Raw genomic sequence first — 57671 nt, forward strand, 5'->3', positions numbered from 1 at the left:
TAATGGTGATCGTGCCACTGCTTGCTCCGCCAAGCGGAATATCCTCTCCGTTGCTGTCCAGCAGCCGGATGTTGGACAAGTCAAAGTTGTATGTCCCCGCATCCTCCGCTGAAAAATGGTACGTTGCCAGCGAAGTGCTGCCATCATTGCTGTAGCCGTCAAAATCGCCGGCTAGCGATAAAATATAATCCGAACGGGTTTTCCCGCCTCCGGCATCCGCTTTAGCTTCGTTCGTAATCAGCGATACGCCCGGATTATTTGCCTCCTCGTATCCGGCAAGCTCTGTGCCTGCCTCAACCGAACCGCTTGTAAGGTCCGAATTGTACGTCAAGCTGAATTGTGCGGAATACAGATCCTGAACCCCGCTGACATCTACACTTACGCTGAATGCATCACCCGTCTGTGCGGAGTCCGCAGACACGACGGCGGATACGGTTGCATCCGGCTTGGTCGTCTCCTCATAATTTACGGTATATGCCGGATCCAGAACGCCGTTAAGGGCTTCGTCATATACGTAAATGTCAAACGAATTGGAGCCGAACCGGATCGGCACATCAATTTGGAAATGGCCATTGTCATCAATCGTGCCGTCTACCTGTTCATTCCCAAATACAGCCGCAACGCCAATCGATTCATAATCTCCAAAAGCATCAACCAAGAAGTCGCCGTCGATCGTTCCTGTAATCTCCCCTACTCCGTTGTTAACCTGAATGTCCGGATTAAGCGTAGATTCCGGCGCGGTCACATCCGTAATAAACGGTGTGATCTCCTCTTCGATCGGCGTAAAATTCCCGCCATTTTGGATGACCCATGGGACGACCAAAAAGATATTATCGCCAAAGTCGCCAAGCTTCTGGAACTTATTCGCCTGATATTGCACGGTGGAATCCCAATTCTCTACCCAATAAGAGCCAGGGCGCACACCTTGCTTCTCTTCCGTTATCGTTCCATAGTCATACTGATTCGGATAAAAGTAATCGTGAACATCAAGCGAGAAATAATCGTTCTGGCCATTAATGTCAAAGTACACATCGGACGTATCCTGCAAACCGTCCCCGTTCGGCGAGAAAATGATCGGGTCGAGACGAACGCCGGAAACAACTCCCGGCAATTCTACTTCCCCTACATAAACGGCAAGCGGCAAATGCAGCACATGCCCGGAATCCGACGTCAATGTCACATTGCCTTCGTAATAACCTTCAGCCGTATCATCGGCAACATTCAGCGTCACCGAAAACTCCGAGCTGCCGCCGGCGCTTACTGCAACCGAGCCGGCATCAAAGCTGACGGTTCCCGCCGAAGCTCCGGTCCAGCCAAAACCAATCTCATAGCTGGAAGCTTCGCCAACAATATCTTCCACCTTCACCGTTTTCGCAAGCGATGCTCCTGCCGCCGTTTGCCCGTATGACAAACTGCCGGTCAAATACGGCGTATCCAGCCCGCTTTCCACATTCGCGGTTGATTCTTCCGCTAACGCTACCGCTTTTGCTTCGATGGATTGCGCGAGATCAACCCGGCCGGCCCCCTGTTCCATATGCGTATATACTTGACCTTTCTCGGAAGTAAGCTCAACCGCATTGTTCATGAGCAAGCCTTTGATTTGCTCCGGCGTTAAATCAGGGTATTTCTCAAGCAGCAAAGCCGCTGCGCCGGCAATATGCGGCGAAGCCATGCTTGTGCCTTCCATATCGGCATATGCATCCGTATAATCGGCATCCGGATATTGTTTTCCGTAAGCCGGAACGGAAGAACGAATGCCAACGCCGGGAGCTGCAATATCCGGCTTAACGGCGAGGGAAGGAAGCGCAGGGCCCCTCGAGCTGAAATCGGCAATCAAGTCCTCTACCATCTCAATGCCAAGATGAATCGTATAAGACGGCTGATCGCCAATCGCATTTACGAGCAGCTGGCCGTTTTCCTGCGAAATGCTTAAAGTTGGAATATAATCGCCCGGAGCGCCAAGCGTTCCGCCAAAATTGCCTTTTGCATTGTTATAGATAATGGCTGCAATCGCGCCTGCATTTTGGGCATTTAACGATTTTTCCACAAACGAAATGTCGCCCCGTGAAATTAATGCTACTTTGCCGGTTACATCAATGTTCTTAAAGTCATCTGCTGTTCCAAGCCCCGCGTTTACAATCTCGACGGATGTATCTGCAAGGCTGCCAAGATCGGGTGAATAGGCCATAATGCTGCCGTACATCGGGCTGCTGATATCAGCGCTTGTAATCGCCGGAACATTAAGCGGCGGATAGGATGCGCCTACCGATATAGCCAGCTGGGCGGTAGCCGGGCTGCCGGCTGTATAATCGCCGGGTCCGTCATTGCCGTTGGCAATAACCGGGACTACGCCGGCCAGCGCAGCATTGTTGATCGCTACGGATTCTGCGCTGCCTTCATTATTAAAGCTGTCGCCGAGGGACAGGTTAATAATGTCCATGCCTTGCCCGACCGCTTTATCGATTCCTTCCAGTACATCTTCGGTGGATCCTGTTCCACCCGGTCCAAGCACACGGTAAACGTACAAATCTGCGCCGTAGGCGACGCCTTTTACCCAACCGGTCGGATTGTTCTCAACCGTCGGATCTCCCCGGCCGACAATCGTGCCCGATACGTGTGTGCCGTGAGCAGTAGCGGCTTCCGGGTCATTCGGATCCGGCGGCGTTTCATAAGGATCATCATCTTCGTCTACCGCGTCATAACCGCCTTTGTAGGCATCCTTTAAGCTTGGATGCAGGTAGTCGACGCCGGTATCAATAACGCCTACTTTAATGCCTTCGCCGTTAAAGCCGGTATCCCAAAGCGAGGTTGAACCGATGTACGGCGCGCTTTCATCCATATTAGGCGTAATGCTGTCAATCGGAGAAGCGTGAACCGTCTGGTTCGGATAAATCGCCTTAACGCCCGGCAATTTCAGCAGGCTGTCGATTTGATTAGCGGCGATTTCAACCGAATAACCGTTAAAAGCTTGAGAATATTGGGAGCCTAGCTTAGCTTTTAGCGTTTTGGCGCCATTCGCAAATGCGGTCTGCTCCTTAACCAGCTTCGAAGCATAATTGGCATCCGCCTTGAGCAGCCCCTTCCCAGCCTGCTTGCTATGTACGGCAAGTGGAGCTGATTGCAATTCGACAATAACCGTTATTTTTTTCGTGCTGTCCGATTCCGGCACAAAATTTTGCGGCTCTACAGCTTCGGCATTCGCGGTTCCTGCAATGGCTTCCGCTCTGCTGACCGGCGAATCCGACGGTACATGTCCCGATTGCGCTACCAGGCCGCTGTTGCTTTTTGCCTGCACTTGTAATGGCAAAGCAAGCGCCTGCTTCGGAAAAGCTTTTGGTTTCAGTTTTGTGCTGGATGCATGCGCAGCAGGTTTATCTGCCGCAGCGGCTCCTGCTACCGGTGCTGCCAGCGAAAATAACAATATGGCAGACGACAGCACAGCCAGCCATTTTTTGCGATATTGATTCGATTCCATGAGCTTCCTCCCTATTCTCCGACTTCATACCCCAATGACTAAACGACATAATCCCGCATCCCTTATGCCGGATACGACTTCATCTGCCCTCCTTCCTGATCCGATACCGGAGCTTCATGTTCGCAGCCAGCAGAACCCTTTCCATTTGTTGGATGCTAGTTACTAGTTTAATAGATGCTTCATAAATAATTTGTAGAATTTTCTGATAATTATAAAGATTGTTTCGTCAATTCTCGATCAATGTTCGTAAAAATGAGGCATGCCGCTTCCGGAGATCCCCTTCTGTAATTGTCCAAATCTGCAGATGAAGGGATTATTTAACTAGGTCTACTATCCTATTTATGTAATTTATTAACAAAAACTAGATATTACGAAAACATTCTCTTTACTTAATTTTACTAACATAAAAAAAGAAGCCTATTACGAGTTTAGGAGGGTTCATATGAAATTGATGAAAAAAAGCAAATGGAAAATGGCAGCCGCCGGATCAGTTGCCGCTGCTGTATTGGTAACAGGAATTGTTAACGCTCAGCTGCCTAATCGTGCACATGCCGCTTCATGGCAAACGAAAAACGTTATTTTATTTGTCGGGGATGGTATGGGGCTGGCGGCACGCAACGCAATCCGCCTTGCTACAGTTGGGGAAAACGGCAAGCTTGCTATGGATGATATGCCTTATGTCGGCTTGATTCACACGAATTCGACGACTCCGGTGACAGACTCCGCCGCTTCAGCAACGGCTTATGCCAGCGGCGTAAAAACGTATAATGGCGCCGTTGGTGTAGATGCCAACAAAAAAAACGTTAAAACGATTATGGAATACGCCAAAGAAGCCGGCAAATCTACTGGTGTCGTAACGACCAGCCAAGTAACCGACGCTACCGGCGCCGCATTCGGCGCGCATGTGGAAGACCGTTCGAAGCAAAGCGATATCGCCCTGCAAATGATCACGCAAAGCAAAATCGACGTCATTCTGGGCGGCGGCGAAGATTATTGGTATCCTGCAGGAAACCCGGGCAAATTTAAGGACGAGCCTTCCGAAGATCCTTCAGAAAAAAGCAAAGGCACACAAGGCAATTTGATCAGCAAAGCAAACGAGCTTGGCTATAGCTATGTATCAAACGAAGCTGACTTGAAAAAAGCAGATGGAACGAAGCTGCTTGGCTTGTTTGCCAACGAGGAAATGTTCCAGCAAAAACCGGAAGGGCAAGGCGACATTTACAACCCTGTCGTGTCTTTGCCGACCATGACTCAAAAAGCGCTTGAAACACTCTCCAAAAACGAACAAGGTTTCTTCCTGATGGTTGAAGAAGAAGGCACGGATGAATTTGGCCACCAAAACAATGGTGAGAAGCTGATCAAATCCGGACAAGAGCTGGATAAATCCGTTTCGATCGCTAAAGAATTTGCACGAACGCATCCGGATACGCTTGTGCTTGTGCTCGCCGATCATGAAACCGGCGGTCTTTCGATTGAAGAGGTGAACGATAAAGACGAATCCGGCGACGGCATGTCCAAAGAAGACGGACCGTTCTCAATTGCGGGGTCTGATCAGAAGTTTGTGATTGACTGGACAACAAATGAGCATACCGCTATCGACATTCCTGTTACGGCAATGGGCAAAAACGCCGAGCTGTTCTCCGGCATCTACGATAATACCGAAGTGTTCGGCAAACTGATGCAAACGTTAGGCTTAATTAAATAACCGCCTGGCTTCCGGAAAACAGCCCCTTTCTGGGGGCTGTTTTTTTATTGCCGCCTGGCGGCGAAACCGGTTAACGGTTTGGCCAGTTTCCTCCAGCGTGAAGGTACATCTTCCGCCTGTTCCGTATAAACAGCCTGCAAATAGCTGGACAGCCCCCGGATCTGGCGCTCTATCAATATTTCTTTTATTTCAGATACGTTTACCGGCACCGGACCGCTGCGAAAAGCTTTAAATTGATCAATCGGCACAAACATATTCGTGCTTTTCCGATATTTGCAATGATGGGGATAACGCGGTGAACTTCCCGAATCGTATTTGGATAATTTAACCGCATCATAATGATCCGCAAGCAGCGGGTAGGCATCCAGTTCCAAGATGGCAAACTTCTCGCCTTTTTCTCTGCGGCTGTACATGTCCAGCATTTTTTTGCACGCTTCAGCCGTCGGCCACAAAAACACATGGCGGTCCAAATATGCACGAAAAGCTGCAAGCGTAGTCCCTTCTTCCATCATGCTGTCTGGAATAGGCAAATGCGCATTAAGCGTGGCGGGCTTGCCGTCCAGCATGACAGTGAAGGGAGAGGTCCTCCGGATGCCCGGATGATGAGGATATGCCTCATAACTGGACAATAAACCGTCCCTTTCAGCAATAGCCGGCAAGTTGCTTACTCTTGTAAAGTGATACAGCCGCTTCCTGCCTATTGTTTTGGTGATATCCGACACCAACGCTTCCCGCATCCGCAGCTTCCCCCTCTCATCCAGTAACAGCTGCCCTTATTATGGGAAATACTTCCGTTAAATATAAAAAATAAAGACGGCCTAGCACTAGGCCGCCCTGAACGGGACAATGAGACCGCTTCTTCCTGTCAAGAACGTTTCATCCGGGTTACGACGTCAAATATAACCGCTACCGCCAATACAGCCCCGCGTATCATGTACTGATACGAGATGCCGACGCCAAGCAAGTTCATGCCGTTGGACAACGAAGCCATTACGATGGCGCCAATGATGGACCCGGTCACTTTGCCGACGCCGCCGGCAGCGGATACGCCGCCCACGTAAGCAGCTGCAATCGCATCCAGCTCAAACAGCGTGCCGGCCGTTGTCGTAGCCGATTGCAGGCGTGCTGTAAACAATATGCCGGACAAAGCGGACAGCAGCCCCATTGATCCGAACACAATATACGTAATTTTTTTGACGCTGATTCCGCTTAAGTTTGCCGCTTCGGGATTGCTGCCGACTGCATAAATATGCCGGCCAAGCACCGTCGAATTCGTCCAAAAATGATAAATGATTACGACGGCAAGCATAATGATGACCGTCCAGGAAAATCCGTTATATCCGGATAAAATGTACGTAATATAAGCAATAATGGCGGATATAAAAACAAGCTTAACCGCAAACATGCTTTTGGATATAACGTCAAAATTGTATTTCATTTTGTTTCTTCGCTTTGAAAACTCGCTGTAAATATAGAAAAAAATAACCACCGCACCAATGATGAGCGACAGCAGATGCAAGCCGCCTATCGTCGCAATCGGCGGGATAAAACCGTTGCCGATGGCATTAAAATGATCATTTTTAATAATAATGGTTCCTGTGCTTTCCGTTACATTCAGCAATGCCCCGCGGAAAATAAGCATGCCGGCAAGCGAAGCGACGAATGACGGAATGCCGATCTGCGCAACTAAAAGGCCGTTAAACAGCCCGATAATAATGCCAAATACTAAAATAACCGGAATTGTAATATAGACAGGGACGCCAAGCTTAGTCAAGAAGATCGCAGCGATTGCCCCCATAAAGCCGGCACCGTAGCCTACGCTTAAGTCGATATGCCGGATGACAATAACAAGGGTCATGCCAACAGCCAGAACGGCAATATACCCTGTCGAATCCAGCAAATTGCTAATATTTTGAGAGGAAATAAACAACCCGTCCGTTAGTATCGTAAAAATGAGCATGATGACAAATAATGCGATATACATGCCGTAATCACGAATATTCACTTTAAGTACTGACTTCGCTTCGCCTAAAAATTTCACATGTCTTCCCCTATTGCGTAGCAAGCTTCATAATGTTTTCCTGATTTGCCTCGCTAATTGCCATCTCGCCCTTCATCCGGCCTTCTGCCATCACATAGATGCGGTCGCTCATGCCAAGCACTTCATTCAGCTCGGACGAAATCATAATGATGCTCATGCCTTCGCCAATCAGCTTGTTCATAATCGTGTAAATCTCAAATTTCGCCCCTACATCAATCCCGCGTGTAGGCTCATCCAGAATGAGCAGCTTCGGATTGACAAACAGCCATTTGCCCAGCGACACCTTCTGCTGATTTCCGCCGCTCAAATTGCCGACCAATTGCTCGATGGAGGGCGCTTTAATATTTAAAGACTGCTTGTAGAAATTTGAAATTTTCACTTCTTCATTTTCGTTAATGACTCCTTGCGAAGATAACGAGCGCAGATTGGCAACCGATATGTTCTGCTTAATGTCCTGCAGCAAAAACAACCCGTCGCCTTTGCGGTCCTCCGTCACATAAGCGATGCCTGCCTGTATGGCATCTTTCGGATGGCGGAATGACCGCTTCTGCTTGTTGAACCACACCTCCCCCTGCACCCTGTAGCCTTTCGGATTGCCGAACAGGCTCAGCGCAAGTTCGGTTCGCCCGGAGCCCATTAATCCGGCTATACCAACAATTTCGCCTTCCCGGACATATAAGCTGGCATCTTTGACAACATCCCTCCCTATTTGCGGGTCAAATGCGGACCAATTGCGGACTTCCAGCAAAGGCTCGCCAAATTTCTTTTGTTCTCGCTTAGGGTAGATGTCGTCAATCTCGCGGCCAACCATATTTTTAATAATGACGTTTTCCGAAATTTCGTTTTTGGCTGCGTCCAGCGTAACGATGGTCCGTCCGTCGCGAAGCACCGTAGCCTTGTCAGCGATGGAAATTACTTCTTTTAATTTGTGGGAAATCATGATGCAGGTGATCCCTTGCCGCTTCAGATCCTTTAACAGCAGCAGCAGATTGTCGCTGTCATTTTCGTTTAGCGCAGCCGTTGGCTCATCGAGAATAAGCAGCTTAACATTTTTGCTTAACGCTTTGGCGATTTCAATAAGCTGCCGTTTGCCTACGCCCAAATCTTTCACCAGCGTATCCGGATTAACGTCCAGCTTCACTTTTCTCAGCAGCTGCTTGGCACGGGCAATCGTCTGGTTCCAATCCACCATTCCATTTTTTTTCACTTCATTGCCGGCAAAAATATTTTCATAGACGGTCAAATCGGGGAATAAAGCAAGCTCCTGGTAGATGATGGCGATTCCGGCTTTCACGCTGTCGTTTATTTTGGCAAAATGCTGCACCTGCCCGTCGAATACGATGTCTCCGGCGTAAGTGCCGTATGGATATACGCCGCTCAACACTTTCATCAGCGTCGATTTGCCGGCGCCGTTCTCGCCGATCAGGCAGTGGATTTCACCTTGCTTCACCTTGAAATTCACATCGGCCAACGCTTTGACGCCGGCAAATTGTTTTGAAATATGATTCATCTCTAAAAGATAAGAACTCATTCTGCTTCAGCACCCTTCAACTGAAAAAATCACAGGCAGCGGAAAAGAGGAATAGTGATAGATCACAACCATCTACCACTATTCCGTCCAATCAATATGGGGTTACGAAGATAACCCTGTGAAGTCGCCGGCTTGGTAATAACCGGAGTCAATCAGCTCTTTTTGCACCTTGTCTTTGTCTACGACGATAACAGGCGTTTGCTTCGCTGGCACCTGGATTTTACCGTTGTCGTAGGAACCCGTTGCTTCAGGCGTGCCTCCGTCAAGCAGCGTAACCGCCATGCCCATAGCGTCTTTAACAAGCGTGCGTACATCTTTAAATACGGTCATCGATTGCTTGCCGTCGATAATGTATTGCACGGAAGCTTTCTCAGCGTCCTGGCCGGTTACAACATAGCTTTTGATGGCGGAATCAGCCGCAAATACGTCGGCAATGGAACGAGCAGTACCGTCGTTTGGCGCCAAAATCGCCACGTCGCCTTTCATGTCGGCAGCCGCTGCTGTCAAATGCGTTTGTGCTTTGTTTTTCGCTTCGTTGGCATCCCAGTTTGTCGTAACCTGGCTAATAATTTTGCTTTGCTCATCGCGGCTTAAATCTTTTTTATCCTTCAAAGCTTCCGCTTCGCTGGAGTTGGCGATTTTAAATGTGCCGTCAGCGATTTTCGGCTGCAGCACTTCCCATGCCCCTTGGAAGAACAAGAAGGCATTGTTGTCGGATGCAGCTCCGGCATACAGGTAAAGCGGCTCTCCGCTGCCTTTTACATGGTCAACCAAATATTGGGCTTGTGCAGCGCCTACAGACTTGCTGTCAAATGTAACATAGTAGTCGACTGCATCCGTTTTCGTAATCAGACGGTCGTACGAAATAACCTTGATGCCGGCTGCTTTCGCTTTTTCAACCGCTGCCGCTGCTGCATCACCGTCTTGTGGGCAAATGATCAGCACTTTAACTTTTTTCGCAATCAGCGATTCTACGTTTTCTTGCTCCTTAGCGGAGGAGCCTTGGCTGAACAAAATTTCCGTGGAATATTTCGTATCCTTCAAAGCATCTTTAAACCGCTGCTCATCCTGCACCCATCTCGGTTCATCCTTGGTCGGCAGCACGATCCCGACTTGAACGCCGCCCCCGCTTCCGCTTTTACCGCCGCATGCAGCCAGAGCTGAAGCAACAAGCAGCATAATCAGCACTAATGTAACCGCTCTCAAACTTCTTTTCAAAATAAATACCCCCTCATTTTTTAGTGGCTTTGCGCCAGCTTTCGAGAGAGATTTTAACACCGAACAAATTAACCTCACAATTCATTTTCTTCATATATTTTCCTATAAATTATCACATTGACATATTTTATATTTTATGTATTTACATAAAAAGCCGCCCGGCGTTACAATGCCGGGCGGCTTTTGTTGACTTGCATGTAATGAAATGGCGTCAAAGTTAGGCTTCGCCAAGATTAAGCTGCCATAATACGCCGTAAGGGTCGGTCACTTGTCCGTACAGCTTGCTCCAGAACGTTTCCTGAAGCTCCATATTAACTTCCCCGCCAACTTTCAGCTTATGAAAAATACGCTTCAGCTGCTCTTCATCGTTGGTGGAAATCGACAAGGTGATGTTACTGCCAACGGTAAAAGCCATTCCAGGGAAAACGTCGGAAAACATGACCGTGCTGCCCAATATTTTCATATTGGCGTGCATAACGAGATCCTTTGCTTCTTCCGGCAACGGATGATCCGGGTTTGGCGGAGAATCGCCAAATCGTATAATAGCCGGCGCTTCCGCCTCAAATGCATCCGCGTAAAAAGCGATTGCTTCACGCGCATTCCCGTTAAAATTAAAATATACGTCAATTGGCATCGTTTATTCCCCTTTCAGCTAACCTCCCCCTATACATTCTTGCCGCTAAGCTATAATCCTTCCCCGAGGCCAAGCTTTAATAAACTTTAACCCGATGTTATATTCGCTTTGGAATCTGCCGGCCAATGGCCGGTAAACTCCTGCTCGTCATATTCAAAGAATCGTCGCAAAATCATTTCCTTATCATCCAAAAACAGCTGATCGGCGATGGCGGATACGATTTTGGGCACTGCAAACCGAATGCCTGACAGAGCAGATGCGGAAATGCCGCAGCTAATAAGCGCGGAATAATTAAAGGCAAACAAGCCGTGCAGCAGCCTGCTTCCTTCTTCGCTTCGGCCTGTAAACGCAAAACCGGGCGATAAATACGGATGGGCGTCGAGAACAGGACTAGCAGCCGGGTCATGCGGCAGGCCGGTCCGGTCTCCCCATCGGGCAATGTGTTTCTCCAGCAGCTTTAGCTCCGGACGCAAAGCCGGGTCCGTTAATAAGCCGGTGCTGATAAGCAAATAATCAAACGAATGCCAGCCTTGTGGCGTGCGGACAGACGGTCCGTCCGCCGTCTCGCGGACTTCCAGCCACGGCGCATCAAGATGCAGGTGAAATCCGGGCCAGGCAGACGCCTGGTTAAATGTATCATTCGTCGGCGGCTGATTATTTTTGAAGAAATGCGCCATCACGCTGTATTTATCTTCGTCAGGCAAGCTGTAGTAACGTTCGATCATGCCGGATGTCTCCATTTGCCGGATCGGGTTAATGCGCGGCATTTCTTTGCGGCGGACAAATACATGCGCTTCTTCCGCCCCTTCCGCCAGCGCAAAATGGGCATTATCAAAAGCGGACGCCCCGCCGCCCAGTATCGCAATCCGCTTGCCTTTCAGCGGTTCAAAATCGACCATCCCGGACGTATGGGCATACCAGCGGGGCGACAAATGATCCGCTATGAACGAAGGCACATGCCATTCTCCGCCGCCTTGTATACCGGTTGCCAGCACCACTTTACGGGCCAGCAGCCTGGAAGAGGGCGCTCCCGCTCCTTCAATGGACAGCCTGTAGACGCCATCTTGGACCGGTTCGATCAGCGTCAGCTTCACTTCGTTCCGCACCGGCAGCTTTAACTCGTCCCGGTACCAGCGCAAGTAGCTCATCCATTCCTTGCGCGGAATTTTATCAAGCGCTTCCCAGCCCTCCGGTCCATGCTGCGCTTCCCACCATGCGCGAAATGTCAGCGACGGCACGCCAAGGTCGATGGACGTCAAATGTTTAGGCGTCCGCAGCGTCCGCATCCGGGCGTAGGTTTCCCACGGCCCCTCCAGGCCGGCTTTATTCTCGTCAATGACCAGAATGTTGGCAACCCGTTCCTTCATCAGCCCAAATGCAATGCCAAGCCCGCTTTGCCCGCCGCCAACAATTACAACATCATAAACATGTCCTTCGGAGTGCGCATGCGGCATGACCCAGCCGGCACCGCCGTATGCGAGGCAGGCAAGCTCCATTTGCACCCGTTCATGTAAAGCTTCCAGGCTCATAGCTATCCTTCCTTTCTTGCCACCACATTCATGTCAGAATACTTAACATATATAATGCTGATTGTAACTTGAACGCTCCATAGCGGAAAGAGCAGAAGGCAATATTCGTCATTGCGCCTAACGAAGCCGGCATTCATTGTTCATCTTCACGAGAAATCCGCATCAAAAAAAACGCCGGCCGGCAGCGGATGAACCCGCAGCGCGATCGGAGTTTGACGGTGCTTATTTGATTTTGATGCTTAAATACGATTCAACATCTGTCCACGGGATGCTGAAGCCTTTGCCTTTGGCGCAAAATATCGAAGATGACGTATATTCCGGGTCGGCGTCCTTATCGTATTGCCTATCTGCAATAATCCGTTCCGCCTGGTGGCATGGACGGTATCCGGCCAGCTTCAGCGATAATGCCCCTTTGCCTTTCGTATAGGATGCGAGCTCCGCTGCATAATTCATAAAAGTGGCGACCGGCGCTGCGCCGGACATAACGGCGGTATCGCCATACATTTCCGGCGGATCAAAGGTGCCGTGCGCCTGCTGGATGTCTGACATGGCCCGGCCGATCTGATCAATGCCGACCGTCAGCTTAAACGCATAATACGGCTCCAGCAGCATACTGCTTGTTTTCTCCAAACCTTGGCGGAACGCCCGCAGCGCGGCCTCGCGAAAATCGCCGCCGGACGTATGCTTGTTGTGCGAGCGGCCGGTGAGGAGCGTTATCGTCACATCTGTTACCGGCGAGCCGGCAAGCAATCCGCGATGCTCTTTCTCTGTCATATACTGGCCGATGACATGCTGAAACCCTCCTGCTAAATCATCCGGGTGACAGTGGTTGATGAACGTTACGCCGCTGTTCCGGGGGGCCGGATCGATTTGCAGATGCACCTCGGCAAAATGGCCTAACGGCTCGAAATGACCGTAGCCGATCGTTGTGCCGGTTATCGTTTCTTTATATAAAATTTCCGGCGGGCCGAAGGAAACGTTCATCTGAAAGCGTTCCGCAATAAGATGCTCCAGCACTTCCAGCTGGATCGTGCCCATCACATGGACTTGAATTTCTTGCAGCGCTTCATCCCAAACGACGCCAAGCGAAGGATCTTCTGCATCCAGCTGCCGGAAAAAGCGGAGCGCCTCACGGGCAGGCATAGACGGCTCCAGCAGCACTTTTGACTTTAACGCAGGCGCCAGTTCATAGCGGGCGCGCTCCTTCTGCTCACCCAGCCCGTCCCCGGCCTCTGCCGAAGACAAGCCGGTGACAACTGCCAGCTGCCCGGCATATACCCGGTCCGAAGCTATCCATTTGGGTCCGCTGCAGCTACGGATCGATGTAATTTTCTCCTGTTTGGCCTCACCGGAGGCATCCGTGTAAGCAAGTTCATCGCGGACGCTCAGCCCTCCTTGCGTCAGCTTCATGTAAGTGAGGCGCACCCCTTGCTGATCGTGGCGGATTTTGTATACTTTTGCAGCAAACGGTTTGTGCCGGTCATAATCGGGTGCCATCAATAAAGACAAACACTCAAGAAAAACATCAATCCCTTGATCGAGCAGCGCCGATCCGCAAACGGCCGGAATAAGCCGGCGCTCGGCTACAAGCTTCTGCATAGCGGCCAGCACCTGCTCCCCGGCTGCTTCTCCTTCCAGGTACGACTCCAGCAGCTCTTCATCCCGCTCGGCTGCAAACTCTGCCGCATGTTCCGGAATGCCTCCGCTCATACCGGCATCCAGCAATAGGACGTCCGGCGACAAATGTTGCCGGATATGGTCCAGCACCGCTTCCGCATCGGCCCCGCTGCGATCCATTTTATTAATAAAGCACAAGGTTGGAATCCGGTGTTTCTCAAGCAGCCGCCACACGGTTTCCGTATGGCCTTCCACGCCTTCCACCGCGCTTATAATCACCACTGCATAATCCATCACTTGGACTGCCCGCTCCATCTCCGCCGAAAAATCGACATGCCCGGGCGTATCAATCAAATCAAGTACAATATGCCCAAGCTTCATGACCGCTTGATCGGCAAATATCGTAATGCCGCGCGCCTTTTCCAGCTCGTGGCTGTCCAAATAAGCGTCCCGGTGATCCACTCTTCCGCGGCTGCGTATACTTCCGGTATGATAAAGAAGCTGCTCGGCAAATGTTGTTTTCCCTGCGTCAACATGGGCAAGCAAGCCGATTGTTGCATATTGTTCCACCGTCTGGTCACGTCCTCTATGTACAAAAATAGCGATATTGCCATTGTAAAAGATGCTTCGCTTGTTAAGCAATCGGTTTCCGGCTGAATAACCGGTTCAAAAATGTTTTAAAATGCATACAAACCGATGTATAGGCATAGGCGCTGTACGTGTACCATAAAATATTACAAGCTATTGTTCTCGCGAAACGGCTTCATTTGGTGTAGGATAAAGATAAAGGAGTTGTCATACATGTCACAAGAAGAAGTTATTTTAACCAAAGAAGGCATCGAAAAGCTCGAACAGGAGCTGGAGGAGCTTAAAGTCGTCAAGCGCAGAGAGCTTGCGGAACGGATCAAAGTCGCGATCAGCTACGGCGACCTGAAAGAAAACAGCGAATACCACTCCGCCAAAGAAGAGCAGGCCTTTATGGAAACGCGTATCGCTACGATCGAAAAAATGCTGCGCAAAGCGCGTGTTATTGATTCCCGCAGCTTGGATACATCGAAAGTATTTGTAGGTTCCACCGTCATTCTGCATGATGTCGAGTTCGATGAAACGCTGGAGTACAAGCTGGTTGGACCTGCGGAAGCGGATGTTAACAACAACCGGATCTCTTATGAAAGTCCGCTTGGCAAAGCGCTTATCGGCAAAACTGTCGGCAGCAGAATTGATGTTGAAGCGCCCGTCGGCATCATTTCGTACAAGCTTCTCGAAATTAAAGGCTAACAGCTTCTACAAGCTCCGCGCGCTGACGCGGAGCTTTTTTTATATGCAAAGAGAACCAATATTCTCTCTCCGACTGATCATGGCGGCTTGACAAATCATTTCGATGTCCTTATAGTTGTTATGACAACTAATTAGGATGCGGGAGAGATTCAGGATGAAATGCACGTCATTGGATACTTCAATCGGCTATTTGCTTGGCATCACTTATCGTAAATTGTCCAATCTGCTTCAGCTGCAGATCAAAAGCCTGGATATGACGCCGGAGCAATGGAGCGTGTTATACCGGATCAGCGAACGGGAAGGCATGATCCAGAAAGAAATCGGCGAACGCGCAGGCAAGGACAAGCCAACAACGACACGGATATTGGATCTGCTGGAAGGCAAAGGCTACATTTACCGCACACCCGGCGAACAAGATAAGCGTTCCTTCCAAATTTATGCGACCGAAGCCGGCAAACAAGTGATTCGCACTATAGCCCCCATTGAAATGCAAATGGTCGAAGATGCATCGGAAGGGCTGTCTGCCGAGCAATACGAGCAGCTTTTGGACTGGATCCGCCAAATTGACCGCAACGTCGACCGTTTAACAGAGAAATTAAGAGGAGAGATCGAATAGTGGAAGAACAACTAGAGCAACCTGCTTCAGCCAAACTTTGGACCAAATCGTTTATAGCGCTCACCGTCAGCTATTTGCTGCTTTTTTTATGTTTGCAAATGTTATTATCCCCATTTCCGACTTATGTAAAAGACAAATTTAATCCAAGCGACTTTACCGTCAGCCTCGTCATCAGCGTATTTGCTTTTGCAGCCATCATCTCCCGCTTTGTTACCGCTTCTCTGATGCGGAACCATAAACGCAACCTGCCGATGATGTTTACCGGCCTTGCCCTTGCCTCTGTCGCAACGGCGATATACCCGTTTGCAAGTTCAGTTGCAGTGCTGCTCGTGCTGCGCGTCCTGTTTGGCATCGGCTTTGGTATGGCCAGCACGATTATGCCGACCATTGTAGCCAAAATCATCCCGGGGAACCGGATGGGCGAAGGCATCGGCTACTTCGGAATGTCCACGACACTGGCCATGTCGGTTGGCCCGATCATCGGCCTTTCCGTTCTGGACGGCTTTGGTTTTGGAACACTCGCCGCGATGGGAACGGCTGCAGGCATCATTTCGATGCCGCTTGCCCATATCGCAGCGGGCCGGCGCAAGCTGCCGGCGGCAAACGCCGCTTCAGTGCGAACTGCACCATCATCGCCCGGCGCCGCTCCTAAACCAAAAAGCCCGTTTAATAAGAAGCTGTTGCTGCCATGTGCGCTTAATGTGCTTCTATCGCTTACGTACGGCGGGCTGCTAAGCTTTCTGGCACTGTACGGCAAGGAAAAACATATCGGCAGCATTGCGTTGTTTTTCTTGTTTAACGCATTAGCCGCCTTTATTGTCCGGCCTATTTCGGGCCGCCTGTTCGACTCCAAGGGGCATATCGCCGTTATTGTACCCGGCGCAGTGTTCAGCTTTATCGGGCTTATTCTCATCTCTTACACGTCGTCGCTGCCGCTTCTGATCTTGTCCGGTTTATTTTATGGCATTGGATATGGCGCTATTCAGCCGACGCTGCAGGCGTGGATGCTGCAAATCTCGCAGCCGCATGAGCATGGCACGGCCAACGGTTTGTATTACAATGCGCTGGATTTTGGCGTAGCTATCGGCTCAATGCTGCTTGGCGTCATCGCCTCCGCCACCAGCTACGGCATGATGTACCGGTTCAGCTCATTATCCATGGTGCTGTTTGTTGTAATCTATATCATTACACTGGCTGCTGTACGGCGGAAGCGCCAGCACAACGTCCAGCTTCAGCAAATGTCATAAACAAAACAAAGCAGGTTCTGCCCAGGGGCAGAACCTGCTTTGTTTGTAATGGGCGGATTGCATAGATTTCTATAAAGCTTATATAAGCAGCGCCGGCTGGGCTACGCGATCCAGCAAATGATGCAGCAGCAGCTCGGACCGCCCGCTTTGGATATGCTGGCCGCGAATAGCCCCGGCGGATTGGATGTAAGGCGCTTCGCACAGCTCCTCCGCCCAGCGGTCCACCATCGTCTCCATACAGCTGTACGACGTTTCCAGATGGAATTGCAGCGCCAGTACGCGGTCGCCGTAAGCAAACGCCTGATGCGGCGTCGCTTCGGAATACGCAAGCAGCTCCGCCCCGTCCGGAAGCTCAAACACATCCCCATGCCAATGAAAGCTGGGGAAGGAAGTTGGCATACCGGCAAAAAGCGGATGTTTAGAAGCCGTTCGATAAACCGTATGCCAGCCGATTTCCTTCACCCGGTTGCGCGTTACTTTAGCGCCTAGCACTTCTGCAATCAATTGCGCGCCAAGGCAGATGCCGAGTATATGCTTGCCGCTATGGATCGCTTCGCGGAGAAACGCCTTCTCCTCGCGCAGCCAAGGATGGCTTTCTTCTTCATATACGCTCATCGGTCCGCCAAATATAACAAGCATATCGAAGTTGTCCTGGTGCGGAAACACTCCTCCGTTATTCGGCTCCATGACAGCCATCGTAAATCCGTTGCGCTTTGCCCACCGTTCGACCACCGATTCATCGTCAAAAGAAAAATGTTTTAACGCCGCTATGCGCATCTCCGTCTCCCGCCTTTCTCTCTAGTCTTTCATGCGGTTATGCCGCTTGCTTGCTGATCCTGTTTTTAATATTGTAATAGACAATCTTTTTTCATGTCAACTTTATTAACACGAACATTACTTGCATGGCGCCGGTGCTCTACCGTGCAGCTTATCCGGCTTTCATTTGTTTATCAAGACAGCTTATTCGCACCGAATCAGCCGTTTAAGCTATGCGCGCACAAAAAAAGCCGCGTCTTTCCCGTTAACCCCCAGAGTTAACGGGAAAGACGCAGCTTATCTTAGTAGCCTGGCGATACCCGCCTGTTACGACCGGTAATAAATATCGTTCCAGCGCAGCTCATTGCGCAGCCCGCGCACCGTTGTTTGTTTGTCAATAACAACGGTTTCAATCCCGGCGGCTGCCGCCCAGTCCAGCAACTGTTCGGTTGTCGCTGTATATGAGAATACGGTGTGATGCGCCCCGCCGGCATAAATCCAGCTTTCCGCCGATTCCCGCAAGGACGGCTGCGGTTTCCAGAGCACACGCGCGACCGGGAGCTTCGGCATCGCTTGTTCCGGCTTCAACGCGTCCACCTCGTTAATAATAAGCCGGAAGCGGCTGCCCAGATTAATAAGTGAGGCGACAACCGCCGCCCCTGTTCGGCCGTCAAACACAAGGCGCGCCGGATCTGCTTTGCCTCCAATGCCAAGCGGGTGCACTTCGACACGCGGACGGCTGTCCGCAATCGTCGGGCATACTTCCAGCATGTGCGCGCCCAACACCATTTCATTGCCTTTTTCGAGATGATAAGTGTAGTCCTCCATAAAGGACGTTCCTTGATTGCCGGCAATGAGCTTCACGACCCGGGTTAGAGCCGCTGTCTTCCAGTCGCCTTCGCCTCCAAAGCCGTAGCCTTGTTCCATCAGGCGCTGTACTGCAAGGCCTGGAAGCTGCTTCATGCCATACAAATCCTCAAATGTTGTCGTGAAGGCGGTGAAACCGCCCTCTTCCAAAAATGACTTCAAGCCAAGCTCGATTCGCGCCTGATAGCCAATCGACGCCCACGAAACTTCATTCTCGCGCGTTGCCTGCGCAATGTCGTAGACCGTTAAGTATTGTTCCAGCAGCGCTTTCACTTGTGCGTCGGAGACAGCGTTTACTCGTTCAGCCAAATCACCGATACCGTAGCCGCTAATCGACCAGCCGAACTTAATTTGCGCTTCGACCTTGTCGCCTTCGGTAACGGCAACTTCCCGCATATTATCGCCAAATCGCGCCACTTTCAGGCATCGGCTTTCCATCTGTGCAGCAGCCGATGCCATCCAGCCGGCTATCCGCCCGCGCGTCTCCCCATCCTGCCAGTGGCCGGTCACGACTTTCCGTTCCAAGCCAAGCCGCGCGAAAATATGGCCAAATTCGCGGTCGCCATGCGCGGATTGATTCGTATTCATAAAATCCATATCAATCGTGTCCCACGGGATATCCCGGTTAAATTGCGTATGCAGATGCAGCAGCGGCTTGCGAAGCTCCGCCAAGCCTGCAATCCACATTTTTGCCGGAGAGAACGTGTGCATCCAGGCGATAATGCCCGCACAGCTGCTGTCCGCTTTGGCTTCGACACATAATCGGTAAATCTCTTCCGGCGTTGTCGCCACCGGCTTACATTCAAGAGCATACGGAAACGTACGGTCCTCGTTAAATGCATGAACGATCGCCCGGGAGTGATCAGCAACCTCTTCCAGCGTCTCCGGTCCGTACAAGTGCTGACTGCCGGTTACGAACCAAAACGTGTAGGGTTTTACTTGCAGCATAAGTGCTTCCTCCTTGAATAACCCGTTTGGATAAACGAAATAAATAACAAGGTAGGCTTATCGCTTTAACTTGTACGAACAAATAAAGAAGATATCTTTGTCCGTTCCTACAAGTTGTACGAACAACCTGCAAGCACTATCATACCTTGATTACCCCCTCTTTTCAATCCCCTAATGAAGCCGCTTTCTCCAAGCGGTATTTTTGCTTGCAAAATCCGCATTGAAGCATAACGCCCGTTTCGCCAATGGCATATGTCACCCGCTCATCGTCTTCCGGTTCAATAAACTCTCTCCCCTGCACATCCTTGTCGCCAGTAGCAAAAAAAGCCGTCCGGTTACCGCAATCGCATTGAAAGGTCAAAATCATTAAAAAATCGCCTCATTTCCTTTATTTTCTTAAAATAAGCTTGACACTGATACAAAATGTATCATAAATTACTAATAGTAATAGGTATTGCTATGTTTAAATGGCCATAACGTGAGGAGTAGAACGAATGACGATGGGAGATCGCCTCAAGTTGCTTCGAGTCAGTCGGAATTTGTCTCAGGATGCGGTAGCGCGAGCCATTGGCATTACCCGATCCGCATACAGCCATTACGAAATCAACAACCGCCAGCCTGTTTACGAGACGCTGATTAAGCTGTCTTCTTTTTTTAATGTATCCATTGATTACATTATTGAAGGAGATTCCCGCAAATCAGCGGCGGAAGTGGCGCCTGAGACACAGCAAATTATTGAGCTGTTGAATACGATGGACGAAAGCAAACGCAAGCAATCCATTGACAAAATGCTGAATGCCATCCGTACCGACAGCCGGTAACCATTGGCAGCTGAAGTGACGCGGAAAAAACGTTTTTTTTAGCCAATACAGGTTTGGCCGCGTCTCTTTTCCGGCGGCTATTTTTGAAAACGCACCAATTTCTGCGCCGCCAGTGTTTGATTCATTAGATTTGCTTCGTTATAATAATCGTTGACTTTATTATAATACCATGCGAACAACGAGGAAGGATTATTATAACATGTACTTAGCAGACAAATGGACCGACTACGAGGTCATAGATACAGGCGGCGGCGAGAAACTTGAGCGGTGGGGCAGTTATATTTTGCGCAGGCCCGATCCTCAAATTATTTGGCCCATTGCGAACGAAAGCGGCTTGTGGAAGCAGGCGGACGGGCACTATCACCGCAGCTCCTCCGGCGGCGGCCAATGGGAATTCAAAAAAAATCTCCCTGAGCGATGGACGATTTCATACGGCGATCTGTCGTTTCATATTCACCCGACCAACTTTAAGCATACCGGATTGTTTCCCGAGCAGGCCGTTAACTGGAGCTGGATGATGGATAAAATCAAATCCGCCGGCCGGCCTATTCGGGTGCTTAACCTGTTTGCTTATTCCGGCGGCGCAACGATAGCCGCAGCTGCTGCAGGCGCTGAAGTTGTTCACGTCGACGCCGCCAAAGGCATGGTGCAGTGGGCGAAAGAAAACGCCGAGCTGTCCGGCCTGAAGGATCATCCGATCCGTTATATTACGGATGACGTGTTTAAATTTGTACAACGCGAGCAGCGCCGCGGACGGCAGTATGACGCCATAATTATGGATCCGCCATCCTATGGCCGCGGTCCAAAAGGCGAAACATGGAAGCTGGAAGAAAACTTGTATCCGTTCCTCGAATTTTGCACAACGATCTTGTCGGACAATCCATTGTTCCTGCTGATCAATTCCTATACGACAGGCCTGTCGCCGTCCGTGCTGCATAATCTGCTTCATATGACGATGCACGGCAAATACGGCGGCATGATTAACTGCGGCGAAATCGGGCTGCCGATAACCGCTTCCGGCCTTAACCTGCCATGCGGCATTTTGGGACGATGGGAGTCTAAGTAATGAAGGACGGCAAAAGCTTAACGCCGGCTATCCCGATCTTGTTTGAGGACAACCACCTGCTTGCAGTCGTAAAGCCGCCAGGCGTTCCTTCGCAAGAGGACGAATCCGGCGATCCCGATATGCTGACGCTGCTGAAGCTGGATTTGAAAGAGCGGTACGGCAAACCCGGCAACGTCTTTTTAGGTCTGGTCCATCGTTTGGACCGGCCTGTCGGCGGGGCGATGATTTTCGCCAAAACGTCCAAAGCCGCTTCCCGCCTATCGGAAGCGGTCCGCAGCCGTACCTTTGGCAAAACCTATATCTGTATCGTGCAGGGCAAGCCTGCCGCTGCGAAAGGCCAGTTGAAGCATTATATCCGGAAGGATAAAAGCCGCAACCAGGTGACTGTATTTGATTACGCCGCACCGGAAGCCAAAGATGCCGTGCTTGACTATACGGTTATTGCTTCAAACGGGAGTTATTCCCTGGTTTCCGTCAAGCTTCATACCGGCCGGCCGCATCAGATCCGAGCGCAAATGGCGCACATCGGATGCCCGCTTGTTGGTGACCGCAAATATGGCACGGCTCCGGTTTCCGGCGTGCCGGACATTGCGTTATGGTCAACTTCCGTGACCGTCCCCCATCCTGTAACGAAGGAACAGCTCACCTTTACGTCCATCCCGCATGGCCAGCCGTGGGAATGGTGGAGCCGCGACGAGCTGGAAAGAGCGTCCTCCCTGTTTCTATAAAAAGAAAAGGATTTGATGCTTGATGAGGCAACGACGAAAGCGCAGAAAACACCGGGTGCTTAACCTATGGCTCCTGGTGTTCTCGTTAGCAGGACTCGTCTTCATAGGCTGGTCCGCCGGCTGGGACCGGATATTTACGGAACCGGCCGCTCTTAACGGTTCGCATCATTCATCCCCGCCTGCAGCTGGAAGTCCTCAGGCATCGTCTGACAGCGCTCAGACGGCCGGCAGCAGCCCGTCAGGGCTGCCAGGCTCCTCGGCCTCTCCCAATCCTGCATCCCCCGTTCCAACCCCCAGATCGGAACCTGAATACCGTACTGCCGTATGGATGGCGGTCGGGGACGTTATGATGCATACGCCGGAGCTTCCGGGCGCTTATGACCGAAAGCAAAAGCGATATAATTTTGATCCTTATTTCGAACAGGTTAAGCCGATTTTAGGGCAAGGGGACTGGGTGCTGGCCAATTTGGAAACGCCGGTAGCGGGCAAACAATACGGCTACAACGGCTACCCGAATTTCAACGCGCCGGACGAACTGTTGGAAGCGCTTCAGCACAGCGGCTTTAACGTACTTACTTTCGCCAACAACCATATGCTCGATCAAGGCGAGCAAGGGCTGCTGAACACGGTCGAGCAAATCAAGCACTACGGCTTTGCAACCAAAGGGGCGGCAGCGAGCCAGGAAGAATCGGACCAAGCCGTTATTGTCGAGCAAAACGGCATCAAGATGGGACTGCTCGCGTACACCTATGGGACGAACGGCCATCAGATTACATCCGGCCGGAGCTACCTTGCTTCCTATATTAACGAAGCTAAGATGAAACAGGATATTCAAACGATAAGGAAAGCAGGCGCTGATTTTGTAGTGGTAGCCTTGCATTTTGGAGTCGAGTATGAAACGGAGCCTAATGAGGAACAAAAGAGGCTTGCGCGCTCGTTAATTGCGGAAGGTGCAGATATTGTGGCAGGTTCACATTCGCATGTGCTGCAGCCTTATGAAGTGGTGCAGACCGCAACAGAGGACGGCAAACCCCGCGAAGGACTTATCCTTTATTCGATGGGCAATTTTCTTTCCAATCAGCGGGGCGATACCAAAGACTATGGAGCGATATTCCGGTTGACCGTCAAACAAAACAGGGAAGACGGTTCCATCCAGCTGGACGATATTGAAGCGATTCCGACATGGGTTTACCGGTACCGCGAAGGCGACTTTTTCCAATACCGCATTCTTCCAGTCGAACAGACATTAGCGCAAGAAGCGAGCAAGCAGCTAACGGATCAAGAATACGCTGCTATGCAAAAAACGTACGATGCGCTTCAGACGCGGCTGCATGAATGGCAGTAGCCGGTTACATATTGGCGACTTTGCCAAGCAAATAAACAAGCAGCTGCTGATTATGGGCGGAGATGCGGTCCAGAGACTGCTCAATTACTTTGGAGCGGACCTCCAGACCGCGCTGGGTCTCCGCCTTTCCTTTCTCTGTAACTGTCACCCATACAATTCTCCGGTCGCTTTCATCTCTTGTACGTACAATTAGCTCATTGCGTTCCATCCGGTCGAGCAAGGTTGTAATGGCAGCCGGCGTCGTCGATAAATACTGAAGCAAATCCGAAGGCTTCATTGGTTCATGCTGCAGCAGCAGCTCCAGCACCCCAAGCTGGCCCTCCGTCAACGGAGCAAGCGATTGTTCCAGTGTCAGCTTCCATTCCCGCGTTAATTTGGACCATACTCTAGTAAAATCATCAGAAACCATTAGCGCATCGCTCCTTGTCCGAATCATTTTCTAACCTAAATTATACCATCTGAAAATGTCGAATTAAAGATTAATACAATTAATAATTTGCGCCATTAATCGCTATAAATCCGAACGTTTTGACAGGAGTAGACATAAACTTTATATAGGCGATTGACAACAGGTCACAACCCCTTGACATGTACAGTAAGGAGGTTCCGGAGTGGATAATAAATTGGAGCTTGTCCGCAAAGTGATGGATTACGGCATAATAAAAGACCCGCAATGGCTCGAGCGTTTAGACGATCCCGCTCCATTGTGGGTCCTGTTGGAAGCACTATTAAGTGTGATTGAGCGGCTTGACCCGCCTAATCAGCCTTTTGATTAAAGGCTGCCGCCGGCTTAACGGCGTTTCGCTACAATGTCGATACGTTCGTCCTTATCTAATTGCGCAACAATACGGCCGACCGATTTGCGTTCCTCTATCGGTGTTTTTTCCGAATTGAGCAAATGGCTTGCGCCAGACGAAGTGACAAGCAGCAGCTGCAGCGGCTCGCGGCAATAATAAGCGGATACAAGTGCTGTACCGTTAGGTTTCACCCGCTTGCCCTCTTTAAACTCAAATGTTTGCACGCCTTTGCCGCCTCTGCCTTGAATCGGATAATCAAGCAGCAAACTTCGTTTGGCATAACCCATATCCGACAACACCAGCAGTTCGCCCTCATCGTCAAACACAAATTCAAAGCCGATTATTTCATCGTCATCCTTCAGCGACATGCCGCGCACCCCGCCTGCCACGCGCCCCATCGGATTCACTTCGCTTTCTTCAAACCGGATGCTCATGCCAAGCTTGCTGACAAGCAGCAGCTGTTTTTTGCCGTCGCTGAGCTTCACATCCACGACCTCGTCGCCATCGGCTACTTTGCATGCCGCAATAGCAGTTGAGCGGGTCGTCATATAGTCCTTCAGCAGTGTCCGCTTGACATTGCCGCGTTTCGTTACAAACACAAGCGAACTTGCTTCGTCATTAAAATCTTTCACCGGTATGACGCTAACAATCGAATCGTCTTTTGGCAGCGGGATAACATTGACGATCGCGGTGCCGTTATCTTTCCATTTAAATTCCGGTACCTGGTGCACCGGAAGCATATAATATTGCCCTTTGCGCGTAAACAGGAGCAAATTGTCAAGCGTATTCACGAGCAGCAGGTCGGAGATGACATCGCCTTCCTTGACGCCCGAGCTGTCGAGTTCGCCGCCTGAGCGGGTAAAGGACAACATGCTTGTCCGTTTTACATACCCTTCCCGGCTGAGCGTCACCAGCACATCCTCGGAGTTGATCATCACCTCCAGGTTGACCTTCAATTCCTCCACTTCCTGCTGAATCGCAGAGCGGCGTTCGATAGCATATTTGTCACGTATTTCAACCAGCTCGTCTTTGATGACGCCAAGCAGCTTCTTCTCGCTGTCCAGAATCGACTTCAGGTAGCTGATCCGCTTCAATATTTCTTTATGTTCTTTTTCAAGCGACGAAATTTCCAAATTCGTCAGCCGGTACAGCTGCAGCGTCAAGATCGCGTCAGCCTGGCGTTCGGTGAACGCAAACTTCTCGACGAGATTGTGCTGGGCATCGGCGCGGTTTTTGGAAGCTTTGATCGTTGCGATCACTTCATCCAGCAAATTCAGCGCCTTCACAAGGCCTTCCAGAACGTGGGCACGGTCCTCCGCTTTCTCCAGCTCATATTGGGTGCGGTAGGTCACTACTTCTTTCTGGTGCCCGATATATGCCTGCAAAATCGGCTTGAGGCCAAGCTGCTGCGGCTGCTTGTTCACAATTGCTACCATGTTGAAGTTATACGTCGTCTGCAGATCGGTTTTTTTCAGCAAATAAGCCAAAATCCCTTCCGCATCCGCGTCCTTCTTCAGCTCCACCACGATGCGGAGCCCGTTCCGGCCCGTTTCGTCGCGCACCTCGGCAATGCCTTCCACCTTTTTCTCCAGGCGGATGTTTTCCATCGCGGTAACTAGGCGGGCTTTGACCACCTGATACGGAATTTCCGTAATGACGATCTGCTGCTTGCCGCCGCGAAGATCTTCAATTTCCGTTTTGGCGCGGACATAAATCCGCCCTTTGCCAGTCGTATAAGCTTCGCGTATGCCTTCGCCGCCCATAATGATGCCGCCGGTCGGGAAATCCGGGCCTTTGACGATCTGCATGAGCTCGTCCAGCGTAATGTCCGCATTGGCCATAACCGCAATGCAAGCGTCGATAACTTCACGCAAGTTATGAGTCGGGATTTCCGTCGCAAATCCGGCCGAAATTCCGCTTGCGCCGTTCACCAGCAAATTCGGGTAACGGGAAGGCAGCACAACCGGCTCTTTTGCCGTATTGTCAAAATTATCTTTAAATTGAACCGTCCGCTTATCAATATCACGCAGCAGCTCCATTGCGATGGAAGAAAGCCGCGCTTCCGTATAACGCATCGCCGCAGCCGGGTCATCGTCAAGCGACCCCCAGTTGCCGTGCCCGTCCACCAGCACATGCCCCATCTTCCAAGGCTGTGCCATCCGGACCATCCCTTCATATATCGATGAATCCCCGTGCGGATGGTAATTGCCCATGACGTCGCCGACGGTTTTCGCCGATTTGCGGTACGGCTTGTCCGGCGTATTGCCGGATTCGTACATCGCATACAGAATCCGGCGCTGCACGGGCTTCAGCCCGTCACGCACGTCAGGAATAGCCCGGTCCTGGATGATATATTTGGAATAGCGCCCGAAGCGGTCGCCTACGACCTCCTCCAGAAACGCCGGTAAAAAAGACTCCAGCATACTCATGTCCCGTTCCTCCTATTCCTCAAATTCCGTAAAGTCGACGTTTTCCATAATCCAGCGCTTGCGCGGATCAACCTTATCGCCCATGAGCGCCGATACGCGGCGTTCCGCTTTGGCCGTATCGTCGATTTGCACCTGCAGCAGCGTTCTCGTTTCCGGGTTCATCGTCGTTTCCCATAGCTGCTCGGGATTCATCTCGCCAAGTCCTTTATACCGCTGAAGCTCATAGCTTTTGCCGAATTCTTTCAAATAGTTTTGCAGCTGCTCATCGGTCCACGCATAACGGACTGTCTCCAGCTTGCCCGACTTCCGGGTAATTTTATAAAGCGGCGGCTGTGCGATATACACTTTGCCGTTATCAATGAGCGGCTTCATATACCGGTAGAAAAACGTCAGGAGCAGCACCTGGATATGCGCGCCGTCCGTATCCGCGTCGGTCATAATGACGATCTTGCTGTAATTGCTTTCTTCCGACTCGAATTCCGAGCCGATGCCGGCTCCAATCGCTGATATAATGGCACGGTATTCGTCGTTTTTCAAAATATCCGCCAGCTTCGCTTTCTCCGGATTCATCGGTTTGCCCTTCAGCGGCAAAATCGCCTGATACTTCGAATCGCGACCTTGCTTCGCCGAACCGCCAGCCGAATCGCCTTCGACGATAAACAGCTCTGTGCGCGATACATCCTTCGACTGCGCCGGCGTCAGCTTGCCGCCCAGGTTGGAGCCTTCGCTTTTTTTCTTGCCGCTGCGTATTTCTTCGCGCGCCTTGCGCGCCGCTTCGCGCGCTTTGGCCGCTTGTACCGCTTTTTTCAGCAGCATTTGCACCGTTTGCGGGTTTTCCTCCAGGAACACCTGCATTTTCTCCGTTACAATGGCGTCCACGGCACTGCGGGCGGATACGCTGCCCAGCTGATCCTTCGTCTGGCCGACGAATTCCACCTCGGACATCTTCACATTGATGACAGCCATCATGCCTTCGCGGAGATCGCTGCCTTCCAGGTTTTTATCCTTTTCCTTGAGCAAAGCCGTCTTACGGGCATATTCGTTCATGACACGGGTGTAGGCCGTTTTGAAGCCGGTCTCATGCGTGCCGCCGCCGCGCGTCGGAATCGAGTTGACGAACGAAGCAATCGTCTCCGTATACCCGTCGTTATACTGGAGCGCGATTTCCACTTCGATGTCGTCGCGTTCGCCGGCAAAATGAATGGCGTCGCCGAGCACGGTTTTGCCTTCGTTCAAAAATTGAACAAACTGCTTGGCGCCGCCGTCATAATGAAACACTTCCTGCTTGTCATGGCGGTCATCCTTGATCGTGACCTTCAAGCCGGAGTTCAAAAAAGCGATTTCCTGCAACCGCTCCGCTAATGTGTCATAGTTGATCGTTATCCCGGAATGAAATACGCGAGCATCAGGCTTAAACGTAATTTTAGTGCCTGTCCGGTTCGTGTTGCCCACGATATCCAAACCGGTTACCGGTTCGCCGACATGCTCTTTGCCTTTGTCGTCAACCCAATATTCATAACGCTGCTTATGTATTTTGCCGTCGCGGTATATTTCAACCTCTAGCCATTCGGACAAAGCGTTTGTAACCGACGCGCCTACGCCGTGCAGGCCGCCGGATTTTTTATAGCCGGCTCCGCCAAATTTGCCTCCGGCATGCAAAATCGTAAATACAACCTGCGGCGTCGGGATGCCGGTTTTGTGCATGCCGGTCGGAATGCCGCGTCCGTTGTCATAAACCGTTACCGAACCATTTTTATTTAAAGTGACTTCAATTGCGTTGCAAAATTTCGCCAAATGCTCGTCAACCGCGTTATCCACGATTTCCCAAACGAGATGATGAAGTCCGGAGCTACTTGTACTCCCTATGTACATCCCGGGCCGCTTGCGTACCGCCGTTAATCCTTCCAGTACCTGGATGTCATCTGCCTCGTAGCTGCGGTCAGCGGCGGATGGCGCTTTGAAGAGATCCATTTGCTCAGTCATGAGCGTCCCCCAATCTGAAAATCGCGTTTCCCTTTCTTCGAGCTTTTATTTTAATTCAATATATCCTGTTTAGTAAAGACTGTAAACGACACGACTACCGATGCAGCCGCCCAAATGCCAAGCACAGCAAGCGAAAACAAAAACGTCATGCCTTCAACCGGCGGGGGCGATCCGTTCAAATAATGCGCCAAATTCAAGTTCACCGAAAACAAATATTTGGACGCATGCCAGGACGAGGCCATGTTCGACAGCAGTGTCCCGGCAATAAGCACGGAAGTCATCGTCACAATACTTGCCGATGTGCTTCGCAGCAGAACAGATACCATTAACGATAGCCATGCAACCGTCATGGCCGCGATCCAGGTAAGCCCCATTTGCATGAGCAAGTACTGCCACTGCGGCACAATATGCGCATACGTGCTGTCAATGGCGGAGCCTTTGACCATAAAGCCTGTGAACACGGGCATAGTCCAGCCCCCGTAGCCAAATGCAAGCCCGGATACCAGATAGCTGATCACCGCTGTCAAAACGACAATGAGCGATACATACAGCGTCAGCGCCGCAAGCTTGCTGAACAAGATACGCCAGCGGCGGACGGGCCGGGCGAGCAGCAGCTTGATCGTCCCTTCCGCCCTCTCCCCCGATACAATGTCGGACGCAAGCGCCAGCACCAGCACCGGAATGAGGAGCGTCATCGCATTTTGCAAAAACTCGCGCGTAAACGTTACACTGCTTATATCGCTTGGATTAACATCATGCTCCAAATAATATTGCAGCTGCTGAACAACCACTTTGCGGTGCTTCTTCCACTCCTCCGGCATGCGGTCGCTGGACAGTGTGTTTTCCAAATCGGTGATTTGCTGCAGCACCTGGCTCCGCCAGTTGGTGAAATGAGCCTGATTATGGTGCAAAACTCTTTGCTCCGCATAAGTAAATATCGGAATAAGCGCCAGCAATAATAGCAAAATGACAAAAAACCTTTTTTTACGCCATATTTTAAGCGTTTCATTTTGAATTAATCCGATCATCGCCAGCATCGTTATTCCTCCTCTTTCAGCCTGTCGGATGACGAAGTTAAATGAAGAAACAGCGTCTCAAGCGAATGGTTAAGCGGCTGCACCGCCATGACGCCGATACCCGCTTCCGTCAGACGGTTAATCATGGCCGGCACCGCTTCGCGGTCCATTCGAACGGCAACGGCATTCGGCACTCCGTCCGTCAGCGTATTAGCCCAATCGGATTGCAACGTACGGATAACCGGAGATAAGACGGCCTCATGAGCCTCATGGGCATCTGGGGGCGCAGCCGGGCTGGCTGCGGCGCTTTTCGCATAGGCAATCGGCGCCCCGGATGATGCAAACGCCGGATGGGCAGCCGGAACGGAATAAGCACCGGCGTCCGCACGTATTCCCGCCGTCAGCAGCTCGCGGCCGCGCTGCGGATCGTCCAGCTGCCACAATACATACCCGGCGCCTGCCCGGACAGCTCTGCTACACTGCCGGCGGCACGAACTTTCCCATGCTGGATAATCGCGACGCGGTCGCACATTTGCTCGATTTCGTTTAATAAATGGCTAGATATAAAAATGCCGATCCCTTCCGACGCCAGCCTCCGCACAAAGGAGCGCAGCTCCTTGATCCCTTGCGGGTCAAGGCCGTTGGTCGGCTCGTCCAGCAGCAGCAGCTTCGGGCGGCCAAGCAAAGCTTGGGCAATGCCCAGCCGCTGGCGCATGCCCAGCGAATACGTCTTCACCTTGTCATGGATGTTGCCGCTCAGCCGTACGATGTCCGCCACTTCTTCCAGCCGCTGGCGGCTAATTCCCGGCTGCATGCGGGCATAGTGCTCCAGGTTCTCCCAGCCTGTCAAATAGCCGTACACCTCGGGATTTTCCACAATACAGCCGACATGACGCAGCGCCTGCTCCGGATGGCGGTGCACATGATGGCCGCATATGTAGACTTCGCCGGATGTCGGCTTGGCCAAATTGACGAGCATCCGGATCGTCGTTGTTTTACCGGAGCCGTTAGGACCAAGGAAACCAAACACTTCGCCAGCGAACACATCGAAGTTAATGTTCTGCACAATCGGGCGTCCTTGAATGGTTTTCGTCAAATGGTTAACCGACAGCACTTTATCCATAACTGCCTTACGCCCCTTCCACGCTTAAAGACTGGATGATCCGTTCCGCCATTTTGCCGTACCCGTCATGATTCGGGTGAAAATGATCCGATGACAAGTAAGAACCGATCCGGTCTTCAAACAAATCGTAAACCGGAACCATCAGCATATGATCATCTGCCTGCAAAAGCTTGTATACTTCGCTGTTCCATTCGCTCACTTGAAGGCTGCCGTTTTTCAGCCGGGGTATGTCATAAAACGGATTGTACAACCCCATATACACTACTTCGGCTTCCGGATTCGTTTGGCGGATCGTATGCAAAATGGCTTTCATATGAGCCAGGCCGTCCGGAAGACGCTTATGGATAGCGGTTAACGCTTGCTCGCTGTCCGTTTTTCCGTTCATCGCTTCCCTTGCAGCACGAAACAAGTCATTGCCCCCAATTGTAAGCACGATCAGATTCGCCTGTTTGAGCGCATATTGATAGCCGTTGCTGTGCAGACGCTGTTCCAGCTGAGCAGTCTGCTGCCCGCCGATGCCTAAATTATTGACAAGCCGGACCGGCTTTCCCGTCTCCTCCTGCAGCCCGCGCATCAGCTGCTTCACATAGCCGTCGCCCGACGGATCTCCTGTCCCTTTGGTCAGCGAGTCGCCGATGGCTGTTATTTTGATTTCGCCGGCATCAGCCAATACTGCCGCCGGCTTTGTCCGTGCTGGCGCGGCAGCCGAATGCTTCGGCCCGGCTGTTGGATGAAGCAGCGTATACGCAGCAAATCCAAAGCCATACAGAAGCAATATCGTTGCGCACAACGATGTAAAACCAATCATTACCCACAGCTGTCTGGAGCTGCGCCATAAACGAAAACGCATTTCGGATCCCCTCCAAAATAAACGGCTTTTCCCATTTTTCTGCAAATGAATCGAAATTATGTATGGAGAGGAGCTTCTGCAGTCATAAAGGAGAAAAGTCAGGTTGATCATATCGAACATTTGTTCTATAATGATATAAGCAGCAGTGAACGGGAACTTATCATCATAAATAAAAAGCCATTCAGGGACTATAGTCCCTGAATGGCTTCAACTAGCTCCTGGCGCACAAAGTTATTCGTATTGAATAAACAGTTCGGCAGCTGCAGCGGCCGCCGAAGCTCTTGCCTGCTCGACATCCGCCGCCGTGCTTAATGCAACCGCCATGCGGCGGCCAATCTTTGTTTCCGGCTTGCCGAATACACGCACCTGCGTCTGGGGCACTGCGAGCGCCTTATCTACGCCGCCGATGCGGAAAACAGCCGCTTCCTTGTCCGCTTTCAACGTATGGGATGCCCGGGCGTCAGCAAACGAACCGCAGGAATCGGAAAACCCAAAATGGCGCGGACATGGAGCGCAAATTCGGATAAGTCCTGCGTAGCCATCGTTACCATGCCGGTATCATGCGGCCGAGGCGACACCTCGCTGAACAATACGCCGTCCCGGGTAAGGAACAGCTCGACGCCGTACAAGCCGTATCCGCCCAGCTCGTCCGTAATACGCTGCGCAATATGCTGCGCTTCTTCGATTTGCTTTTGCGTCATGCCATGCGGCTGCCATGATTCGATGTAGTCGCCGTCTTTTTGCACATGGCCGATTGGCGCGCAAAAAGTTGTTCCGGAGACGGAACGGACCGTCAGCAGCGTAATTTCCGAATCAAATGTAATAAATCCTTCTACAATAATACGCTGCTTTTTCGCTCTGCCGCCCTCCATAGCATAGTTCCAGCACTGCTCGATATCCGCTTCCGTCCGGCAGACGCTTTGTCCTTTGCCGGACGAGCTCATAATCGGCTTAATCACACAGGGGAGTCCCAGCTCTTGTACGGCTTGCTTCAGCTCGTCCAGACTATCGGCGAAACGGTATGGAGCTGTCGGCAGTTCCAAGGTTTCCGCTGCAAGGCGGCGAATGCCTTCCCGGTCCATCGTCAGCTTCGCTGCACGTGCGGTAGGAATTACCCGGAAGCCCTCCTGCTCCAGCTCCAGCAGCGTATCCGTCGCAATGGCTTCGATTTCCGGCACGATATAATCGGGGCGCTCTTGTTCAATAATTTCCCGGATAGCCGAACCATCCAGCATATCGGTTACATAATGACGATGAGCGACCTGCATCGCCGGCGCATTCGCGTACCGGTCAACGGCTACGGTTTCTACGCCAAGGCGCTGCGCTTCAAGCACAACCTCCTTGCCCAGCTCACCCGAGCCTAGCAGCAATACTTTACGGGCTTGTTTCGATAAAGGCGATCCATACATAACGAAAAGAAACCTCCTGGAAGCCAATTTGCCCGTCCCGCAGCTTCAGCAAGCCACACGGGAACCAGGCAGCATGTTTTTCCTTCCATTGTGGAGGTTCCTTACTGAAAAATCAAGCCAAGTATTGGCTTTCCGGCGTTTGTTAAAACCTTTGAAGAACGGAAGAGGTACTGCTTATGCCGATAAAAACCGGTATTGCGCATCAATCAGTCCATAATAGATGCCGCCCTTCGCCAGCAGCTCGTCATGGGTGCCCTGCTCCATAATGACGCCATGGTCTAACACGACAATCTGGTCCGCATGGCGGATAGTCGACAGCCGGTGCGCGATCATAAACGAAGTACGTCCGGCAAGCAGCGTCTTGAGCGCTTCTTGAATTTTCAATTCGGTTTCCGTATCAATGCTCGCCGTCGCTTCGTCCAATATCAATACTCGCGGATCGGCCAGCAGCGCGCGGGCGAATGACAGGAGCTGGCGCTGCCCCATCGACAGCACATTGCCCCGCTCCTCTACCTGCGTATCATAACCGTCCGGCAAATTCATAATGAAATCATGCGCGTGGACAGCTGTCGCCGCCGCCACGATTTCGGCATCGGTTGCGTCCAGACGCCCATAACGGATATTATCACGGATCGTACCGGAGAAAATAAACGTATCCTGCAATACAATGCCAACTTGCGAACGAAGGCTGGCCGTCGAAATGTCGCGGATATCTTGACCGTCAATCAACACGCGTCCCTGCACCGGATCATAGAAACGGCACAGTAAATTGATAATTGTACTTTTGCCGGAGCCGGTATGGCCCACAAGCGCAATAGATTGTCCCGCTTTTACATTCAGGCTGATCCCTTTCAAAGCCGGACGGCCCGCTTCATACTCAAAAACAATCGAGTCGAATTGGACATCGCCGCGAATCGGAGGAAGCTCTTTCGCCTGCTCCAGCTCGCCAACCGTCGGCTTCTCATCAATAAATTCAAAGATACGTTCAGAGGATGCCATTGCAATAAGCAGCTGGTTGTACATTTGCCCAAGCCGGTTGATCGGATCCCAGAAGTTGCCGATATAGTTGGCGAAACCGACCAGCAGGCCAATCGTGATCACATCATGCTGAATCAAATAAGAGCCATACCAGAACAAGATCAGCGTACCAAGCGCAGAAGTCAATTCGATAATTGGACCAAATGCCTGGTTCATGGCCGAAGCTTTGTTCCATGCCTTGACGTTAACGGTATTCATATGCTCGAAAAACTTGTAGTTATCTTTTTCCTGCACATACGCCTGCGTCACTTTCATTCCTTGAATGCTTTCGTTCAAATGAGAATTGATGCGGGACTGCTTCATCCGAACGTCTTGCCAGGCAAAACGGATCCGTTTGCGCAGCGAGGTGGATACGACAAACATAAGCGGAACCGTAATCATAACGGCAAGGCCCAGCTTAAAGTTCCAAATGAGCAAAATGATAACGATGCCAACCAGCTGCACACAGTCCATCATCAAGTTAACGACGCCGTTGGTGAACAAATCCTGCAGCGCGTTAACATCATTCGTAATGCGGACGAGCACAGAGCCTGCCGGCCGTTTGTCGTAAAATCGGAACGACAGCTTTTGAATATGGCTGAACACATGATGCCGCAAATCGTAAATTACTTTTTGCCCGATGATGTTAATGTGCTTGATCCGGTAGTTGTTGGACGCCCACTGCAGTATATAAAGCGCCAGCATTATGCCTGCATAAGTGAACAAAAGCGGAATGCTTGCCGATTTGCCTTCCGGCTGAATCGCATCGTCAATGGCCCATATGAACAAGGCCGGAATGCCCAGTCTCGTCAACGTTCCTATGACCATAGATGCAAATACCGGGATCAGCTGCTTTTTGTAAGGCTTCATATAATGGAACAATCGGGCCATTTGCGACCAGTTAAAAGGCTTTTCGATCGCATCGTCGTCCTGGTAAATAAATCGTTCGTTTTTATTCAGCTTTGCGCTGTTGTCCGTATGGTCCGTAGTATGGCTTGCACGAGTGCTCATCGGCTAACGCTCCTTTTCAGCTCGAAGCTTGCTTCATCCGTTTCCGCCTGCGGCCGGTCGGCATATTGGATATTGTACGTATCCCGGTAAGGTCCAGATGACCGGATCAGCTGATCATGCGTCCCCCGCTGAACGATTCGGCCGTTATCCAGCACGATAATTTCATCGGCATGGCGGAGCGAGGAAATGCGGTGCGCAATAATAAAGGTTGTGCGTCCAGCCATCAGCTCCTTAAAGCCGGCTTGAATCTCATGCTCCGTTTCCATATCGACAGCGCTTGTCGCATCATCCAGAATGAGAATGCGGGGGTTCCGGATCAGCGCCCGCGCAATGGCAATCCGCTGTTTTTGCCCGCCGGACAAACCAAGTCCGCGTTCCCCTACAACGGTGTCGTAGCCTAATGGAAGCTCCATTATAAAATCATGCGCTTTCGCCAGTTTTGCCGCATATTCGATTTGCTCCTGCGTGACATCTTTTACCCCGTAAGCGATGTTGTTGCGGATCGAAGAGGAGAAAAGGAATGTTTCCTGGAACACCGGCGCGATCTGGCTGCGCAAATGCTGTACATCCATTTCTTGAATATGAATGCCGTCCAGCGTTATGCGTCCGTTCTTGACATTATAAGCATGCATAAGCAGCTGAATAATTGTTGATTTGCCTGAACCTGTAGCGCCCAGCAAACCGATGACCGATCCTGCGGGAGCATCAATGTTAATGTCAATCAGAGCAGGCTGTTTATCCGGATAGTTGAACGTGACATGCTCAAAGCGTACATGCCCTTTTATCATTTGCTCGTCAACTACGACCGGATGCTCGGTATTGCGGACGTCGACATGCTCGTTCAGCAGCTGCAGCACCCGCTCGCCGGAAGCTTTCGACTGCGTGTAGTTGTTAATTTGGAAGCCCATATTCCACATCGGTCCGATAATGTAGCCAATCATGCTGAAGAATGCTACAAATTCGCCAAGCTTCAAATTTTCTTGAATAACCAGGTATCCGCCGAACGCCAGCAGGATGACCATGCTTAAGTTTGCGAGCAGCTCCATGACCGGGAAAAACTTGGCCCATAATAAGGCGGCTCCGACCTGATTCTCTTTATATTCCTCATTCCGCTTGGAAAACTTGTTCACTTCATGCGGCTCGCGGGCAAACGATTTCACCGTTCGTACACCGGTAATATTTTCCTGCACAGCTGTCGTCAAATGGCTCATAGCGAGACGCATTTGGCGAAATGCCGGATGAATGTTTTTCTCAAACCGGACGGCCGTCAGTGCAAGGAACGGCATCGTGACGAGCGTTACCAGCGTAAGCTGCCAGCTGATGGAAAACATCATAGCCGCGCCGAATATAACCATCAGGAACATATTTAAAATTTGCGCAAAACCAAAGCCGATAAAGTTGCGAATGGCTTCCAGATCGGCGGTCAGCCGCGACATCAAATCACCGGTTTTGGCTTTATCATAATAAGAGTATGAAAGCGTCTGCAATTTGTCATAGGAAGCATTCCGCAAACGGTAGGCGACCCGGTTGCCTAACCTTCCGCCAAAAAAACCGTGAAAAAACTGCAAAGTCGCTTTAACCGCAACAACGCCAACTACGGTTAATGCCAAAGCGGGAACTTTGTCAAAATCGCGTGGTTTAATGACATCGTCAATCAAAATGCGCAGCAGATTCGGATAGACAAGCCCAAGAGCAGTGGCGCACATAAGGCAAACAATTGAAGTAATCATGTACTTGCGCTCTACCCAATAGAAGTCTTTCAACTGCCTGAATACTTCCAAGAAATCCAACTCCCCATTCCTTTTTTGTAAGTATGAGTGAATATTATCAGCATCACCCAAACGCCGCAATGAGGAGATAATACCGTATAACAGGTCAATGGAGCCGATATTGGCGAAATGGAAAAAAAGTAATGCGATTCCTCCTAAATAGTCGCAAATCGTCCCCATTGTATGCCAATTCCTCAATTTTTGCATAAAAACACACAATGATTAAAAAAAATACGCTAGTCTCCCGGAACGATTCCCGTCCTGCCAGTCAACTCATTCCGATCAAATGAACGGATATGCATATCCAAAAAAAGCCTTCGCCGGGATGACCACCCGGCAAAGGCTTATCTTGTTATGCGAACGATTATTCATCTATTGTTATTTTTTTTAGATGGATCATCTGTTCATACAGCTTCGCCATCTGTTCTTTATCCGCGCCGTCGGACAATAGCGCGAGCTTTCCTTCGACAAAGGATGCCAGTTCCCCTTGTAAGTTCGCGGACGCATTGCGTGCTGCATGAAGCCATTGCTCCGCATAAAAAGCCGACCACTCCGCTATCCGTTCATCCATCCAAGTTTGCAGCGACGGGCTTACAATCGACTCCAGATCGGCCCGAAGACGGGCTTTTCCTTCGCCTTCAAAAAACTGGCGCGGCGATTTGAATCTTGCCCACAGCCATTTGGCATCAATCGTATCCGGCGTCCACTCCTTGCCCTCAGCCGGCATAGGAAGTTCCGTCCGCGAATACGGCGCAAATCCGGTCCCCCTGCTTTGGCAGCTGCCTCCTCCGCTAATGCGGCGTACCGTTTGCCAAGCAGGTTATGGAACGCCGTTTCCATCCGCAGCGAAGTCGCTTGCAGTTCCTGCGACAGCTCGATGCGAATATACCGCTGCAGCTCCAGCCAGGCGGTCCAGATCATTTTGCGCAAATCACGCCCGTCATCCTGCAGCGTCGACGGGTTAAACGATAAATTCATCATATCGCCAAACCGGAACTGAATCCGCTGAACGACATAATACATCAGCTCGCTAAGCTCCTGTGCAAGCTGTGCCGGCAACGCGGAATGACCAAATGATTGGATAATCCCGCTCGCTTCAGCAGCATTCTGCTCGAGCCGAACTGCCTCCGCCCTGCGGGTTTCGGCATCGCCCTCCGCGCTTTGAAGCCAACCGCGTACAGTAGACGTCGCCCTCTCCACTTCAAGATCTGCGGCTTCCACGGCCAGCCGGCCAAGATCATTTTGGACAAAAGACAAGAAAGACTGCTCAAACATAGCCAGTCCGGAACCGGACAGCGCCTCTTCATCCCCTGCTTGCTTCGCTTCAAGCGCCTGCAGGCTGGATACCGGAAATAAGCGCGGATTGCGGATACCATGCTGCAGCAGGTTAGACTCGACATGCTTCAGTACGCCGGCAAGTTCTTCCTCGCTGGCAGCCAAATCAGCCGCGTTGACGAGGAAAAACATTTTATCCAGCTCGAATTGGTCTTTGACACGGCCAAGCTGCGCCAAAAACTGGCGGTCCGCCTGGGAAAAGGCGTGATTGTAATACGTTACAAACAAAACCGCATCGGCGTTTTTAATATAATTAAACGCGACGCCTGTATGGCGGGCATTGACGGAATCCGCTCCCGGCGTATCGACAAGAACGATTCCTTGCTCCGTAAGCGGGCAGCTGTAGTGCAGCTCGATTTCGCTGACAAAGCAGGAACGGGACTCCTCAGCGACATACCGTTCATATTCATCCTGCTGGACGTCCAGCTCCCTGCCAAGCAGCTGCTCATGCGCTTCCCAGCCTGCGCGGGCTGCGCGCAGGAAGCTGTAATGCGGACGGCCGCCGGCATGAATGGCGTCCGGCGTTAGTCGGTCGATCGCTTTCATTAAAGCGGCCGCATCCGGAATCGCAGCTTCAGAAGCGTCATCTCCAAGCAGCGCAAGCGAATAACGCAAATCTTCCAGCATCGCTTCACGTGATTTCATAACGACACGAGCTGTGCCATGAGGGCGTTCCGCCGTCGGCGGCACAAGCCGGTTAATGGCGGCGGTTGTCGGATTCGGCGACACAGGCAGCGCCGGCTCTCCGATCAGCGCATTGGCGAGCGATGATTTGCCCGCGCTGAACGCGCCAAACAGCGCGATCGTAAAGCGGCTGTTCGCGAGCCGCGCCGCTTTTTCCTGCATTGCTTGCGCGGCCTGCGCAAGCGCCGGATAAGGCGCCAGCAGCGCAGCAGCGCTGGCGAGCCGCTCGGCCGCGCGGCGCTGCTGCGCAAGCGCGGCTCCGCCGGCGAGCGCGGAACGCGCTCCGCTGGCGCTGCCCGCCCCGCTTTGCGGGCGGGCGCCGCGGCAGCGGCCGCTTCGGCGCGCGCTGCGCCTGCGGCAGCGCCGCTGCGCGGCGGCTGCGCCGTGCCGGCGCTAGGCGCGGGCAGCGCAGGGCGCTGCGCCTGCGGCGGCAGCACGGCGGCCAGCCGCGCCGCATAGGCGTCGGCGCGCTCCGCCAGCGCCGCGAGGCGCGCAAGAGCGCCCGCTTGCGTGCCAAGGGCCGCAAGCTCCTGCTCCTTCGCGGCGGCGGCAAGTTCGCCGGCTTGCCTGATATGATCCGCAAGCGTGTCGATAACAACCAGCGCCTCCTTGCGGTAAATGCTTTTTACTTCAGCCGCAATATCCCGGCTGTACGTCATCGTATACTCGTTGCCGAATACCGCGCCGGTGTTGACTTTACCGATCAGCCACTGGAGCTCGGGCTTCCATGTAAAAGCAGCGTCCAGCTGCGCTTCCAGCGCATCGTGCGCGTAACCGCATTGTTCTGCGGCATGGCGCAGCAAATCCTTCACATGCCAATCAATGTTGGCATTCACCTTCGAAGCAAAATCTTCTGCGAACACCTGGCCGCGCCGTTCCTGTTCGGCGGCTGTTTTCGCTCCGGCGAATAATAGGCCTGTTTTAAATCCCGGCTTACGGCTTTCCAGAAAAGAATGTGCAAAATCACGAGTAACAGCCGGGGTCACATTCGCATTGTCAAGCAGCGACTGCAGCTCTTTGCGCAAGCTGTCGCGCAGCCGCGCAGGCTGCTCGAGCAAGCGCTCCCGTTCAGCTGTCAGACGCTCGATTTCGCCTTTGACCCTGGCGGCTTCATCTTCTCCGCCTGCTTCCGCAATCAGCTGCTCGCGTTCCGGCTCCTCCTGCTCGCCGCGCCATTTCAAATGCGCTTTAACCAGATGGCGGAGCGAGGCGTCCACGCTGTACACCGCCAGCGGCTCCCGAATCTCGGCCAGCTTCGCCAGCAGCTCCTCCAGCTTGTGCAGCTCCTGATGGGGGTGCTCCGGTTCGCGCATCGACAAATAGACGATTCCTGCCGGCTCCAAATGCCAAGCATGAAACGCCTCGCTTACGCTTTTGCGGTATTGCTCAAACGACAGCTCGTTCTCGCGGTGCTTATCAATTTGATTGACGATAAAATATAAAGGCTTGCCCCAATCTTTCAACTGTTTCGCAAACGCGAAATTAATCTCCGACTGGACATGGTTATAATCCATGACGTAAAACACGACATCCGCCAGATGCAGAGCGGACTCTGTCGCCATCCGGTGGGCATCATCGGTTGAATCTATACCCGGAGTATCGAGCAGAACGGTATGGTTGCCCAGCAGTTCGCTAGGATACGTAATTGATACGGATGTGAAATTTTCGCCGTCCACGCAATACTGCTCCAGCTGGTCCACCGGCACTTCACGTGTATTGGACTTTCCATCCGCCTCATAATGGATTGCTGCAACCGCCTGCTCGCCGCCGCGGATCGACACCACGTTGGCGCTAGTTGGTATAGGGCTTGAAGGCAGCAGCTTCGCTCCGCATAGTCTATTAATCAGCGTAGACTTGCCCGCCGAAAAATGGCCGCAAAACGCGACAGTAAGCCGGCCGTCGGCCAGCTTACTGTTCAGCTCCTTCAATTGTCCCGCATGCTTAACATCCCCCAGAGCCGCCATTTCGGCAGCCGCTGCTTGTATCGCTTGTTCGAAAATAGTTGTTTCCGGTTTCTCGCTCATCCGAATCCCTGCCTCATTCTCGTTGTTGCGGGTAAGTTGATGCTCTCCCTTTGGTTACACGGCCGCTTCTTCTTCAGCCGGAATGCAAATTTCAAATACGTCGCCGTGCTGTAAAATCATAATGTTGCGGGATTTCTCGCGCATCACCACAACCTCCGGTTTTTGACGCATACGTTCAATATATTGCTCTGGCACATCGCCCGAACCGCTCACTGTGATGCCTTCTACTACAATATCCTCATTTTCTTGCGGCGGTGCGCCTAATACTTGCTCATAAATATCGGAGAATTGTTCAAAGTTGTTTGTGTACACGGAAATGCATTTCATGTTCATCATCCTTCATTGGCTTTTTTCGGTTTCACTACTCTATTTTTTGTTATTACGCCCGGCTTCATACGTTGTTTGCCTTCCTTGCAAATATCCAGCAGCGGGCATACCGGACATCCAGGGTTTTGCGCCTTGCAATGATAGCGACCGAAAAAAATAAGCCGGTGGTGCGTTAATGTCCATTCTTCCTTCGGCACGAGCTTCATCAGCTTTTTTTCCACTTCCAGAACCGAATCATCGGGCTTGGCAATGGAAAGGCGTTTCGATACCCGTTCTACATGCGTGTCAACCGCTATAGCCGGAACGCCAAAAGCGTTGGAGACGACAACGTTGGCTGTTTTGCGGCCAACACCCGGCAGCTCGGTAAGCTGTTCGTGCTTCGAAGGGACTTCACCCTCGTATTTATCGATCAGAATGCGGCAAAGCTTCTGAATGTTAGCAGCTTTATTGCGGAACAAACCGATTCTTCTAATATCCATCTCCAGCTCTTCGAGCGGGACGCGCAAGTAATCCTCCGGCGATTTATACTTCTGAAACAACGTGGCCGTCACCTTGTTAACCGTCTCGTCGGTACATTGGGCTGACAGCAAAACAGCAATCGTCAGCTCAAACGGATTACTATGGTTAAGCTCGCAATGCGCATCCGGAAACATCTCCGCCAACTGATCCAGAATATGGCGCATTTTTTGCTTCGCATTCATCGTCCTCTCTCCTAGTCATAACACTATCGTTCAAAGTGTAGCGAAAAACGCCATGAATCGCAACCGATTACAAGCGTGAACAAACAAAAAAACTGCCCAAAAGGGCAGTTTTTCACATAACCTTACGAATTTAATTCTTGACGACTGCAATTGCCGTATTCCGGAACGCGTAAACGGTGACCGTATCTCCGTGGTTCAGCGAAGCCGGAGAGATCGTCGAACCGTCTTTGGCTGTAAAGGCTGTATTAGGCAGCAGGAAGAAATAGTTATTTTGGTCGGAAGCCGATGTTTGCAGCGTAATCAGCTGATCGGAAACCGCATCGTAAGACGAAACGGCACGCGACAGCCCGGAGCTTGCATAAATAACCGTATTGCCCGCAGCGTCGGTCATCACAGCGGCCCCTTGACCAGTCTTCACCGAGCTGAGGGCGGCTGTTTTTTTGCCGTCGATATACAGCTGGTCCGTGCCTCCATCAAATGGAACAATAATCGACTTGCCGTTATTGGCTGTAACGGTCAAGCTGCCGGTGCCTACCGTTTTCACCATACCGACCGTTAAAGGCACCTCCGTTACCGTCTCAGGCGCGTTGCCGTTATACGCAACATTAACGACCGATCCAGGGACAAAATCGGACAGGGACACCTCTTCGCCGTCTGTATCCATCAAATCCACGCCGGTGAGATCGAGACGCAGCGCTGTGCCGTCCACTCCCAGCAGCTGCAGCTTGTTGCTGCCCTCTATTGATTTTACAACATCATATTGAATGGTTTGATGCACTTTAATGACCGACGCCCGGTCTTGGCTGGCCGTAAGCTTAATGGTTACATATTGGCCCGCTTTCAAATCGGATACGGCCGGCGTGCTGTCGCCGGCAATTTCCACATCCGGGTATGTGTAAGGGACCGTGACCGAAGAGCCGTTATCCAGTTTCAGCGTCAGCTTGCCGGATACGCCGGTATTCGTCAGCACGCCTGAATAACTCGTTAAAAATTCAACCGACAACACTGTAGTTCCGGAATACGTAACGGAAATAGTGCGTCCCGCTTTCAGCATGGAATTCGCTTCGGATAACGTAATCGTATTGCCGTCATATTTGAATTTGGTCTTGTCATTTACAAACAGCGCATATGGCGTCGTTCCGTTGGAATCCACCATCGTCAGCAGTTTGTTGACGGCGTCGTAACTTGTAATCGAAGCGCCGGCTACCGCTTTGACATCACGGTTCGTTACTTCGATTTTGGTCACAATGCCGTTGTCATCCAAGGTCAGTTTGACCGAATCGACGGTTTTCGTCAGATCGGAAAGCACGGCGCCTGTAACGCCAGGAATGGATACTGTTACATCGGAATCCAGCACCTTGGACACCGGCGAGCCGTTTTGCATAATCGTAATAATGCCGTCTCCCGCCGAATAGAACGTGCCTTCCAGGCTGGCTTCTACAGCCGACTTCACTTTGACGGACAAGGCAACCGGCGCTGGGCGGAACGCATCTTCTGTAATCGTAATCACACTGTCGCGGCTGATTTGTTCAAGCGGAATCGTTTTGCCGCTGCCGTCCTGAACGATAAGATCATCCCCGTAGTGCACTTCCACCGGTTTATCGTTGATCCATACGTACATCAGATTATCGGACTTAATTACACGATCCAATACCGCTTCGTACGATTGGACATGTTGTTCATCCCCGTTTATTTCGATATACAGCGCTTTGCCGTTTTGGCCGATAACCGTAACGTCCGTATACAGCTTCAAAGCATCCAGCGATACCGCTTGTTCCGAATCGTAACGGTAAATACGCGTATTGCCGTCGATGGAATAAGTATTCTCACTGTTATCGCTATACACCGAAATGGACGAGCTGCTCAGCTTCGAGACAATGCCGTCCTGCTGGCCTGCATATGCAACCGGATACTGACGTTCCGCACGGCTGAACAATGTTGCAAGAGACGCCCTGTTTACATTCGCTTTCGGGTCGAACTTCGTTTCGGTAACGCCTTTCACCAGCTGAAGCGATACAGCGGCATTCACATAACCCAAATAATCTTTGCCAATGTTTCCGGCATCGCCGAAGGAAGACGGCGTCGATTGCAGCATATCAGCTTTGGTTTTCTCGCCGATGGTACGGACTAACAGCTTCGTCACCCATTCGCGGGATGCGGGCGCCGTGCCCCAGGCTGTAGCCGTTTGGCTGGAAGCGAGCGCGTATTCGTCGTTCCGGTCAAGCAAGTTTTTATCAAATGCAAGCGCGACGTACGACTTGTAAAAGTTGCTTACTTCAAACGAGGATGGGAATACGACAACACTGTTGGTTTCCACCTCATCATCCAGCCCTGCAAAACGGAGCGCCATTAATACGGCCTCCTGCCGTGTTACGCTATCTGAAGGACGAAACAGCCCGTTATATCCTGTAATAATGCCTTGCATAGCCAGTTTTGTAATATCTTTTTCCGCCCAATGCGTACTGACGACATCTGAAAAAGTAACGGGGGACGAAGCGGCTGCGTAAACGCTGCCGGCAGCTGCGCCGCCGGAAAGCAGCGAAACGGCCAGTGCACTTGCTACAATTGTTTTGCGTGTAAATGGCATGCTTAAGACAGCTCCCTTGTGTGAATTGGAATATATTACTTTCGACGATTCCTGCGATGATTCCTTTAAAAAAGATAAAAAAATGAAAAAACCAACATTTAAGGCTTTGCTCCAGCGAACCGCTTGGCAAAGCCTTAAATAACGATCAGGATATTTTCAGATAGGCTTTGATGCCTTGTACAATCGACTGTGCGATCACTTGCTGTTTAGCCGGGTCAAACAAAATGGCAGCGTCATTCGAATTGGTAACAAAGCCCGTTTCCATTAGAATAGCAGGCATCGTGGTTGCTTTGGTTACCCGGTAATTAGCCGTTTTGACCCCGCGATCCTTCAGGCCTGTCCCTTTGATTAAATACTTATGTACCGTCTCGGCCAAAGTTTTGCTGTTCGCGCGGGTGTAGTAGGTTTCCGTACCGCTTGCGGACGGCGAAGAACTGTTGGCATGGATCGACAAGAACAGGTCGGCTTTCAGCTTTTGTGCAATATTGACACGTTCGTCCAGCTCGACAAACACATCCGTACTGCGTGTCATTTGGGCGTTAATAAGAGGTTCCTTATCCAGCAGCGCTTTTACTTTGAGCGCAATGCTCAGATTCGTTTCCTTCTCCCACTTGCCGCTAAGAATACTTTGCGCCCCCGGGTCTGTACCGCCATGCCCGGCATCAATGACAACGGTATACTTTTTGCCTGGGACAGGATTGCTGCCGTCCGAATTACCTGTGCCCGGATCAGTACCCGGCACCGTTCCCGGATTCGTTGGCGTTCCGCCGTCTGCTCCAAGCTGGATGAGATATTGCCCGCTGCTTTCTGTCACGGTATACGTGGTGTCTGCCGTCAAATCCAATACAACCCGGACGGTAGACGGCGCCAGCGAGTAAAGCGAATACCGGATCTGGGCAAGAGCGGGATGACCGGTTACACTTATCTGTCCAATAGCCGCGCTGCTTGGGAAAGCAGGTTCGAAGCTATCCGAAAAACCGGCGTTCGGAAAGTCGAATACAAGCCGTTTCGGATTGTCCAGGAAAACCGGTTTGCTCATTACTGCTTGTCCATCATAGGTAACGATAACGCCTCCATTACCGTCGTAAGTGATGGAAGTCAAGCTGCCGGCCGTTTCTTCTCCGCTGTTCCCCGGATCGGTTGTTTCGGTTGGCGGCGGAGTCTCTGCCGGTTCCGGCGATTTCAAATACACGGTTTTGGTTGTGTTGTCCCAGTCCACTTTTAAGCCTAAGCTTTCACCCACAAACCGCAGCGGAACAAGCGTCGTTCCGGACTTAACGATAGCAGGCGTGTCCATTTGCAGCCCTTTGTCGTTTACAAATGCTTGGATGTCGTTAATCTTCAAGAATACGGTATCATTCCCGCTGTATATGGTGACCGTTTTATTCGTTTGGTCCCAATTGACCTTTGCGCCAATATTTTCGGATATGACACGAATCGGCACAACCGTATACTTGTTGTTCACCAGTTCAGGGCCAACCGCGGGTGTCAGCAGATTGTTGTCCAAATACAATTTGGGCGTAACGGTTGCTGACGCAGCTTGTCCGGTGCCTGTAAACAACGTAAACAGGAATGACATAAACAACAGGATTGCTACAAACTTCTTCATTCTCCACCTCGATGACTGATATTGCCCGCATCGAATGTGCTCATTCGACTTAAACAGACGACAATTTAGACGCGCTTTGTCTAAAAAAGTTGCGTTTTGCGGAAATATTAACCGATTTTAATTGTTTTGCATGCCGCAGCCTTCATTTACGCCAAAAACAGCGCCATGAAATGCTCGTCCCAGTAACGGCCGTCATGCTTAAAAGCTTGGCGCGTTGTGCTGTATACCGTAAACCCCGCGCCTTCATACAAGGACACGGCCGGCTGATTGCCGGATACCACCGCCAGATGCAGCTGTTCCAGCCCTTCGAGCCCGGACGCCCGATTCACAAGCTCCCGGATCAAACGTTTTGCCGATGCCTTGCTTTCTTGTCCGGGGCGACACGCGACACATACATGCCATAGACGCCGCTTCTATGTTTCGTTTTCGGATGTGTTTCTCTTGCGAAGGTCACAATGCCAACCAATTCGTCTCCTTGAAAAGCCCCTAATGTAAACTTGCCGGATTCCGGCGTTAATTTGCTTTGAATCTGCTCCAACGGTTTGGCCGCCACCAATTGTCCGATTGTCAAACGCGGCAGCGATCAGACCATAAAAAAACCGGACGATCCGCTTGGATGTCCGGTTTTGCATATGCCTGCGGTTCTTACAGAGCAGCTCGTGCTGCCTCGTAAGCTGCGATTTTGTCCTCATGCTGCAGCGTAAGGCCAATGTTGTCGAGGCCAAGCAGCAGAAACTGGCGGCGGTGCTCGTCGATATCAAACGCAAGATCGAGTCCGTACTCATCGGTCAAACGTTTGTTTTCCAGATCAACGGACAGCTTGTAGCCCTCATATTTCGCCGTGCGCTGGAACAGCTCTTCAACCTGCTCTTCGCTCAGCTTCAGCGGCAGAATGCCGTTCTGGAAGCAGTTGTTGTAGAAAATGTCGGCGAACGAAGGCGCGATGACGCATTTGAAGCCGTAGTCAAGAATCGCCCAAGGCGCATGCTCGCGGGACGAGCCGCAGCCGAAGTTGGCACGGGAAATGAGAATCGAAGCGCCCTCGTACCGCGGTTTGTTTGGTTCGAAATCGGCATTGATTTCGCCGTTTTCGTGGAAACGCCATTCGAAGAACAGGAACTGGCCAAAGCCGCTCCGTTCGATACGCTTCAAGAATTGTTTCGGGATAATCGCATCCGTATCGACGTTGACACGGTCGACAGGAGCGACAATACCGGTCAGTTGTTTAAAAGCTTCCATAGTCGTTATACTCCTCTCACCGTTCGATTAGTTGGCAACAGCCGATTTAATGTTCCATTCGCGAACGTCTGTGAACCGTCCTTTAATCGCTGCGGCAGCAGCCATAGCAGGCGATACCAGATGCGTACGTCCGCCGCGGCCTTGGCGGCCTTCGAAGTTGCGGTTCGACGTCGATGCGCAGCGTTGTCCAGGCTGCAATACGTCAGGGTTCATCGCGAGGCACATCGAGCAGCCTGCTTCGCGCCATTCAAAACCAGCTTCGATAAAGATTTTATCGAGGCCTTCTTTTTCCGCTTGCAATTTCACGCGGCCGGAGCCCGGTACAACGATCGCCGTAACGCGGTCGCTTACTTTGTAACCGCGGGCAATTTCAGCTGCTGCGCGCAGGTCTTCGATCCGGCCGTTCGTGCAGGAGCCGATAAACACATAATCAATATCGATTTCGTTCATTGGCGTGCCTGGCTTCAAATCCATATACTCAAGCGCCTTTTCAGCCGCTTTGCGTTCATTTTCCGTCGGCAGCTCGCTAGGTACAGGCACTTTCGACGTAATGTCGGTACCCATGCCCGGGCTTGTTCCCCACGTTACTTGCGGGATGAGGGAGTCTACGTCGAATTCAACAACCGTATCGTACACTGCGCCTTCGTCAGTCGTCAGCTCGTTCCAGCGTGCAACCGCAGCGTCAAAATCGGCTGGAGCGTATTCGCGTCCGCGCAGGTAGTTGTAAGTTGTTTCGTCCGGCGCAATCAGGCCGGCGCGAGCGCCGCCTTCGATCGACATGTTGCAGACCGTCATCCGTTCTTCCATCGACAGGCTGCGGATCGCTTCGCCCGTGTATTCAATAACATAGCCGGTAGCAAAGTCCGTGCCGTACTTCGCAATAACGCCAAGAATCAAGTCTTTTGCCGTTACGCCCGGCTTGCGTTTGCCGTTGAAACGGACTTCCATCGTTTTCGGTTTTGCTTGCTGGAGGCATTGCGTCGCCATAACATGCTCAACCTCGCTAGTGCCGATACCAAACGCCAATGCGCCAAATGCGCCGTGCGTCGAAGTATGGCTGTCGCCGCAAACGATTGTTTTGCCCGGATGCGTGAGGCCGATTTCCGGCCCCATAACGTGAACGACACCTTGGTCCAGGTTGTTCAGGTCATACAGCTTTACGCCAAAGTCTGCGCAGTTTTGCGTCAGCGTGTCGATCTGCTGCTTCGAGATCGGGTCTTTAATGTTAAAGCGGTCTTTCGTAGGCACATTGTGGTCCATCGTTGCAAATGTCAGGTCCGGACGGCGCACTTTGCGGCCCGTCATGCGGAGGCCTTCAAACGCCTGCGGGGACGTTACCTCATGCACCAAGTGAAGATCGATATACAAAATGCTAGGTTTGCCTTCTTCCTGATGAATGACGTGATTGTCCCAAATCTTTTCAAACATTGTCTTTTTCGCCATTGCACTCACCTCATCGATTCGTTCTATAAGTTCGTTAATGAAAGCTTATAACATTTACGTTGATTGTTCCAAGATATAATATCTATAATGTTTATAGGAAAGAACTATGACAATACGAATCTCTCTATTATAAAAAATAGATAAAGGTGGCGTTCATTCAACGATGGAATTACGACAGCTTCAATATGTCATACAAATCGCCAAAGAAAAAAACTTCTCGCGCGCAGCCGAAAAGCTGCATATCGCCCAGCCTTCCTTAAGCCAGCAGTTGTCCAAGCTGGAGCAGGAAATCGGTGTGCTGCTCTTCCGCCGCACAACCAACTCGGTCGAGCTGACGCAGGCAGGCCAAGCTTTTGTCGACAAATCGCAAACGATTCTTGATGCGGTCGAGCAGTTGAAGCAGGAAATGGACGATATGGCCCAAATGCGCCGCGGCCGGCTGGTCGTTGGCACACTCCCGATCACCGGCTCCCATATTTTGCCGATTGTGCTCCCCGCCTTCGGCGCCAAATATCCGCAGATTGAAGTTGTGCTTGTGGAGGATACTACCGCCAGGCTGGAACAGCTGACCGCAAGCGGCGGCACCGATATCAGCCTGCTTACGCTTCCGATGCTGGACAATTCCCTTGCCTGGGAACCGCTGATGGAGGAGGAAATCTGCCTGGCCGTACCGCCGCAGCACCGTCTTGCCGGACATTCCGGCCGGATAGCCGTTTCCGAGCTGAAGGAGGAGCCTTTTATCGGACTGAAAAAAGGGCAGGGCTTCCGGCAAATTACAGTAGATCTGTGCGTAAAAGCCGGCTTTACGCCGGACATCGTATTCGAAAGCAGCAACATTGAAACGGTCCAATCGCTTGTGGCCGGCGGCATGGGCATCGCTTTTGTGCCGCAAATGCTGACACGCCCGCGCGGCGGCAGCTTCGTGCCTGCTTATTTGCAGCTGGAAGGCAGGCCTTCCCGCACGCTTGTTATCGCCCGGCGAAAGGACCGGTATTTATCCAAAGCGGCGAAAGCATTTATCGACACGATGCATGAAACGGTGAACCGCTACGCCGAAACTTAAAACCTTTCATTAATAAAGCGACGGGCGGCGGTCATCAAAAACCGGTATCGTTGACCGCACTTGATCAACGAGGGAAAGGTCGATCTCGGCATAAACAATCGTCTCTCCCTCCCCGGCCTCGGCAATGACTTCCCCCCATGGATCAATGACCATGGAATGGCCAAAAAAGACCGTCTCGCCGCTTTGCCCCGTCCGGTTGCAGGCGATGACGAACAGCTGGTTCTCAATCGCCCGCGCGGTCAGCAGCGTACGCCAATGATGGAGCCGCGGATGCGGCCATTCCGCCGGTACAAACAATAGTTTCGCCCCGTCCAGCGCCAGCTTGCGGGCAAGTTCCGGAAAACGGATGTCGTAGCAGATCATCATGCCCGCATCGACACCTTCCACCTGCAGCCGGCCGGTCTTGCCGCCCTGCTGCAAATATTTTTCTTCATCCATTAACCGGAACAAATGAATTTTGGAATAGTCCCCGATCTCCTTGCCTTCCCGGTCAAATGCAAAAATCGTATTGTACACGCCGTCCCGGCGCTTCTCCGCAACAGAGCCCGCAATTACACTTACATGATATTTACGGCAAAAATCCGCCATAAAAGCTTTCGTACGCTCGCCGTACTCATCCGCAAGCCCGGTAATCTCCGTTAGCGCATAACCCGTATTCCACATTTCCGGCATGACGATGACATCCGGTTTGGCAGTACCGCCTGCCGCTTCCTCCATCATATCCGCCAGTTTCGCGAAGTTCGCATCGGGCTGCCCGACGGCAATATCCATTTGCAATAAAGCAAGCTTCAGCTGCTGTTTCATATCATTCTCTCCTCTGCTCGCCGCAGTGTTGTTTCCTTAATCATCGTAAATGAGGACAGGAGTGTCAAGGGCGATGGCCGCGCAGGTGCCATTTGTTGTATCGCATAGAAACGGATGCACAGGAAAAAGTAATGAGCAAAAGGAACAGCTTCCTTCCCTACAACTAAACGGCAGCTCCCCGCTTTATTGTAAAAGCGCCGCTGCAAAAGGAGTGTTCACCATGCTGTTGAAACGTTTCCTTGCTCTGCTTATGCTCTTGTGCTTCCTATTGCCGTTCAGCCATACAGCCGCCGCTAATGCCGCTGCTCCAGCTACGATGCGGCCGGTGCAGGTTTTTGACGTCAAAGCGGAGAAGGTCGTCAAGTCCGTGCCGAATGACCAGCAGTTCCAGCACTTTGTAACGGAATGGATGAACTCCGTTACCCGCTTTGCTCCCCAGCTGCAGGTAGACGACAGCTGCAGTTATGTATACCGGATTCCGCTGGAGAAGCCGATTACCGCGCAATTAAACGACATAACGATTCATTCAGAGGATGTCTTTTTATTTTATTGCGAAGATAAGCCGCCGATGCTGCTTGTTTTTGATGACAAGCGAAGACCTTATCTGCTTTTGTTCAAAGCGGACATTAAACCTTTTATCCGGAAGGTTGGGATTCCTGAACTGTAATAACGGGATTATCCCGATAGGATAATCCGGATTCGCCGCTCGACACGCCGTCAGCCGCATGCTACATTTAGTATATTGTCTGCCGTTCCATGCAGCGCAGCATTGATAGTGGAGAGTGAGCGAATGAGTACTGTATCGAACAAGCCGTTTCATATTGAGCCGGCTGAGCGGATGACCGGTCTGCCGGCTCAATTTTTTGCCAAGCTGGTCGCCAAAGCAAACGCCCAGACGGCCAAAGGGCGCGATGTCATCAATTTGGGGCAAGGCAATCCGGATAAGCCAACCCCTCCCCATATTGTTGCAGCTTTAAAAGACGCCGCAGAAAATCCGCTTTATCACCGTTACCCCCTTTCAGCGGGTACCTTTTTTTAAAGGAAGCTGTAGCCAGACGGTATAAAGAAGATTACGGCGTCGAGCTAGATCCTGCGAGCGAGGTTGCCATATTGTTTGGCGGGAAGACCGGACTGGTCGAAATAAGCCAATGCCTGCTCAACCCGGGCGATATTTGCCTTGTGCCGGACCCGGGTTATCCTGATTACTGGTCGGGCGTTGCGCTTGCCGGGGCAGCCATGTCCTATATGCCGTTGACGGAAGCGAACCGCTTCCTGCCGGATTACAGCGCGATTGACCAAGCAACGGCGGATAAAGCCAAGCTGATGTTTATTAACTACCCGAACAATCCGACAGGCGCAGTAGCCGACCGGGCTTTTTATGAAGAAACGGTCCGGTTTGCAGCCGAACACAACGTCATCGTTGCCAGCGATTTTGCATACGGCGCGATTGGCTTTGACGGCATCAAGCCGGTCAGTTTCTTGGAGACGCCGGGCGCCAAAGAAGTTGGCGTGGAATTTTATACGCTGTCAAAATCATATAATATGGCCGGCTGGCGCGTAGGCTTTGCGCTTGGCAATGCCAAAATCGTATCCCTGATCAATGAAATTCAGGATCATTATTACTGCAGCCTGTTCGGCGGCATTCAGGCAGCCGCCGCAGTTGCATTAACCGGCCCGCAGCATTGCGTGGCCGAATTGTCCGGCATGTATGAAAGCCGCCGGGAAGCCGTGTTCCAGGCGCTGGAGGAAATCGGCTGGAAAGCGGCGAAGCCTGGGGGTTCCTTCTTCTGCTGGCTGCCGGTACCCGAAGGCTATACTTCGGAGTCTTTCGCGGATCTTGTGCTTGAGAAGGCGGATGTGGTCGTCGCGCCTGGCATTGGTTTTGGCCGCAGCGGCGAAGGTTATGTCCGGCTCGGTTTGCTGACCGACGAACCACGCCTCGTCGAAGCGATTCACCGGATCGGAAGCCTCGGCCTATTCAGCCGTTAAGGGCGTTCCTTATCCCTTTACAGCGGTGTAACGATCATGTTATGCTAACCATAATCTATTGCCCTAAACGTAATGACGGGACTAGTAAGCTTGAAAGATCGTGTACAGAGAGCGGATTCCTTGGCTGCAAGAATTCGTCCCGGTCCCTTGCTGAACCCACCCCCGAACGGCCGGCGATGAGTCGGACAGCGCCTCTGTTATAAGGCTCAAGCAGGATGGCTATAACCGTTTCTTTGACTCTGCCCGGCAGATGTATACATGAAGCGAGCCGTCAATTAAGGTGGTACCGCGGAAGCAGAAGACTTTCGTCCTTTTTTGAGGATGAAGGTCTTTTTTTCATTGGGACGGGAAGGGATGAACATGTCGGATATTATCGTAGTCAAAATCGGCAGCAGCTCTATCACATCGGAAGAAGGCGGGCTGAACCGGGAACGAATCGCATTTTTTACAGAGGAGCTGGCCTCCCTCCATGCGCAAGGGCACGGCGTCGTTCTTGTTACATCAGGCGCTGTCGCAGCGGGCTTCCGTCAAATCGGCTATTTGTCCCGCCCCAAAGCGCTTCATGAGAAGCAAGCAGCGGCGGCCGTCGGCCAAGCACTGCTCATGCAGGCGTATCAGGATGAGTTTAACCGCTTCGGCATGGTGGCGGCGCAAATATTGCTGACACGGACGGACTTCTCCAACCGTAAACGGATTAACAACGCACTTATGACAATGGAGGAACTGCTGCGCTTGCGCACAATCCCCATTATTAACGAAAACGATACCGTATCGACCGGCGAGCTGAAATTCGGCGACAATGACAATTTATCGGCGCTTGTCGCCAATATGATCAAAGCAGAACAGCTCATTATCATCACGGACATGGACGGCTTGTATACGGAAGATCCGCGCAAAAATCCGAACGCCGTCAAAATCGACCGGGTCAATCAAATTTCCGAAGATATTTTAAAAATCGCCGGAGGAGCAGGTTCGGCCGTCGGCACTGGCGGAATGCGTTCCAAAATTGAAGCGGCGCGGACCGCTACGCGTGGCGGTATCCGTACTTTCGTCGGCAAGGTGCAGGATAAAGGCGAACTGAACGATGCGGCGGCCGGCCACGGGCGAGGCACGTATTTTGATACCAGCATGCACAGCCTGCCGGTTAAAAAACAATGGCTGGGGTTCCATTCCATGCCGCAAGGCCATATTACGGTGGACGCCGGAGCGGAAAAAGCGCTGCTGGCGAACGGCAGAAGTTTGCTGCCGGTAGGCGTCGTTCATATCGAAGGAGACTTTCACCCCGGCGACGTCGTCGAGGTCCGCAATCAGCAAGGCATTACGATCGGACGCGGCGTTGTAAATTACGAAGCCTGGCAGGTACAGGCCGTTGCCGGATTAAACACAGACGAAGTGCGCCGCAGAATCGACGTTCACCGCATGGAAATTATTCACCGCGACGAGTGGATTTCACTCCGGTGACACAATGTATATAAAGGGAGGATTTGCGCCATGAGCGAAGTTCGGGAAAAATCGCTGCTCGCCAAGCAGGCGGCGGCTGTAATGAACACGTTGACGACAGAACAAAAAAACAAGGCGCTGCTCGCGATGGCTAGCGCGTTAACCGATCAGTATCAGCTGTTGATGGACGCCAATCAAATCGATTTGGACAACGGCCGCAAAGCTGGAACAAGCGAGTCGATGCTGGACCGGCTTGCCTTGACTAAAAACCGTATCGAAGCGATTGCCGAAGGCTTAAGGCAAATTGCCGAGCTGCCCGATCCGGTCGGCGAGCTGCTGGAGCAATTCGAGCGGCCAAACGGGCTGCGGATCGAGAAACGCCGCGTGCCGCTTGGCGTTATCGGCATGATCTATGAGTCGCGCCCGAATGTAACCGTTGACGCCGCCGGCCTATGCCTCAAAACCGGCAACTGCGTCGTGCTGCGCGGCGGGTCGGCCGCACTCGAATCGAACCGCGCCATTATTGCGGTGATGAAGCAAGCGATTGCGGGCACGGATGTGCCGGCCGACGCTCTGCAGCTTATTGAAGACTCCAATCGCAGTTCCGTTAACGAAATGCTAAAGCTGAACGGATTGCTGGATGTCATCATTCCGCGCGGCGGCGCTGCCCTGATCCAAAATGTCGTCATGAATGCTACCGTACCCGTTATTGAAACCGGGGCGGGCATTTGCCATACGTATGTCGACGAATCCGCCCAGCTGGAAATGGCTGTTCCTATCGTCTTTAATGCCAAAGTGCAACGCCCTTCCGTCTGCAACTCGCTGGAGACGCTGCTTGTACATAGCGCTTTTGCAGCGGATCATATGCAGCAGCTGCTCCAGCCGTTCTTTGATGCCAACGTGGAAATCCGGGGCTGCGAACGGACGGCTGCTCTGGTAACGGGCATCAAACCCGCGACGGCAGAGGATTACCGGACCGAATACAACGATTATATTATGAATGTCAAAATCGTAGACAGCCTGGACGAAGCATTGGCGCATATTGCCGCAAACGGCACGCAGCATTCCGAATGTATCGTTACCGAAAACAAAGCGCATGCCGAACGTTTCCTGCAGGAGATTGATGCAGCAGCCGTATACCATAACGCCTCTACCCGTTTTACAGACGGCTTCGAATTCGGCTTTGGCGCCGAAATCGGCATCAGTACCCAGAAGCTTCACGCCCGCGGCCCAATGGGGCTTCCGGCGCTTACATCAACAAAGTTCCGCATTTACGGCAACGGCCAAATTCGCAGTTAACCTGCTTGAGAACATAACGAATTGATCAATGTATTGGAGGTAAACATCTATGAACTATTCTACAGAGGCTGGAAAACCGATCTCCACCATGCGCATTTGCTTCTACGGCGCAGGTTCGATGGCAGAAGCCATCTCCCGCGGCCTGATCGAAAATCAGCTGACGCCGCCGGGGCAAATCTCGATGCTGAACCGGCAAAATAAAGACCGGCTGCAGGAACTGAACGACCGTTACGGCGTGCAAACGATATTGCAAGGCGCAACGAATGAACAATTTATTCGGGAAGCCGACATTATCTTTTTGGCAATGAAACCAAAGGACGCGGCGGAAGCCATCGGCGGCATCCGGCATCTGCTGTCGGAACGCCAGCTCGTTATTTCCGTTATCGCGGGCTTGTCTATCGATTCGATTGGCAAACTTATCGGCCCGGACATTCCGGTTGTCCGTTCCATGCCTAACACCTCCAGCACGATTGGCCTCGGTGTAACCGGGATCAGCTATTCCTCGCGCGTATCCGAGGAGCAGCGCAAACTGACCGACCAGCTGTTCCAGGCGGTGGGCATGACGCAAACGGTAGATGAAACTAAACAAGACAGCATTACCGGCGTATCCGGAAGCGGTCCGGCCTATGTCTATTACTTTATGGAAGCAATGATGGAAGGTGCTGCACAGCTTGGCTTCGACGAGCAGACCGCACGCGAGCTGGTTGTCCAGACGGTGCTTGGCGCCGCGGAGATGGTCCGTTTGACCGGCGAAGAGCCTGCCGTGCTGAGGCGCAAAGTGACGTCGCCAAACGGCACGACACAGGCGGCTATCGAGGTCATGGCCGCAGGCAACCTGAAGGAAACGGTAATGAAAGGAATGCTCCGCTCCACGGAGCGTGCCGGCGAAATCGGCGCGGAGCTGGAAAGGAATATTCAAAGATGAATGGCATGTGTATAGCCACTTACCGCTGCTTTGATGAGAAAGCGGACTTTCATAAACGCGCGTTGTCCATTGCCGTTGGCTTGACGGTAGGCAGTTGGACCGATCTGCCGGAGGCGCGCAAAGCCGAGATGGAAAAACATCTCGGCAAAGTATTGTCCGTCGAAGTTCATGAGCCTGCCGGCGGCGAACGTTATGCGGATATCCGTATCGCCTATCCGGACATCAACTTTAGCCGGGATATCCCCGCCCTGCTCGTAACCATCTTCGGCAAGCTGTCAATGGACGGCAAAATCAAGCTGATCGATATTGACGTATCGGAGCAGTTCCAGTCCGCATTCCCCGGCCCGAAATTCGGGCTGCCGGGCGTACGCGAGCTGCTTGGCGTCTATGACCGCCCGCTGCTGATGAGCATCTTCAAGTCCGTTATCGGCCATGACATAAGCAACTTGCGCGAGCAGTTCTACAAGCAGGCGCTTGGCGGTGTCGATTTGATTAAAGATGATGAAATCTTGTTCGAGAACCCGCTTACGCCGCTGGAGAAACGGGTAGAAACGTGCATGGAGGCGGCGCGCCAAGCATCGGAGGAAACCGGGCAAAAGCTGCTGTACGCCGTGAACATCACCGGCCCTACCTCTCGGCTGGCACAACAAGCGCGCAAAGCGATTGCCGCAGGGGCAAACGCGATTTTGCTGAACGTGTTGTCCTATGGCTACGATGTACTGCATGAGCTAAGCACGGACCCTTCCATTACCGTGCCGATCGCGGTACATCCGGCTATGGGAGGCGCTTATTACCAGTCGCCGCATTACGGCATTGGAGCATCGGTCCTGTTCGGCAAACTGATGCGGCTCGCCGGCGCCGACCTGGTGCTGTTCCCGTCGCCATACGGCTCGGTAATTATGCCCAAAGAAGAAAATCTAGCCGTCAAAGACGTGCTGCTGTCGGAGCTGGGCGGCATGCGCACGAGCTTCCCGGTGCCGTCGGCCGGCATCCATCCGGGGCTCGTCCCGCTTATTTTGCGCGACTTTGGACAAGATGTGGTCGTCAATGCAGGCGGCGGTATTCACGGTCATCCGATGGGGACAGCGGCAGGCGGCAAAGCGTTCCGCCAGGCTATTGACGCCGTATTGGCCGGACAAACGCTGGAGGAAGCCGCTCAGCAAGCCGGCAATGAGCCATTGAAGGCGGCAATTGATGCTTGGGGGATCAGACATTCATGAGTACGGCAAATCCATTAGCAGCAGGCAAAAAACGGATTATTTTTTGCGATTTTGACGGGACGATTACGGTCAACGATAATATTGTAGCGATTATTCAGCATTTTAACCCGCCGGGCTGGGAAGCCATTGCCCAGCAGGTGCTGGATCAACAGATAT

46 protein-coding genes and 3 pseudogenes (2 of these 49 running past the window's edge) are annotated in these 57671 nt (G+C 51.9%); 17 read left to right on the plus strand and 32 right to left on the minus strand.

Going from position 1 to position 57671, the window contains the following annotated elements:
* Nucleotides 1–3475 carry the 5' portion of a S8 family serine peptidase gene (locus ET464_RS20555; RefSeq protein WP_129439291.1) on the minus strand. The gene continues 488 nt to the left of window position 1, outside the view, so 3475 of the gene's 3963 nt are visible here — the first part of the coding sequence; the start codon lies at nucleotides 3473–3475; its stop codon lies off the left edge, out of view.
* 451 nt (nucleotides 3476–3926) lie between these two features.
* Here ET464_RS20555 and ET464_RS06420 point away from each other — a divergent pair, with 451 nt between their 5' ends.
* Complete coding sequence (locus tag ET464_RS06420) at nucleotides 3927–5180, plus strand: alkaline phosphatase (RefSeq protein ID WP_425271757.1); 1254 nt, start codon at nucleotides 3927–3929, stop codon at nucleotides 5178–5180.
* A 44-nt stretch (nucleotides 5181–5224) separates the two neighbouring features.
* Here ET464_RS06420 and ET464_RS06425 read toward each other — a convergent pair whose 3' ends face one another.
* From ET464_RS06425 to ET464_RS06455, 7 genes are all read right to left on the minus strand, one after another.
* Complete coding sequence (locus tag ET464_RS06425) at nucleotides 5225–5917, minus strand: DUF7002 family protein (RefSeq protein ID WP_129439295.1); 693 nt, start codon at nucleotides 5915–5917, stop codon at nucleotides 5225–5227.
* Between the two features lie 128 nt (nucleotides 5918–6045).
* Nucleotides 6046–7221, minus strand: coding sequence for a sugar ABC transporter permease (locus ET464_RS06430; RefSeq protein WP_129439297.1), 1176 nt, complete (start codon nucleotides 7219–7221; stop codon nucleotides 6046–6048).
* 10 nt (nucleotides 7222–7231) lie between these two features.
* Complete coding sequence (locus tag ET464_RS06435; protein WP_129439299.1) at nucleotides 7232–8752, minus strand: ATP-binding cassette domain-containing protein; 1521 nt, start codon at nucleotides 8750–8752, stop codon at nucleotides 7232–7234.
* Nucleotides 8753–8854: 102 nt separating this feature from the next.
* Nucleotides 8855–9931, minus strand: a complete 1077-nt coding sequence (locus ET464_RS06440; RefSeq protein ID WP_425271758.1) for a sugar ABC transporter substrate-binding protein — start codon at nucleotides 9929–9931, stop codon at nucleotides 8855–8857.
* Nucleotides 9932–10187: 256 nt separating this feature from the next.
* A complete protein-coding gene (locus ET464_RS06445) occupies nucleotides 10188–10604 on the minus strand; it encodes a VOC family protein (RefSeq protein WP_129439303.1) in 417 nt (138 codons plus the stop codon).
* A gap of 86 nt (nucleotides 10605–10690) precedes the next feature.
* Entirely contained in the window at nucleotides 10691–12133 is a 1443-nt protein-coding gene (locus ET464_RS06450; protein ID WP_129439305.1) for an FAD/NAD(P)-binding protein, read from the minus strand.
* A gap of 222 nt (nucleotides 12134–12355) precedes the next feature.
* Nucleotides 12356–14320, minus strand: coding sequence for an elongation factor G (locus ET464_RS06455; protein WP_129444154.1), 1965 nt, complete (start codon nucleotides 14318–14320; stop codon nucleotides 12356–12358).
* 231 nt (nucleotides 14321–14551) lie between these two features.
* On the opposite strand from ET464_RS06455, the gene greA reads away from it, so the two are divergent.
* The 3 genes from greA (at nucleotide 14552) to ET464_RS06470 (ending at nucleotide 16891) form a co-directional block, all read left to right on the plus strand.
* Nucleotides 14552–15028 carry a transcription elongation factor GreA gene (greA, locus tag ET464_RS06460; RefSeq protein WP_129439307.1) on the plus strand — a complete coding sequence of 159 codons (477 nt, stop codon included), beginning with the start codon at nucleotides 14552–14554 and terminating at the stop codon, nucleotides 15026–15028.
* Between the two features lie 154 nt (nucleotides 15029–15182).
* Nucleotides 15183–15644, plus strand: a complete 462-nt coding sequence (locus ET464_RS06465) for a MarR family winged helix-turn-helix transcriptional regulator (RefSeq protein ID WP_208543903.1) — start codon at nucleotides 15183–15185, stop codon at nucleotides 15642–15644.
* Nucleotides 15644–16891 (plus strand): MFS transporter, encoded by a 1248-nt coding sequence (locus ET464_RS06470; RefSeq protein WP_244226700.1) that lies wholly within the window; start codon nucleotides 15644–15646, stop codon nucleotides 16889–16891. The genes ET464_RS06465 and ET464_RS06470 overlap by 1 nt, the downstream gene beginning before the upstream one ends.
* 78 nt (nucleotides 16892–16969) lie before the next feature.
* Here the strand turns inward: ET464_RS06470 and ET464_RS06475 are convergent, their stop codons facing one another.
* The 3 genes from ET464_RS06475 to ET464_RS06485 all read right to left on the minus strand — a co-directional run bounded on the left by ET464_RS06475 (nucleotide 16970) and on the right by ET464_RS06485 (nucleotide 19829).
* On the minus strand, nucleotides 16970–17668 hold the full coding sequence (locus tag ET464_RS06475) for a type 1 glutamine amidotransferase (protein WP_129439311.1): 699 nt from the start codon (nucleotides 17666–17668) through the stop codon (nucleotides 16970–16972).
* 306 nt (nucleotides 17669–17974) lie between these two features.
* Nucleotides 17975–19462, minus strand: a complete 1488-nt coding sequence (gene araA / locus ET464_RS06480; protein ID WP_129439313.1) for an L-arabinose isomerase — start codon at nucleotides 19460–19462, stop codon at nucleotides 17975–17977.
* A gap of 163 nt (nucleotides 19463–19625) precedes the next feature.
* Nucleotides 19626–19829, minus strand: a complete 204-nt coding sequence (locus ET464_RS06485) for a hypothetical protein (protein ID WP_129439315.1) — start codon at nucleotides 19827–19829, stop codon at nucleotides 19626–19628.
* A gap of 127 nt (nucleotides 19830–19956) precedes the next feature.
* Between ET464_RS06485 and ET464_RS06490 the strand changes: the two genes are divergently transcribed.
* The 4 genes from ET464_RS06490 to ET464_RS06505 all read left to right on the plus strand — a co-directional run bounded on the left by ET464_RS06490 (nucleotide 19957) and on the right by ET464_RS06505 (nucleotide 23422).
* Entirely contained in the window at nucleotides 19957–20283 is a 327-nt protein-coding gene (locus tag ET464_RS06490) for a helix-turn-helix domain-containing protein (protein ID WP_129439317.1), read from the plus strand.
* Between the two features lie 199 nt (nucleotides 20284–20482).
* Nucleotides 20483–21349: a class I SAM-dependent methyltransferase gene (locus tag ET464_RS06495; RefSeq protein WP_129439319.1), complete on the plus strand. Its 867-nt coding sequence runs from the start codon at nucleotides 20483–20485 to the stop codon at nucleotides 21347–21349.
* Nucleotides 21349–22077: an RluA family pseudouridine synthase gene (locus ET464_RS06500; RefSeq protein ID WP_129439321.1), complete on the plus strand. Its 729-nt coding sequence runs from the start codon at nucleotides 21349–21351 to the stop codon at nucleotides 22075–22077. The genes ET464_RS06495 and ET464_RS06500 overlap by 1 nt, the downstream gene beginning before the upstream one ends.
* A 22-nt stretch (nucleotides 22078–22099) precedes the next feature.
* Entirely contained in the window at nucleotides 22100–23422 is a 1323-nt protein-coding gene (locus tag ET464_RS06505) for a CapA family protein (protein WP_129439323.1), read from the plus strand.
* A gap of 4 nt (nucleotides 23423–23426) precedes the next feature.
* On the opposite strand, the gene ET464_RS06510 is transcribed toward ET464_RS06505, so the two are convergent.
* Nucleotides 23427–23831 (minus strand): MarR family transcriptional regulator, encoded by a 405-nt coding sequence (locus tag ET464_RS06510; protein ID WP_129439325.1) that lies wholly within the window; start codon nucleotides 23829–23831, stop codon nucleotides 23427–23429.
* 202 nt (nucleotides 23832–24033) lie between these two features.
* On the opposite strand from ET464_RS06510, the gene ET464_RS19765 reads away from it, so the two are divergent.
* Entirely contained in the window at nucleotides 24034–24198 is a 165-nt protein-coding gene (locus ET464_RS19765) for a hypothetical protein (RefSeq protein ID WP_165279847.1), read from the plus strand.
* Nucleotides 24199–24212: 14 nt separating this feature from the next.
* Here ET464_RS19765 and gyrA read toward each other — a convergent pair whose 3' ends face one another.
* The 19 genes and pseudogenes from gyrA to leuC all read right to left on the minus strand — a co-directional run bounded on the left by gyrA (nucleotide 24213) and on the right by leuC (nucleotide 48775).
* A complete protein-coding gene (gene gyrA, locus ET464_RS06515) occupies nucleotides 24213–26648 on the minus strand; it encodes a DNA gyrase subunit A (protein ID WP_129439327.1) in 2436 nt (811 codons plus the stop codon).
* A gap of 12 nt (nucleotides 26649–26660) precedes the next feature.
* A complete protein-coding gene (gene parE, locus ET464_RS06520; protein ID WP_129439329.1) occupies nucleotides 26661–28631 on the minus strand; it encodes a DNA topoisomerase IV subunit B in 1971 nt (656 codons plus the stop codon).
* Between the two features lie 50 nt (nucleotides 28632–28681).
* On the minus strand, nucleotides 28682–29668 hold the full coding sequence (locus ET464_RS06525; RefSeq protein WP_129439331.1) for an ABC transporter permease: 987 nt from the start codon (nucleotides 29666–29668) through the stop codon (nucleotides 28682–28684).
* Nucleotides 29669–29670: 2 nt separating this feature from the next.
* A pseudogene (locus ET464_RS20830) lies at nucleotides 29671–30770 on the minus strand (ABC transporter ATP-binding protein).
* 7 nt (nucleotides 30771–30777) lie between these two features.
* Nucleotides 30778–31620: a GDSL-type esterase/lipase family protein gene (locus ET464_RS06535; RefSeq protein ID WP_129439333.1), complete on the minus strand. Its 843-nt coding sequence runs from the start codon at nucleotides 31618–31620 to the stop codon at nucleotides 30778–30780.
* A 231-nt stretch (nucleotides 31621–31851) separates the two neighbouring features.
* Nucleotides 31852–33029 (minus strand): annotated as a pseudogene (gene purT, locus ET464_RS06540) (formate-dependent phosphoribosylglycinamide formyltransferase).
* Nucleotides 33030–33203: 174 nt separating this feature from the next.
* On the minus strand, nucleotides 33204–35057 hold the full coding sequence (locus tag ET464_RS06545) for an ABC transporter ATP-binding protein (protein WP_129439335.1): 1854 nt from the start codon (nucleotides 35055–35057) through the stop codon (nucleotides 33204–33206).
* Nucleotides 35054–36838 carry an ABC transporter ATP-binding protein gene (locus ET464_RS06550; protein WP_129439337.1) on the minus strand — a complete coding sequence of 595 codons (1785 nt, stop codon included), beginning with the start codon at nucleotides 36836–36838 and terminating at the stop codon, nucleotides 35054–35056. Before ET464_RS06550 ends, ET464_RS06545 begins: the two co-directional genes overlap by 4 nt.
* A gap of 352 nt (nucleotides 36839–37190) precedes the next feature.
* Nucleotides 37191–37397 (minus strand): hypothetical protein, encoded by a 207-nt coding sequence (locus tag ET464_RS19770; protein WP_165279930.1) that lies wholly within the window; start codon nucleotides 37395–37397, stop codon nucleotides 37191–37193.
* 20 nt (nucleotides 37398–37417) lie between these two features.
* Nucleotides 37418–39007 carry a dynamin family protein gene (locus ET464_RS06555; protein WP_129439339.1) on the minus strand — a complete coding sequence of 530 codons (1590 nt, stop codon included), beginning with the start codon at nucleotides 39005–39007 and terminating at the stop codon, nucleotides 37418–37420.
* Entirely contained in the window at nucleotides 38911–40869 is a 1959-nt protein-coding gene (locus ET464_RS06560; protein WP_129439341.1) for a dynamin family protein, read from the minus strand. Before ET464_RS06560 ends, ET464_RS06555 begins: the two co-directional genes overlap by 97 nt.
* 54 nt (nucleotides 40870–40923) lie before the next feature.
* Nucleotides 40924–41196, minus strand: coding sequence for an NAD/NADP transhydrogenase alpha subunit (locus tag ET464_RS06565; protein WP_129439343.1), 273 nt, complete (start codon nucleotides 41194–41196; stop codon nucleotides 40924–40926).
* A gap of 5 nt (nucleotides 41197–41201) precedes the next feature.
* Nucleotides 41202–41897, minus strand: coding sequence for an endonuclease III (gene nth, locus ET464_RS06570; protein WP_129439345.1), 696 nt, complete (start codon nucleotides 41895–41897; stop codon nucleotides 41202–41204).
* 130 nt (nucleotides 41898–42027) lie between these two features.
* Nucleotides 42028–44484 carry an S-layer homology domain-containing protein gene (locus tag ET464_RS06575; RefSeq protein ID WP_129439347.1) on the minus strand — a complete coding sequence of 819 codons (2457 nt, stop codon included), beginning with the start codon at nucleotides 44482–44484 and terminating at the stop codon, nucleotides 42028–42030.
* 145 nt (nucleotides 44485–44629) lie between these two features.
* Complete coding sequence (locus ET464_RS06580) at nucleotides 44630–46093, minus strand: N-acetylmuramoyl-L-alanine amidase family protein (protein WP_129439349.1); 1464 nt, start codon at nucleotides 46091–46093, stop codon at nucleotides 44630–44632.
* Nucleotides 46094–46239: 146 nt separating this feature from the next.
* Nucleotides 46240–46437: a GNAT family N-acetyltransferase gene (locus ET464_RS06585; protein ID WP_129439351.1), complete on the minus strand. Its 198-nt coding sequence runs from the start codon at nucleotides 46435–46437 to the stop codon at nucleotides 46240–46242.
* Nucleotides 46434–46631 carry a hypothetical protein gene (locus tag ET464_RS06590; RefSeq protein ID WP_129439353.1) on the minus strand — a complete coding sequence of 66 codons (198 nt, stop codon included), beginning with the start codon at nucleotides 46629–46631 and terminating at the stop codon, nucleotides 46434–46436. Before ET464_RS06590 ends, ET464_RS06585 begins: the two co-directional genes overlap by 4 nt.
* Before the next feature lie 107 nt (nucleotides 46632–46738).
* Nucleotides 46739–47332, minus strand: coding sequence for a 3-isopropylmalate dehydratase small subunit (gene leuD / locus ET464_RS06595; protein ID WP_129439355.1), 594 nt, complete (start codon nucleotides 47330–47332; stop codon nucleotides 46739–46741).
* A 27-nt stretch (nucleotides 47333–47359) separates the two neighbouring features.
* Nucleotides 47360–48775 (minus strand): 3-isopropylmalate dehydratase large subunit, encoded by a 1416-nt coding sequence (gene leuC, locus ET464_RS06600; RefSeq protein WP_129439357.1) that lies wholly within the window; start codon nucleotides 48773–48775, stop codon nucleotides 47360–47362.
* 163 nt (nucleotides 48776–48938) lie between these two features.
* Here leuC and ET464_RS06605 point away from each other — a divergent pair, with 163 nt between their 5' ends.
* Nucleotides 48939–49838, plus strand: a complete 900-nt coding sequence (locus ET464_RS06605; protein WP_129439359.1) for a LysR family transcriptional regulator — start codon at nucleotides 48939–48941, stop codon at nucleotides 49836–49838.
* A 9-nt stretch (nucleotides 49839–49847) separates the two neighbouring features.
* Here ET464_RS06605 and ET464_RS06610 read toward each other — a convergent pair whose 3' ends face one another.
* Nucleotides 49848–50642, minus strand: coding sequence for a carbon-nitrogen family hydrolase (locus tag ET464_RS06610; RefSeq protein WP_129439361.1), 795 nt, complete (start codon nucleotides 50640–50642; stop codon nucleotides 49848–49850).
* A 220-nt stretch (nucleotides 50643–50862) separates the two neighbouring features.
* Between ET464_RS06610 and ET464_RS06615 the strand changes: the two genes are divergently transcribed.
* The 7 genes and pseudogenes from ET464_RS06615 to ET464_RS06645 all read left to right on the plus strand — a co-directional run.
* The gene (locus ET464_RS06615) at nucleotides 50863–51309 is read left to right on the plus strand and encodes a hypothetical protein (protein WP_129439363.1); all 447 of its coding nucleotides are present in this window, start codon (nucleotides 50863–50865) and stop codon (nucleotides 51307–51309) included.
* A 123-nt stretch (nucleotides 51310–51432) separates the two neighbouring features.
* A pseudogene (locus ET464_RS06620) lies at nucleotides 51433–52631 on the plus strand (aminotransferase class I/II-fold pyridoxal phosphate-dependent enzyme).
* A gap of 360 nt (nucleotides 52632–52991) precedes the next feature.
* Nucleotides 52992–54092, plus strand: a complete 1101-nt coding sequence (gene proB, locus ET464_RS06625) for a glutamate 5-kinase (protein ID WP_129444157.1) — start codon at nucleotides 52992–52994, stop codon at nucleotides 54090–54092.
* Nucleotides 54093–54122: 30 nt separating this feature from the next.
* On the plus strand, nucleotides 54123–55370 hold the full coding sequence (locus tag ET464_RS06630) for a glutamate-5-semialdehyde dehydrogenase (RefSeq protein WP_129439365.1): 1248 nt from the start codon (nucleotides 54123–54125) through the stop codon (nucleotides 55368–55370).
* 49 nt (nucleotides 55371–55419) lie between these two features.
* Nucleotides 55420–56295 carry a pyrroline-5-carboxylate reductase gene (gene proC / locus ET464_RS06635; RefSeq protein ID WP_129439367.1) on the plus strand — a complete coding sequence of 292 codons (876 nt, stop codon included), beginning with the start codon at nucleotides 55420–55422 and terminating at the stop codon, nucleotides 56293–56295.
* A complete protein-coding gene (locus ET464_RS06640; RefSeq protein ID WP_129439369.1) occupies nucleotides 56292–57515 on the plus strand; it encodes a 2,3-diketo-5-methylthiopentyl-1-phosphate enolase in 1224 nt (407 codons plus the stop codon). Before proC ends, ET464_RS06640 begins: the two co-directional genes overlap by 4 nt.
* Nucleotides 57512–57671: the 5' end (the start) of a 2-hydroxy-3-keto-5-methylthiopentenyl-1-phosphate phosphatase gene (locus tag ET464_RS06645; RefSeq protein ID WP_129439371.1), read on the plus strand. Its footprint extends 524 nt past the window's final position; only the first 160 of its 684 coding nucleotides appear in the window; its start codon is at nucleotides 57512–57514; its stop codon lies off the right edge, out of view. The genes ET464_RS06640 and ET464_RS06645 overlap by 4 nt, the downstream gene beginning before the upstream one ends.

Source organism: Paenibacillus protaetiae, from assembly GCF_004135365.1.
Classification (GTDB): domain Bacteria; phylum Bacillota; class Bacilli; order Paenibacillales; family Paenibacillaceae; genus Paenibacillus_AP; species Paenibacillus_AP protaetiae.

Coding starts and splice junctions, on each gene's coding strand:
- ET464_RS06420 (WP_425271757.1), top strand. CDS start 3,927: ATGAAAAAAAGCAAATGGAAAATGGCAGCCGCCGGATCAGTTGCCGCT.
- ET464_RS06425 (WP_129439295.1), bottom strand. CDS start 5,917: ATGCGGGAAGCGTTGGTGTCGGATATCACCAAAACAATAGGCAGGAAG.
- ET464_RS06435 (WP_129439299.1), bottom strand. CDS start 8,752: ATGAGTTCTTATCTTTTAGAGATGAATCATATTTCAAAACAATTTGCC.
- ET464_RS06440 (WP_425271758.1), bottom strand. CDS start 9,931: ATGCTGCTTGTTGCTTCAGCTCTGGCTGCATGCGGCGGTAAAAGCGGA.
- ET464_RS06445 (WP_129439303.1), bottom strand. CDS start 10,604: ATGCCAATTGACGTATATTTTAATTTTAACGGGAATGCGCGTGAAGCA.
- ET464_RS06450 (WP_129439305.1), bottom strand. CDS start 12,133: ATGAGCCTGGAAGCTTTACATGAACGGGTGCAAATGGAGCTTGCCTGC.
- greA (WP_129439307.1), top strand. CDS start 14,552: ATGTCACAAGAAGAAGTTATTTTAACCAAAGAAGGCATCGAAAAGCTC.
- ET464_RS06465 (WP_208543903.1), top strand. CDS start 15,183: ATGAAATGCACGTCATTGGATACTTCAATCGGCTATTTGCTTGGCATC.
- ET464_RS06475 (WP_129439311.1), bottom strand. CDS start 17,668: ATGCGCATAGCGGCGTTAAAACATTTTTCTTTTGACGATGAATCGGTG.
- araA (WP_129439313.1), bottom strand. CDS start 19,462: ATGCTGCAAGTAAAACCCTACACGTTTTGGTTCGTAACCGGCAGTCAG.
- ET464_RS06485 (WP_129439315.1), bottom strand. CDS start 19,829: ATGATTTTGACCTTTCAATGCGATTGCGGTAACCGGACGGCTTTTTTT.
- ET464_RS06490 (WP_129439317.1), top strand. CDS start 19,957: ATGACGATGGGAGATCGCCTCAAGTTGCTTCGAGTCAGTCGGAATTTG.
- ET464_RS06495 (WP_129439319.1), top strand. CDS start 20,483: ATGTACTTAGCAGACAAATGGACCGACTACGAGGTCATAGATACAGGC.
- ET464_RS06500 (WP_129439321.1), top strand. CDS start 21,349: ATGAAGGACGGCAAAAGCTTAACGCCGGCTATCCCGATCTTGTTTGAG.
- ET464_RS06505 (WP_129439323.1), top strand. CDS start 22,100: ATGAGGCAACGACGAAAGCGCAGAAAACACCGGGTGCTTAACCTATGG.
- ET464_RS06510 (WP_129439325.1), bottom strand. CDS start 23,831: ATGGTTTCTGATGATTTTACTAGAGTATGGTCCAAATTAACGCGGGAA.
- gyrA (WP_129439327.1), bottom strand. CDS start 26,648: ATGAGTATGCTGGAGTCTTTTTTACCGGCGTTTCTGGAGGAGGTCGTA.
- parE (WP_129439329.1), bottom strand. CDS start 28,631: ATGACTGAGCAAATGGATCTCTTCAAAGCGCCATCCGCCGCTGACCGC.
- ET464_RS06525 (WP_129439331.1), bottom strand. CDS start 29,668: ATGCTGGCGATGATCGGATTAATTCAAAATGAAACGCTTAAAATATGG.
- ET464_RS06535 (WP_129439333.1), bottom strand. CDS start 31,620: ATGCGTTTTCGTTTATGGCGCAGCTCCAGACAGCTGTGGGTAATGATT.
- ET464_RS06545 (WP_129439335.1), bottom strand. CDS start 35,057: ATGAGCACTCGTGCAAGCCATACTACGGACCATACGGACAACAGCGCA.
- ET464_RS19770 (WP_165279930.1), bottom strand. CDS start 37,397: ATGGATGAACGGATAGCGGAGTGGTCGGCTTTTTATGCGGAGCAATGG.
- ET464_RS06555 (WP_129439339.1), bottom strand. CDS start 39,007: ATGCAGGAAAAAGCGGCGCGGCTCGCGAACAGCCGCTTTACGATCGCG.
- ET464_RS06560 (WP_129439341.1), bottom strand. CDS start 40,869: ATGAGCGAGAAACCGGAAACAACTATTTTCGAACAAGCGATACAAGCA.
- ET464_RS06565 (WP_129439343.1), bottom strand. CDS start 41,196: ATGAAATGCATTTCCGTGTACACAAACAACTTTGAACAATTCTCCGAT.
- nth (WP_129439345.1), bottom strand. CDS start 41,897: ATGAATGCGAAGCAAAAAATGCGCCATATTCTGGATCAGTTGGCGGAG.
- ET464_RS06575 (WP_129439347.1), bottom strand. CDS start 44,484: ATGCCATTTACACGCAAAACAATTGTAGCAAGTGCACTGGCCGTTTCG.
- ET464_RS06580 (WP_129439349.1), bottom strand. CDS start 46,093: ATGAAGAAGTTTGTAGCAATCCTGTTGTTTATGTCATTCCTGTTTACG.
- leuD (WP_129439355.1), bottom strand. CDS start 47,332: ATGGAAGCTTTTAAACAACTGACCGGTATTGTCGCTCCTGTCGACCGT.
- leuC (WP_129439357.1), bottom strand. CDS start 48,775: ATGGCGAAAAAGACAATGTTTGAAAAGATTTGGGACAATCACGTCATT.
- ET464_RS06605 (WP_129439359.1), top strand. CDS start 48,939: ATGGAATTACGACAGCTTCAATATGTCATACAAATCGCCAAAGAAAAA.
- ET464_RS06610 (WP_129439361.1), bottom strand. CDS start 50,642: ATGAAACAGCAGCTGAAGCTTGCTTTATTGCAAATGGATATTGCCGTC.
- ET464_RS06615 (WP_129439363.1), top strand. CDS start 50,863: ATGCTGTTGAAACGTTTCCTTGCTCTGCTTATGCTCTTGTGCTTCCTA.
- proB (WP_129444157.1), top strand. CDS start 52,992: ATGTCGGATATTATCGTAGTCAAAATCGGCAGCAGCTCTATCACATCG.
- ET464_RS06630 (WP_129439365.1), top strand. CDS start 54,123: ATGAGCGAAGTTCGGGAAAAATCGCTGCTCGCCAAGCAGGCGGCGGCT.
- proC (WP_129439367.1), top strand. CDS start 55,420: ATGAACTATTCTACAGAGGCTGGAAAACCGATCTCCACCATGCGCATT.
- ET464_RS06640 (WP_129439369.1), top strand. CDS start 56,292: ATGAATGGCATGTGTATAGCCACTTACCGCTGCTTTGATGAGAAAGCG.